43 protein-coding genes are annotated in these 51783 nt (G+C 52.6%); 24 read left to right on the forward strand and 19 right to left on the reverse strand.

Features of this window, described 5'->3' with window-relative positions; all coding sequences use genetic code 11:
- Positions 1 to 43 precede the first annotated feature (43 nt).
- From BN8_RS30430 to BN8_RS30440, 3 genes are all read right to left on the reverse strand, one after another.
- On the reverse strand, positions 44 to 619 hold the full coding sequence (locus BN8_RS30430) for a type 1 glutamine amidotransferase domain-containing protein (RefSeq protein ID WP_009285815.1): 576 nt from the start codon (positions 617 to 619) through the stop codon (positions 44 to 46).
- A 102-nt stretch (positions 620 to 721) separates the two neighbouring features.
- Positions 722 to 1366 (reverse strand): hypothetical protein, encoded by a 645-nt coding sequence (locus BN8_RS30435; protein ID WP_009285816.1) that lies wholly within the window; start codon positions 1364 to 1366, stop codon positions 722 to 724.
- Positions 1367 to 1487: 121 nt separating this feature from the next.
- The gene (locus tag BN8_RS30440; protein ID WP_009285817.1) at positions 1488 to 2831 is read right to left on the reverse strand and encodes a sensor histidine kinase; all 1344 of its coding nucleotides are present in this window, start codon (positions 2829 to 2831) and stop codon (positions 1488 to 1490) included.
- 208 nt (positions 2832 to 3039) lie between these two features.
- Here BN8_RS30440 and BN8_RS30445 point away from each other — a divergent pair, with 208 nt between their 5' ends.
- From BN8_RS30445 to BN8_RS30455, 3 genes are all read left to right on the forward strand, one after another.
- Positions 3040 to 5523, forward strand: a complete 2484-nt coding sequence (locus tag BN8_RS30445) for a zinc-dependent metalloprotease (protein ID WP_009285818.1) — start codon at positions 3040 to 3042, stop codon at positions 5521 to 5523.
- A gap of 185 nt (positions 5524 to 5708) precedes the next feature.
- Positions 5709 to 7178 carry a hypothetical protein gene (locus BN8_RS30450; protein WP_009285819.1) on the forward strand — a complete coding sequence of 490 codons (1470 nt, stop codon included), beginning with the start codon at positions 5709 to 5711 and terminating at the stop codon, positions 7176 to 7178.
- A 114-nt stretch (positions 7179 to 7292) separates the two neighbouring features.
- Positions 7293 to 7733 carry a TM2 domain-containing protein gene (locus BN8_RS30455; protein WP_009285820.1) on the forward strand — a complete coding sequence of 147 codons (441 nt, stop codon included), beginning with the start codon at positions 7293 to 7295 and terminating at the stop codon, positions 7731 to 7733.
- A gap of 77 nt (positions 7734 to 7810) precedes the next feature.
- On the opposite strand, the gene BN8_RS30460 is transcribed toward BN8_RS30455, so the two are convergent.
- From BN8_RS30460 to mdh, 6 genes are all read right to left on the reverse strand, one after another.
- On the reverse strand, positions 7811 to 8458 hold the full coding sequence (locus BN8_RS30460; RefSeq protein ID WP_229368479.1) for a hypothetical protein: 648 nt from the start codon (positions 8456 to 8458) through the stop codon (positions 7811 to 7813).
- A 166-nt stretch (positions 8459 to 8624) separates the two neighbouring features.
- Positions 8625 to 9509, reverse strand: coding sequence for a hypothetical protein (locus BN8_RS30465; RefSeq protein ID WP_009285821.1), 885 nt, complete (start codon positions 9507 to 9509; stop codon positions 8625 to 8627).
- The gene (yidD, locus tag BN8_RS30470) at positions 9506 to 9967 is read right to left on the reverse strand and encodes a membrane protein insertion efficiency factor YidD (protein WP_040007192.1); all 462 of its coding nucleotides are present in this window, start codon (positions 9965 to 9967) and stop codon (positions 9506 to 9508) included. Before yidD ends, BN8_RS30465 begins: the two co-directional genes overlap by 4 nt.
- A gap of 4 nt (positions 9968 to 9971) precedes the next feature.
- Entirely contained in the window at positions 9972 to 10511 is a 540-nt protein-coding gene (locus BN8_RS30475; protein WP_229368487.1) for a hypothetical protein, read from the reverse strand.
- 330 nt (positions 10512 to 10841) lie between these two features.
- A complete protein-coding gene (locus tag BN8_RS30480) occupies positions 10842 to 11195 on the reverse strand; it encodes an energy transducer TonB (protein WP_009285824.1) in 354 nt (117 codons plus the stop codon).
- 211 nt (positions 11196 to 11406) lie between these two features.
- Complete coding sequence (gene mdh, locus BN8_RS30485; protein ID WP_009285825.1) at positions 11407 to 12348, reverse strand: malate dehydrogenase; 942 nt, start codon at positions 12346 to 12348, stop codon at positions 11407 to 11409.
- 198 nt (positions 12349 to 12546) lie between these two features.
- Between mdh and BN8_RS30490 the strand changes: the two genes are divergently transcribed.
- The 5 genes from BN8_RS30490 to ruvA all read left to right on the forward strand — a co-directional run bounded on the left by BN8_RS30490 (position 12547) and on the right by ruvA (position 17286).
- Positions 12547 to 13020 (forward strand): YkvA family protein, encoded by a 474-nt coding sequence (locus tag BN8_RS30490; RefSeq protein WP_040007196.1) that lies wholly within the window; start codon positions 12547 to 12549, stop codon positions 13018 to 13020.
- Between the two features lie 73 nt (positions 13021 to 13093).
- Positions 13094 to 13294, forward strand: coding sequence for a Sec-independent protein translocase subunit TatA/TatB (locus tag BN8_RS30495; protein WP_009285827.1), 201 nt, complete (start codon positions 13094 to 13096; stop codon positions 13292 to 13294).
- A gap of 119 nt (positions 13295 to 13413) precedes the next feature.
- Positions 13414 to 14832, forward strand: coding sequence for an Asp-tRNA(Asn)/Glu-tRNA(Gln) amidotransferase subunit GatA (gatA, locus tag BN8_RS30500; protein WP_009285828.1), 1419 nt, complete (start codon positions 13414 to 13416; stop codon positions 14830 to 14832).
- A 92-nt stretch (positions 14833 to 14924) separates the two neighbouring features.
- Positions 14925 to 16532, forward strand: a complete 1608-nt coding sequence (locus tag BN8_RS30505) for a lytic transglycosylase domain-containing protein (RefSeq protein WP_009285829.1) — start codon at positions 14925 to 14927, stop codon at positions 16530 to 16532.
- A gap of 163 nt (positions 16533 to 16695) precedes the next feature.
- Positions 16696 to 17286 carry a Holliday junction branch migration protein RuvA gene (gene ruvA, locus BN8_RS30510; protein WP_009285830.1) on the forward strand — a complete coding sequence of 197 codons (591 nt, stop codon included), beginning with the start codon at positions 16696 to 16698 and terminating at the stop codon, positions 17284 to 17286.
- A 49-nt stretch (positions 17287 to 17335) separates the two neighbouring features.
- On the opposite strand, the gene BN8_RS30515 is transcribed toward ruvA, so the two are convergent.
- Positions 17336 to 17584, reverse strand: a complete 249-nt coding sequence (locus BN8_RS30515; protein ID WP_009285831.1) for a BPTI/Kunitz-type proteinase inhibitor domain-containing protein — start codon at positions 17582 to 17584, stop codon at positions 17336 to 17338.
- Positions 17585 to 17634: 50 nt separating this feature from the next.
- On the opposite strand from BN8_RS30515, the gene BN8_RS30520 reads away from it, so the two are divergent.
- From BN8_RS30520 to BN8_RS30575, 12 genes are all read left to right on the forward strand, one after another.
- Positions 17635 to 19050 carry a nucleoside hydrolase-like domain-containing protein gene (locus BN8_RS30520; RefSeq protein ID WP_009285832.1) on the forward strand — a complete coding sequence of 472 codons (1416 nt, stop codon included), beginning with the start codon at positions 17635 to 17637 and terminating at the stop codon, positions 19048 to 19050.
- A 317-nt stretch (positions 19051 to 19367) separates the two neighbouring features.
- The gene (gene sov, locus BN8_RS30525; RefSeq protein WP_009285833.1) at positions 19368 to 26966 is read left to right on the forward strand and encodes a T9SS outer membrane translocon Sov/SprA; all 7599 of its coding nucleotides are present in this window, start codon (positions 19368 to 19370) and stop codon (positions 26964 to 26966) included.
- A gap of 114 nt (positions 26967 to 27080) precedes the next feature.
- The gene (locus tag BN8_RS30530) at positions 27081 to 27851 is read left to right on the forward strand and encodes a DUF5958 family protein (RefSeq protein WP_009285834.1); all 771 of its coding nucleotides are present in this window, start codon (positions 27081 to 27083) and stop codon (positions 27849 to 27851) included.
- Between the two features lie 115 nt (positions 27852 to 27966).
- Positions 27967 to 29028, forward strand: coding sequence for an aldo/keto reductase (locus BN8_RS30535; RefSeq protein WP_009285835.1), 1062 nt, complete (start codon positions 27967 to 27969; stop codon positions 29026 to 29028).
- A 90-nt stretch (positions 29029 to 29118) separates the two neighbouring features.
- Positions 29119 to 29502, forward strand: a complete 384-nt coding sequence (gene gcvH, locus BN8_RS30540; RefSeq protein ID WP_009285836.1) for a glycine cleavage system protein GcvH — start codon at positions 29119 to 29121, stop codon at positions 29500 to 29502.
- Positions 29503 to 29567: 65 nt separating this feature from the next.
- Entirely contained in the window at positions 29568 to 30884 is a 1317-nt protein-coding gene (locus BN8_RS30545) for a dihydroorotase (RefSeq protein WP_009285837.1), read from the forward strand.
- Positions 30881 to 31432: a DUF4199 domain-containing protein gene (locus BN8_RS30550; protein WP_009285838.1), complete on the forward strand. Its 552-nt coding sequence runs from the start codon at positions 30881 to 30883 to the stop codon at positions 31430 to 31432. The genes BN8_RS30545 and BN8_RS30550 overlap by 4 nt, the downstream gene beginning before the upstream one ends.
- Before the next feature lie 32 nt (positions 31433 to 31464).
- Positions 31465 to 31986: a DUF4199 domain-containing protein gene (locus tag BN8_RS30555; RefSeq protein ID WP_009285839.1), complete on the forward strand. Its 522-nt coding sequence runs from the start codon at positions 31465 to 31467 to the stop codon at positions 31984 to 31986.
- Positions 31987 to 32078: 92 nt separating this feature from the next.
- A complete protein-coding gene (gene gldF / locus BN8_RS30560; RefSeq protein WP_009285840.1) occupies positions 32079 to 32798 on the forward strand; it encodes a gliding motility-associated ABC transporter permease subunit GldF in 720 nt (239 codons plus the stop codon).
- A 32-nt stretch (positions 32799 to 32830) separates the two neighbouring features.
- On the forward strand, positions 32831 to 33205 hold the full coding sequence (locus BN8_RS30565; protein ID WP_229368489.1) for a VanZ family protein: 375 nt from the start codon (positions 32831 to 32833) through the stop codon (positions 33203 to 33205).
- Between the two features lie 104 nt (positions 33206 to 33309).
- Positions 33310 to 34206: a phosphogluconate dehydrogenase (NAD(+)-dependent, decarboxylating) gene (gene gnd / locus BN8_RS30570; protein ID WP_009285842.1), complete on the forward strand. Its 897-nt coding sequence runs from the start codon at positions 33310 to 33312 to the stop codon at positions 34204 to 34206.
- A gap of 85 nt (positions 34207 to 34291) precedes the next feature.
- Positions 34292 to 35365, forward strand: a complete 1074-nt coding sequence (locus BN8_RS30575; protein ID WP_009285843.1) for a fatty acid desaturase family protein — start codon at positions 34292 to 34294, stop codon at positions 35363 to 35365.
- 3 nt (positions 35366 to 35368) lie between these two features.
- Here BN8_RS30575 and BN8_RS30580 read toward each other — a convergent pair whose 3' ends face one another.
- On the reverse strand, positions 35369 to 36250 hold the full coding sequence (locus tag BN8_RS30580; RefSeq protein WP_009285844.1) for a DNA/RNA non-specific endonuclease: 882 nt from the start codon (positions 36248 to 36250) through the stop codon (positions 35369 to 35371).
- Between the two features lie 105 nt (positions 36251 to 36355).
- Between BN8_RS30580 and BN8_RS30585 the strand changes: the two genes are divergently transcribed.
- A complete protein-coding gene (locus tag BN8_RS30585; RefSeq protein ID WP_009285845.1) occupies positions 36356 to 38383 on the forward strand; it encodes an MFS transporter in 2028 nt (675 codons plus the stop codon).
- Between the two features lie 358 nt (positions 38384 to 38741).
- Positions 38742 to 39923: an alpha/beta hydrolase family protein gene (locus tag BN8_RS30590; protein WP_009285846.1), complete on the forward strand. Its 1182-nt coding sequence runs from the start codon at positions 38742 to 38744 to the stop codon at positions 39921 to 39923.
- Positions 39924 to 39980: 57 nt separating this feature from the next.
- Here the strand turns inward: BN8_RS30590 and BN8_RS30595 are convergent, their stop codons facing one another.
- From BN8_RS30595 to BN8_RS32115, 5 genes are all read right to left on the reverse strand, one after another.
- Entirely contained in the window at positions 39981 to 40988 is a 1008-nt protein-coding gene (locus tag BN8_RS30595) for a DUF2278 family protein (RefSeq protein WP_009285847.1), read from the reverse strand.
- Positions 40989 to 41105: 117 nt separating this feature from the next.
- Positions 41106 to 41732 carry an NADPH-dependent F420 reductase gene (locus BN8_RS30600; protein ID WP_009285848.1) on the reverse strand — a complete coding sequence of 209 codons (627 nt, stop codon included), beginning with the start codon at positions 41730 to 41732 and terminating at the stop codon, positions 41106 to 41108.
- A gap of 63 nt (positions 41733 to 41795) precedes the next feature.
- Positions 41796 to 42497, reverse strand: coding sequence for an SDR family NAD(P)-dependent oxidoreductase (locus BN8_RS30605; RefSeq protein ID WP_009285849.1), 702 nt, complete (start codon positions 42495 to 42497; stop codon positions 41796 to 41798).
- 16 nt (positions 42498 to 42513) lie between these two features.
- Entirely contained in the window at positions 42514 to 42684 is a 171-nt protein-coding gene (locus BN8_RS32685; RefSeq protein ID WP_202806407.1) for a hypothetical protein, read from the reverse strand.
- Positions 42685 to 42778: 94 nt separating this feature from the next.
- Complete coding sequence (locus BN8_RS32115) at positions 42779 to 43951, reverse strand: sensor histidine kinase (RefSeq protein WP_009285851.1); 1173 nt, start codon at positions 43949 to 43951, stop codon at positions 42779 to 42781.
- A gap of 196 nt (positions 43952 to 44147) precedes the next feature.
- On the opposite strand from BN8_RS32115, the gene BN8_RS30615 reads away from it, so the two are divergent.
- Entirely contained in the window at positions 44148 to 45452 is a 1305-nt protein-coding gene (locus BN8_RS30615) for a metal-dependent hydrolase family protein (protein WP_009285852.1), read from the forward strand.
- Here the strand turns inward: BN8_RS30615 and BN8_RS30620 are convergent.
- The gene (locus BN8_RS30620; RefSeq protein WP_009285853.1) at positions 45449 to 46210 is read right to left on the reverse strand and encodes a LytR/AlgR family response regulator transcription factor; all 762 of its coding nucleotides are present in this window, start codon (positions 46208 to 46210) and stop codon (positions 45449 to 45451) included. The genes BN8_RS30615 and BN8_RS30620 overlap by 4 nt on opposite strands.
- A 9-nt stretch (positions 46211 to 46219) precedes the next feature.
- A complete protein-coding gene (gene scpA, locus BN8_RS30625; RefSeq protein ID WP_009285854.1) occupies positions 46220 to 48385 on the reverse strand; it encodes a methylmalonyl-CoA mutase in 2166 nt (721 codons plus the stop codon).
- A gap of 230 nt (positions 48386 to 48615) precedes the next feature.
- On the opposite strand from scpA, the gene BN8_RS30630 reads away from it, so the two are divergent.
- The gene (locus BN8_RS30630) at positions 48616 to 50097 is read left to right on the forward strand and encodes a S8 family peptidase (protein ID WP_040007193.1); all 1482 of its coding nucleotides are present in this window, start codon (positions 48616 to 48618) and stop codon (positions 50095 to 50097) included.
- A 71-nt stretch (positions 50098 to 50168) separates the two neighbouring features.
- Here the strand turns inward: BN8_RS30630 and BN8_RS30635 are convergent, their stop codons facing one another.
- Positions 50169 to 51557: a methylmalonyl-CoA mutase family protein gene (locus BN8_RS30635; RefSeq protein ID WP_009285856.1), complete on the reverse strand. Its 1389-nt coding sequence runs from the start codon at positions 51555 to 51557 to the stop codon at positions 50169 to 50171.
- Positions 51558 to 51783: the final 226 nt, after the last annotated feature.

Raw genomic sequence — 51783 nt, forward strand, 5'->3', positions numbered from 1 at the left:
GGACCGGCTTTTTTGTATAAGTTCATATACATTGTACGCCGGCTTATGCCTGTTGATGCTGCCGGTTGTGTACACCTTCGCCAATCTCTTCAATCATTTTCCGGTTAAAGGCCGGAATATCGTCGGGCTTGCGGCTGGTTACCAGACCCATATCGGTTACCACTTCCTGATCAACCCACTCGGCACCGGCATTACGCAGATCAGTCTGTAACGACGGGTACGACGTCATTTTTCGACCCCGCACCACGTCCGCTTCAATCAGCATCATTGGCGCGTGACAGATAGCAGCTACCGGCTTTTTCTGATCAAAAAAGCTTTTCACAAACTGAACGGCTTTCGGCTCCATGCGGAGTTTGTCCGGATTCATAACGCCACCTGGGAGCAGCAGAGCATCGTACTGGTTCGGGTCAGCCCCATCGACCGCCAGATCAACCGGGAAGCTGTCGCCCCAATCGGTTTCATCCCATGCTTTGATCTCCCCACCTTTCGGGGCAATCAGATGAACGGTCGCGCCGGCTTCTTCAAGAGCCTTCCGCGGTTCGGTGTATTCGACCTGCTCAAAACCTTCGGTCATCAGCGCGGCAACTTTCTTGCCCTGGAGCTTTTGTTTGTTTTCCATACGTCCTGAGTGATTTTATCTTTGTAAGGTTTAACCTATAGTTTCACTAGATGTTTGAACTGGTATGGCAAAACTCTGACAGCAGGACTAATCTCTGAGTAATTATCGGGCGCGGTTTCGGCCGAATGTATACCCGACGCCGACGTTAAAACTCAGGCCCATCTTCACGGCTTCATGTACCTGGCGCTCGCCATTCGCGCCGGTAAACGCGAACTCGTTGTTTTGAAGGGAGCTGGCCACATCATACCAATAGCGGGTCGAAAGTTCAACATTGAATCCGGTCGTTCGGCCGAGGTACTGCCGGTAATACAGGCCGGGGCCGACCGTAAACGTCGTGTACTTCACCGACGCATTAGTGCCTTCAAAGTCGACGTTGAAGCGGTGCGCTTTGAACTCCATGCGGGCATCGAGGGTGGGCGTAAGGCGGTAACCAACGCCAAAGCCGGTAGTCCAGGGTATTTTAATGTTCGTTTTCTGAGCAACCTGCTCCGCGGACTTTGTGTACTCCGGATACGTCAGAAAGCCCCCGTGCGAATATTCCAGCGTGAGTCGGTTACCGGCGTAGTAAACGCCATTGATGTTAAAGCCACCGAAGACGATCGGCTGAACAAGCTTAGAAGCCAGCGTGAAGGTATTGGCGTAACGTAGTGGCCTGGTTGGTTTGGGCGACGCGGTCGTGAGGGTGTCCTGTGCCAGCACGGAACCAGCGGTCAGTAGCATGGCGATAGTAAACATGAGCGTTTTCATAGCGATTCTGTCTTGTGTTTGTTCGCTACAAAGTTTGCTGAGCCGGCTACCCGGTTTCCATGACTTGGGTTAAGTTCGTAGGCTGGTTTCTTGACTTCGGTTAAGATCGTGTCAAAAAACGTTAAGCGACCTTACCGGCGGCTACGGGGTAAGGTGTAGGCAGGAGTGGCAATGTGACGCGGAACCAACCGTCTGTCTCTTCAAAAACAGGGACGGGCTGGTTCAAAAGCCGGTACTTAACCGCGATGTTTGACAGGCCCACCCCGTTCGATTCGACCCGTAGCGTCTTGCGCTGAAGGGTGTTTTCCACGATCAGATGATGGTCTACAACGCGCAGGCGGATGCGGAGCGGACGTTCCGGTAGCACTACGTTGTGTTTGACGGCATTTTCAACCAGTAGCTGCAACGTCAATGGGGGGAGCAGCAGGTCTTTGTCGGTTTCGTCAATGTTGGCCTCAAGTATAATTGTGTTGCCGTGTCGGGTCTGAAGCAGATGAAAATACGAGCTCAGGAATCGCAGTTCGATTCGCAGCGGTGTTAACTCGGTTTCGTTGCTGCGCAGCAGATACCGGTACACACTCGACAGTTCATCGACAAAACTACTGGCTTGGCCAGGACTTTCATCAATGAGCGAAGACAGGGTGTTGAGGCTGTTGAACAGAAAGTGCGGGTTGATCTGGCTTTGCAATGCACGCATCTGTACCTCCGTTTTTTCCTGCTGCATCCGCTGGAGTGTCAGATCAGCTTCGAGGTGTTCGCGGTAGCGCTGTTCCCGTTCGCGTTCCAGGTCTTTTTCGATCACTGCCTTCCGGACGGCTTCCCGCCGGTGTCGGTAGGAGATGCCCAGTGAAAAGAAGATCAGGTCCAGCACTACCCCCGTCTGGACAAACAGGTCCGGGTGCTGCCAGAAGGGGAGTTGTAAGCTCAGGTTCGGCGACCGAAGCAGCAGCAGAAACGTAACGGAGTGGTTGATAAGCAGCGAAGCCGTACCGGCCACAAAAAACCGGGCGACAACGTCTTTCGACCGAAAAAACGTAGCAACGATGTAGATACCTACGGCCAGCAGCGAGAGCCGTACCGGCTGGAGTAAAATCTCATGCAGATTAGTCCGCCAGAAATCAGTGAACAGGTAAATGTACGCTTTGACAACGCAGTAGCCGCCCAGCAGGCACTGAACGACAAAAATCCAGCGTAGTAAACGGGGGCGTCCGCGCAAATCCAGAAAAATCTTGGCCTGCTCCAGGTACAGGATATAGCCCGTGTACGACAGAAAAAGCTTATTGACGTTGGCTATATTCCGGGGCAGTTCGAAGTGGTTTATCAGGAAGTAGCCCGCCCAGATAAGCGTGTAAATGGAATACAAGCCATAGATACGTTCCCGGTACATGAACCACTGTACGGAGTTAGCCAGAAACATAGCCAGCACCATGCCCAGGAATAGCGGAGACCAGGCTTCAAAGGTCATTGATAACAGATTGACGTACAACGGGATTTACGGCGCAACGAAATTGCTAATAAAAGCAGTTACAGTTGGGGCTGATTGAGTAAAAGGTTGAAATCGCCCGGCAAATTTTTTACAATCTGTTCGCGGCTGACAATGCTTTATTCGGGTGTTGAGCGGATAAACCCGATTTTATTTTAAATTTAGCAGTTTTGTCATAACAACCTGCTGCATGAAACTACGTCTGCTTTATCTCTTTCTTGCCGTACCGCATTTTGCCTCTTTCGCCCAAAGTCCTCCGTCGGCCAGTTCGCCAGCTACCATCACGACGTTTACGAACGGGATGGAAAAACATCCGGGTTTCCTGACGTTCTACTGGGATGCCCGGAAAGGAAAAATCTGGCTGGAAATTGATCGGTTCGATCAGGAACTGCTGTATTATCCTACCCTGGCGCAGGGGGTTGGCTCCAATGACATTGGGCTCGACCGGGGGCGCCTGGGACAGGAGCATATCGTCAAATTTCAACGGAGCGGAAATAAAATTCTGCTTATTGAGCCCAACTACGCCTATCGCGCCATCAGTAACGATCCGCTTGAACGTCGGGCGGTCGAGGAGTCTTTCGCTCAATCAGTCCACGCCGGCTTTGACGTAGCGGCCGAAGAAGGGAACCGGGTGCTGGTTGACCTAACGCCGTTTCTGATGCAGGATGGGGTGGGGGCTGCCCAGGCCATCAGCCGGACGCGCCAGGGTACGTTTAAATTTGATCCGATGCGGAGCGCCATGTATATGCCCCGAACGAAGGCTTTTCCGCAAAATACGGAGTTCGAAGTAACCGTTACCCTGACGGGCGACAATGCCGGCCCGTATCTCCGCGAAGTAGTGCCAACGGCCGCGGCCGTGACGATGCGGCAGCATCATTCGTTCGTACAATTACCCGACAACAACTATAAGCCCCGCCTGTTCGACCCGCGCATTGGCTACGGTGGCATTGAATTTTTTGACTACGCGACGCCGGTCAGTCAGCCGATTATAAAGCGGTACATTTCGCGGCATCGGCTGGAGAAGAAAGACCCATCGGCGGCCGTGAGCGAAGCCGTAAAGCCGATTATCTACTACATGGACCCCGGTGCTCCTGAACCGATTCGCACGGCCCTGATGGAAGGAACCGCTTGGTGGAATCAGGCTTTCGAAGCTGCGGGCTACAAAAACGCATTTCAGGTAAAACTGCTACCGCCCGATGCCGATCCGATGGACGTCCGGTATAACCTGATTCAGTGGGTGCACCGCTCAACCCGGGGCTGGTCCTACGGCGCTAGTATCATCGATCCCCGCACGGGTGAGATCATCAAAGGTAAAGTAACGCTGGGCTCTCTGCGGGTGCGGCAGGATTACCTCATTGCGCAGGGACTGGTGGGTAACTTCGATACGGATTCCTCACACGTTAACGAAATGATGACGATGTCGCTGGATCGGCTTCGGCAACTGGCTGCGCATGAAGTTGGTCATACGTTAGGCCTGCCGCACAACTACATTGCCAGCACACAAGGCAATGGTGCATTCGGCCGGGCGTCGGTGATGGATTATCCTACAATGGTCGCTAAACTTAAGGGTGCGTCGATTGACCTGTCGGATGCCTATGCCAAAGGAATTGGTGAATACGACAAGTGGAGCATCCGCTACGGATACGAACAGTTTCCATCAGGAGCAAATGAAAAGCAGGAACTTGACAAGCTGGTGCAGCAGATGCACAAAACGGGGCTGTCGTTTCTGACCGATCAGGATGCCCGGCCGGAAGGGTCGTCACATCCGGCCACGCACCTTTGGGATAACGGCTCGAATGCCGTTGACGAGCTAAAGCGCGTTATTGCCGTTCGTCGGGTGGCGCTTGGTAATTTTAACGACCGCAAGGTTCCGGCCGGTACGCCACTGACTACGCTGGAAGAGGTATTTGTGCCGATGTATATGTTTCACCGGTACCAGGTCGAAGCGGCTGCGAAAGTACTGGGTGGCCAAACATACACCAATGCCCTGCGCGGAGATGGGCAGCCGGTTCTGTCGACCGTACCGGGAGTTGAGCAAACAAAGGCTATCGACGGACTACTGGCCACACTGGAGCCATCGTTCCTGGCCGTACCGGCTCGCGTACTGGCGCTGATTTCACCCCGGGCGTTTCGTTACGATCCAAATCCACGCGAAGTATTTAAACGGAGAACGGGTATTACGTTCGATCCGTTGGGTCCGCCCGAAGCAGCAGCCAGCATGACCCTCCGGTTAATGTTGCACCCTGAACGTTGCGCCCGGCTGGTACGTCAGAAGGCAATAGACCCTCAAACGCCTGGTCTCAGCGATGTGATGAATCGACTGCGTGATGCAATCGTACGGAACAGTAACATTGATAAGGAAACGTACGAAGGGGAAATTGCCCGGATGGTCGAGCGAAAATACGTTGAAGAATTGATTCAGATGGCTACAAACCGGGAGGTCGACGGAGGTGCCCGGGCTGCCGCGGCTGATGCCCTTGGTCAGCTCAAAGCGACGTATGATGCGTCGACATCCGGGAAATCCAGTCGGACCAGTTACCTGCGCTGGTTAATCCGACAATATGAAAGCAGTCCCGAACAGACGATAACCACGAACACCCTTGCCCCGCCCGATGGAGCTCCCATTGATCCAGGTCAGGAATGGTTACTGCCCGATTGTGAGTGGTTGAACTAGCCGTCGACAACGAATTGTACCAACAAACAGAAAGCCGACCCTACGTCTGGGGTCGGCTTTCTGTTAGCTAGACGCGTACCTGTTTCTATTTTTCAATGCTCATGATAGAGAAATGCGTATTACTGACGGACATACCCGGGTGGCCCTTACTTTCGTGACGTAGTTCCTAATTAAACCGGTACTGAATGAAGAACATACTATTCGCGGCTGCGCTTTTAGGGGGTATGTCGGCGGCTGCACAACAACCGACCAGATCCCAGGCACCTGCCGACACCCTGGCCCCTCCCGCAGAACAAACTCAACGCCCGCCCGGAACGGCTACCCGACCGTCGGCCATTGTAGGAACGGCTGGCGCAGACAAGAACGAACTGAAATACAACCTCAACGAATCGGGTTCTCATTTTTTCAAGGTCACCTTTCTGAATCAGACCTGGTTACGGCTGAACCAGAGTAACCCCGGAACCACCGTAAATCAGGTTCCGAAAGAAAATACGTTCGACATAGGCTTGCGCCGGACACGCATACAAATGTTCGGTCAGCTTACGGACCACGTCTTTCTGTACGTGCAGTTTGGCATGAACAACTTCAACTTCCTGAACGCCTTCCCGTCGTATAACAACAACGGCACCCCGGCCAACCGGAAAATAGCGGCTTTCTTCCACGATGCTGTTGGGGAGTACCTGGTTTTCAAAAATAAAGATTACCTGAAGCTCGGGGCTGGGCTGACCATCGTAAACGGTTTATCGCGGTTCAGCCAGCCAAGTGTAAGTAGCATCATGAGCATGGACGTACCGGTGTTTGCGCAGGCTACCGTCGATCAGACAGACGAGTTTTCGCGGAAGCTGAGTCTGTACGCCCGCGGTCAGGTTGGTCCAATCGACTACCGCGTTGCCGTCAGCGACCCGTTCCCAGTCCAGACCAATGGAGCAACTCCGGCACCCCTGTCGTCCTTTTCAAACTTTGCGCAGAAGGGGCACACCAAACAGTTTCAAGGGCTGTTTCTGTACCAGTTTTTCGATAAGGAAGCCAACCAGACACCAGGTTACATGACCGGAACATACCTCGGTAAAAAGAAAATTTTCAATCTGGAGGGAGGGTTTATTACGCAGAAAGCGGCTATGTGGCACCGCGAAGCTACCGCCGATACGGTCTACACGGATTTGAACCTGTGGTCGCTGGCTGCGTTTCTGGACATGCCCCTCAACCGCCAGACGGGTTCGGCCATCAATGCCTACGTTGGGTATTTTAACCTGAATTACGGTCCGAATTACCTACGCTTCAATGGTATCATGAATCCGGCCTCCGGAACGACGGCAAGTCTGCCAGGCGCGTCAGGTACACAGGGGAATGCCTTCCCAATGTTTGGTACGGGCAAAGTCGTGTATGCACAGGTCGGGTATTTGCTTCGGCAGGATCTGTTCGGAGCAGGTAAAGGAACGCTAATGCCCTACGCCCAGATGCAGATGGCCGACTACCAGCGCCTGACGAAAGGCATGAGCGTATTTAACGTAGGCCTGAATTATCTGATCAACGGCCACAACGGTAAGCTCACACTCGATTACCAGAATCGCCCTATTTATGAGGCCGCTGGTACGCAGCTCGCACCAACGGGTCGCCGGGGGCAATTTGTGGTGCAGTATCAGGTGTTTATCTAATAGCATTTTTCCATATAATTAATTCTATAGAATTGATTCCCATTTGATAAATTTGGCATTAAAGTGCTTCAACGGTACATTTACGACGTACCAACATTTATCTACATAACCTTAATGAAAAAGATTTTTCTTGCCTTAATGCTCACCGTGGGCAGCTTAAGTGTGTATGCTAATTCGGCAACGATTGATGAGTACACGATCGACGACCAGCAGGTTGAACAATTGATGGCTCAGAGTACCGATGTTAGCTACACCGTTGTAGAAACTACCTTAGCGCAGAGCCAGCAGATGGCGGCTAAGATGACAGGGACCGCTCGCGTTCAGGCGGATAAGGAATTCGTGCCGGCCCTGTTGCTTAACCTTTTCCTCGGTGGATTGGGTATTCACCGGTTGTATCTCGGTACAGAGACGTTAACATGGGTAGGTTACATTCTAACTTGTGGGGGTATTTTCGGGATCGTACCTTTAGTTGACCTTATTGTTTTGATTATCAATAACGATAACATTTCTAAGTTCGTTGATAATCCAAAATTTTTCATGTGGGCAAACAACTAAGTTGGCCAGATACTACAGGATGCGCCTGCTCCACAATCGGGGAGTGGGCGCATCCGATTATAATAGGTATTATTCGCTTATCTGCCCGAGGCCGAATCAGGGGAGCTTTGGTATAAGAGCCGTTTCTTGACGCGTTCATTAAATGCACTAATCTGTCGCTGGTTATACTGCCGGACCAGCGCCTGCGATCGTCGAACTCCTCCGGCATGGAATGAGCCGAACAAAGCAGCCCCCACCCCCCATGCTGATAGATAATAAGCATTTAGAAAGCTGGTAACTCCAAAATACAATCCCGCTGACTGTACCAGTATACTCAGGATAGCTTCACCTGGTTTTCCGGCATATAACTGACCGGCTCCCGGGAGGAAAGTTGAGAGCCACTGAGCCTTGCTTTCCCGCTTTAATTTGGGTAACCGTCGGTATGGATCATCGCTCGTCGTATCAGCTCCCAATCTGCCTATCGCTTCACGATAGGCAACGGCGGCCTCTGCCCAGCGATGCAGCTCATTTAAGGTGAATACCCGAATACACTCCAAAAGTGGCGAGTAAGGTGCTCCGGGATGCTCAACGGGAAGCCGCTCAAGCAGTGAACGAGTATTCTCGAATTGTCCGGCTAGATACGCACACAGAATTTGCTGATACCGTAGCTGATATCGAACAGAATCAGGATAGCTGTTCGAAAATTGGCTGTTTATAAACGTAACAGCCGTGTTATAACGACCCATTTGTTTGAGAGATAGGGTCTTGCCAAGTACAGCTTTATAAGTAGCGGCAGTTTCGGTGTTTTCAAAAAGGACTCGCTCGTATGCTATACCCGCTTCGAAATATTGGTTCGCAGCCAGTAATGAATCAGCCGCTGCTAAACCGGATAGCTGACCAGACTGCTGAGCCTTACTGAAATAGGTTACGCATAGGAATGTGCAGATCAAACAGAATCTTGTTGTCATACTCCCGGTTAAATTCGTCACGTTTAATTTTCACTGCCAGAGCGCTACCCCAGACGTTTCCCACGTAAAAAACAGTGAACAGAGAGCCAAAGCCCAGAAAGCGAAGACTCCGCGGCCCATCTTTACGATAGCCTTCGAACGTAAGCAACCCCAGCGTTACTACTGGAAGCAGGGCGGCAATGCCCTGCATTTTTTTACCAGCATAGATTTTCCCCAAACCCGGAATTAAGGAACTATAAAGGCCTGCCAGGAACGGTGATTTATGCTTCTGGCTGCTCAGCTTTTTATAGTAGGTATCCAATCGTTTCTGCTCTTCGGCCATCGCATAAGACGAATACGTGAAAATCTGGCTGAAACGTTGATAGTCGGTGAGTCGTCGCTGCAACAACGTAATACCCGCAAGTTGCAGCGCTTTAAGCTCGCCAAGCGTTGAGTCGGATGGAGAAATTCGCTCAATCACTACATTGGCAGAGTCGCGCTTCCCCTGAAAAAGTAAACAGTAAGCGCCAAAAAACCGAGATTTCTGATAAAAAGCTGAAACCGGCGAAACCGCAAGTAGTTGTTGTGCCGCCTGATCAAGCGATTTGCTGCTATACGCTGTCCAGCCAAGATAATACGCCAGCGAGTCACGTTCTGTTTGTTGAAGGATACGAGAGTCGATACGTTGAAGGACGTAAGTGGCTTCATCGAATGCATCTTTGTCGGCGAGATACTGAGCAAAGCGTAGTTCGCGTGAGAAGTTCGCTGACTGTGCCCGCAACCCGTATGCGGTTGTCAGTAGCCAGATAAAAAAACTGGCTTTGAGTGCATAATAGAAAGAAGGACTCATCGAAGCCGGTACAGATCAGGTGTGTCTACAATGGAACCGTCGACGGGGTCCCGGCTTAGTGTATGAACGTCCAGCAGTCCAAGTCGATTACAGCGCATGATACGATCGGCACTCAAAAAGACACCCTTCAGTGTACCAAATTGCTGAATAGCCTGCTTACTAAAGTTCGAACAGGTCGTTTGGTACGGACAAGACCGGGCTAATTGTTGCGACATTAAGCGCTGATACCCCAGCATGGCCCCTTTCAGTGCTAGAGAAAGCGGATTGTACATGGCTAGCCAACTACGCTGTTTATAAACGACTGCCTGCACATCATTGCCGGGACGTCGGTATTGCGCAAATTCATTGTCCGTTTGAAAATTACGTTCGCTAACCAATTGCCAATCAGCAGATGTAGACTGGCTTCTGGCAATCGGCGAAACCAGCAAGGAAAACAGGAAAGGCAGTAAAAACTTCACAGCGCTATTCAGTTTTGGCAGTTGATGGGATGCTAAAATTGAAGTAAGGACTTTGGGCAACCTGGTTGAGCCGAATATCTGAATACGCCGTTTTGGAAACGGTAGAATCACTCTTGTTATACAAAATTTCAGTTGTGGTTGTCGGGAAAGGCCGATTTTCGACAAATTGATAATTATAGTAAAACACTTTTCGGAATATCTTACCAGCGCCATCTACGTAATGCATGTATATTGGATTTCCCTGATTAAAAACGAGCTTAACACGCTGGACTACACCATCCGACTTATTTGTTTTAGGTTTCCACTCCGTCACCAGGCGGTTCTTGGCGTCATACATTGTTTTGTCCTGAACAAAACCAAGTTGGAGCAGACCCATATCGCTCGTCATGCCGTTCAGGAAAAAAGCCAGTTGGGTAGTTTGCGAACTGTAAGCGGCATTCTGATACCGAATGACAGTGTTCCGGTTTGGATCATAGATGCGTGTTTCGCCGAGCTTGTTCGCCAGAATCACCACTTCGCGGGGCGAGACAAAACGGGTGACCATAGAACCGTTCCGTTGGTAGAAGACCTCGCCCTTGACAGTTACAGATTTGCCCTGCTGCACCTGACGGGTTGTAATTGTTGCCGAAAACCGTTCAATAGTTTGAGGGGCGCTAAGAAAGCTGCTTAGCAGAAGTACACTGAAAGTGAGTAGGAAAGATATACGTACAGCACTAGTAAAAGCTGATTTCATAGATAATCATACGAGTTACGGAAACGGTGTCCAAAAGTACGCAAAAGTTTAACGAACTGAGTTTTTCCCCACTGGCTGTTTTAAAACACAAAAAGCCCGACATACACATGCGTCGGGCTTTTGCTGTACAGTTGGATAAGCTTACTCGCCGGGCGTAAAACGCAGGCGGGCCAGATAAGTCTGCGTTGGTTCCGCTACGTTTCCCAGAATTTTCTTACCGGCTAACTCCTCCTCAAGAGTTGTTTTCAGCGCCTGGTTGTCGGTCAGCACTTCCAGATTTGTGATCCGGTGATCGGCATTAACACGGAAGCGTACGATAACAATACCTCCCTGCTGGCTTTTCTTCAGCACGTCCGGGTACGACAGGTAGCTTTGTAGCTGCTTTTCCAGCTTGGTTTCGCGCCGAATCCCCTCGTCGTTCGTCGAGGAATGGGCGGACGGGCTCCCGTAGGTGAGCATCGTCCAGAGCGTGATTAAAAAGAGGATCGGTTTCATTAGTAGTTGTTGTGTAGTTGTTGGCTTCAAAAGACGATGCAAAAGTACAGCACCGTGTTGGGGGCGGGTAGAGGAGATACGCCCAAAATGAAAATTCAGGAGTAGTACGTTTCCATACGTAGAAATACGCACCCGATTTCTGTTGGATTATTTGGCATAAAAAATGCCCCGCCGATCGGCTGATCGGCGGGGCATTTTCTGCTAACGTAATTTATACGCCTAATTCCAGCGTTGAGAGTACGTTATTCATATTCCGAACGGCATCGGCCGATTTGTTGAAAGCAGCCTGCTCTTCTTCATTGAGCTTGTAATCAATGATTTCTTCCCAGCCATTTTTGCCAATCACCACCGGAACGCCCAGGCAGATGTCTGACTGACCATACTCGCCCTCGAGGTAAACGCAGCAGGGGAAAATGTGCTTCTGATCACGAACAATACTTTCTACCAGCAGGGCCGTAGCGGCTCCCGGTGCGTACCAGGCCGACGTACCGATCAAGCCCGTCAGCGTAGCACCACCCACCATCGTGTCGGCGGCTACTTTTTTCAGCGTGTCAGCATCGAGGAACTGGCTAACGGGAACGCCATTGCGGGTAGCCAGGCGAGTCAGCGGGATCATCGTGGTGTCGCCGTGACCACCGATTACCGTGCCGTGGATGTCGTTGGGCGGGCAGTTGAGCGCGAAAGAAAGATATGTTTTGAACCGGGCAGAATCCAGGATACCCCCCATGCCAATAACGCGGTTTTTCGGCAGACCCAGCGATTTGAGGGTTAGGTACGTCATCGTGTCCATCGGATTTGACACGATGATCAGAATGGCGTCGGGTGAGTGCTGGAGAATGTTTTGTGCAACACCTTTTACAATGTTGGCATTCGTACCGATCAGCTCCTCGCGGGTCATGCCCGGCTTACGCGGCAACCCCGACGTAATAACGACGACATCTGAACCGGCCGTTTTTTCGTAATTATTGGTAGAACCTGTGAGTTTGGTATCGAAGCCAAGCAGTGTCGCGGTCTGAAACATATCCAGGCTTTTGCCTTCGCTAAGGCCTTCTTTGATGTCCAGCAGCACCACTTCTTCGGCTAGTTCCCGGCGGGCGATATTGTCGGCGGTCGTTGCACCGACAGCACCGGCGCCTACTACGGTTATTTTCATACAGTGTTCGGAATTAAAGGGTTAAAACCGGCGGTAAAAATACACGTACCATACCGGACAAACCAATAGAACCAGGTATAAACTTCCGGACCTGTTACTCGTTTAATGAAATATTGTGGCGAATTTTTTGTTATACCTTCGCCACAACGGCAATCATCTACAGGTAGTAACCAACCGATGATTTTGACTTTTCGCATTATGGCTAAACAACGATTACTGACGCGTGTACTGACGTCTATTTTTTTTAAACGAGCGAATATAGGTGCGGTTCGGTATGCCCGTAATAGCACCCGTATTTTTGCCCTTGTCCGTGAAGCATTAAACAAAAGTGGTGGGCTGTCGGGAAAGAATATTTCGGTGTTTCGGGAGCAGATTGCCCTGCTGACCCGGATGCTGAGAGCCTATGCTTCGGGTGATTATAAACAGCTTCCCTGGAAGTCGCTGGTGAGTATAATAGGGGTACTGCTGTACTTTTTAAATCCAATAGACATCCTTCCGGATATTTTGCCGATTGTGGGTATTGTTGATGACATTGCCCTCGTAGGATGGCTTTTTACATCGGTCAGTAGTGATATCGACCGCTTTCGGCAGTGGGAGCAGGGCGTTGCTACACCTGCGGAGGAAGCATCCCGGCCCGGCCGGAACACGACACAAACCATTAAGATTGGTTAATATTCATCCTGTTTTAATGGATTGTTAAGAAGGAGTTTACTAACTTTGCATACATTCAAATCCGAAATTAATCATGGTTTTTGCAAGCATTTTCGCAATTATGGGTTTGGGCGGTCAGGAGATGTTGCTGATCTTCCTGGCGCTGTTACTTTTCTTCGGCGCCAAGAAGTTGCCAGAACTGGCTCGGGGCCTGGGCAAAGGTATCCGCGAGTTCAAGGATGCCACCAAGGATGTCCGCGATAACATCGAGGACGGTCTTAAGGAATCGAAGTAATCTAGTTGTTCATAGACAGACAACGGAGTGGTGCTACACTAGGGCCATTCGGTTGTCTGTTTTGCATTACCGGACCTTTGGGTGCAACTTTGGCATCCAATCGTTAAACTACCTTCCGCTTGACCCCTTACCGAAGCTACGCTACTGTCCGAACCGATCTCCTTGCCGGAGCCGTAAGCTGTCGCCAATTGGTGGAGCAGTACCTCTCCCGTATTGATGAGTACCGTCATCTGAACGTTTTTACGGAAGTGTATGCCGATGAGGCCCGCCACCGGGCGGATGCCGTTGATCAGAAGCTGGCTACCGGGGTGGCCGGTAAACTGGCCGGGATGGTCATCGGGATTAAAGATGTGCTGAGTTACGCGGGACACGGGCTTCGGGCAGGCAGCCATATTCTGGACGGGTTCACGGCCCAATTTACGGCTACCGCAGTGCAGCGCCTGCTGGACGAAGACGCGATTATCATTGGACGGCAAAACTGCGACGAGTTCGCGATGGGGTCGTCTAACGAGAACTCAGCCTTCGGCCCGGTTCGAAATGCAGCCGATCCGGATCGCGTTCCAGGCGGATCGAGTGGCGGTTCGGCCGTTGCGGTGCAGGCCGGGTTATGTCTGGCCAGCATCGGTTCTGATACGGGCGGTTCTGTTCGTCAACCGGCAGCCTTCTGTGGGGTAGTGGGCCTCAAGCCAACCTACGGCCGTATCAGCCGCTGGGGACTTATCGCCTATGCATCGTCATTTGACTGCATTGGCCCCATCACCAACACGCCCGACGATGCGGCTCTGCTGCTGGAAATCATGGCCGGAGCCGATGAGTTCGATAGTACCGTATCGAGCCGTCCTGTGGATACCTACTCACAAACCCAGCTTCCCGACCGACCGCTACGTATCGCTTATCTGCGCGAGGGCGTTGAAAGTGACGGCGTTGACAAAAGTATCCGGACCGCTACGCAGCGAACCATAGACCAGCTCCGGGCGGACGGCCACGAGGTGGAGCCGGTCGATTTTTCGTTACTCAACTACCTGCTTCCAACGTACTACATTCTTACTACGGCCGAAGCGTCGTCGAATCTTTCGCGCTTTGATGGGGTTCGATACGGTTATCGAGCGGTTACCTCAGTTTCTGACTTAGTATCGTTATACAAGAAAAGTCGCACGGAAGGGTTTGGTCCCGAAGTACGTCGACGCATTCTGCTGGGTACATTTGCTCTCAGCGCCAGCTATTACGATGCTTATTATACCAAAGCCCAGCAGGTTCGCCGGTTGATTCGGCAGGAAACGGAGCGGGTTTTCAGCGAATACGATTTTTTGATTTCGCCCACTACGCCCACCCCGGCGTTTCGACTGGGCGAAAAGGCCGATGATCCATTGCAGATGTATCTGGCCGATATTTTTACCGTGCAGGCCAACGTAGTCGGTTATCCGGCCATTTCGGTTCCAAACGGTACAGATGCGGCTGGTTTGCCGATCGGCCTGCAAATTATGGCTCCCCCCTTCGCTGAGGGGGCATTGGTAGCCTTCGCCAGGCGTTTAGCCTGACGTTCGAAGTTTGGGCGGGCGGTTTAACCTGCCGATCGACAAACTTCATACGTCAAACTCAATAATCGTAACGTACACCTAACCATAAACAAATGCAACACCTGAACCGTAGCCTGCTGATTGGGGGGCTGTTGAGTGTGGCGCTGGGACTGTTTTCGGAAACCCACGCCCAGACTACGATTCTATCGGGAACGCCTGGGCAGAAGGCGGACTCAGCAAGTGTCATTAAGGCCGATACAGTGGCCTATGTTCCGACTGTTCCAGACAGTTTGATTATTGATCGGCTCGCGGCCCTGCAAAAAAATATTCCGCTGCCCTACCACAAGACGGTTCATGCGTATGTCGATTACTTTACGTTCCGTAAGGCGAGCTTTACGCGTACGATGCTGGAGCGTATGCCGCTGTTTTTTCCTCTTTACGAGCGCCTGCTGGCTCAGTACGGATTACCCGATGAGTTAAAATACCTTTCCATTGTGGAGTCGGCGCTGAATCCACGGGCCATCTCACACGCGGGGGCGGGTGGGCTCTGGCAGATCATGCCGGGCACCGGACGCGACCTGCGGTTGTATCAGGATGACTACGTTGATGAGCGCATGGATCCTGTTAAAGCTACCGAAGCGGCCTGTAAATACCTGCGTGATCTGTACAACATCTTCGGTGACTGGCATTTGGCGCTGGCGGCCTACAACAGTGGCCCCGGCAAGGTAAAACGTGCCATGCGTCGGTCAGGGGGCGATTCGTTCTGGACGGTTTTTGACCATTTACCGAAAGAGACCCGAGCGTATGTACCTCAGTTCATCGCTCAGATTTACATGATGAACCATGCCAACGACCACGGGATCGTGGCTGAAACGATTGAACACCCAATTCCGCACGATACCATCCAGATTCATGGGTATTTCAACCTGGAAACGTTTGCTAAGCACAGTCAGATTGCGCTGGAAGATTTGAAAAAAATGAACCCGGCCGTTACGACTACCATTCTGCCTGAGTACACCCGAGGTTATCCCTTACGCATACCACGTGCCAATTATGGGTACTTTGCTTCACGTCGACGGGCCATTATGGATTCGGCCGGTCGGATACCGGTAGCCATGGCTCACGTGCTGCTGGCTTCGGCGGAGGATGTTCAGTATAACGACTCGCTGGGTAAATTATATGCCAACCGGGATGTTTCGCCATTGGCTGATCTGATGCTGGAAGAACTGACAGAGGAGACGGAGTCAGCTAAAAAAGCCGGTGGAAAAGCATCGGCACTGGCAGCGAACGAAGAGCCCGAAGCAGACGACATTGAGACGGTGGTGCTGAAGAAGCCCCGCAAGCAGACGCATACCGTAAGACGGGGTGAGAGCTTATTTCGGCTGGCCGATCGATACAACGTAGAAGTGTATGACCTGAAGCGGTGGAATCACCTGCGGTCAAACGCCATTCGACCGGGACAGAAGCTGGTCGTATTGAAAGAAGCCGCTGAAACGCGCTCTGAACAACTGGCCGAGCAGGGAACACCAAAAGGGCAGAAAAAAGCCGCGGTGGCGGCTAGTACGAAGCGCTATAAACCCCGGTATCATCGAGTTCAGGCGGGCGATACGTTGTGGAACATCTCCCAGCGCTACGGTGGAATTTCCATTGACAAGCTGAAGAAAATGAATCACATTCGGGGAAACTCACTTAAACCCGGCCAGAAACTGATAGTAGGGTAAACCTGCCGATTAACCCACGATTTACTCAGAAAAGTCGTGGGTTTTTGTATATTTACCAGATTGACAGTTGCTTATGGGCTGACTTATTGGCCTCTATTGGAGTTTGGCCCTCAAGCCTACAGCTCACGTATAAACCATTTTCTGAACGCGTTACGCAGGATTAATGATTGCCTATTTAGACGGTACGCTGGCTTATAAAGAACCAACGCACGCCATTATCGATGTACAGGGGGTTGGCTATTCAGTTCATATTTCCCTTCAAACATACGCTACGCTGCCGGGCGGTGGCGAGCGCGTAAAATTGTTTATCCATCATCATTTTCGGGAAGATGCGCAGACGCTGTTTGCATTTGCGTCGGCCGACGAAAAATCGCTTTTTCTGGACCTGATCGGCGTATCAGGCGTAGGCCCAAACACCGCGCTGGGAATGCTATCGGCCATGCAGCCGGGCGATCTTCGGCTGGCTATACTGGGCGAAAACGTCAGGGCTGTGCAGGCGATCAAGGGTATTGGTGCTAAAACAGCGCAGCGTATTATTCTTGAATTGCGCGATAAGATGAAAAAATCAGGTGTTGTGCCTGATGGACCAACGTACCGGCAACAGGCGGCTGCCAATCCGGTGCGCGAGGAAGCCCTGGCCGCGCTCGTTGCCCTGGGCTTCCCAAAACCGACCGCTGAGAAGAGCGTGGACGACATCCTGAGGGCAGACGCTGGGCTGTCGGTGGAAGAGGTCATTCGCCAGGCGTTGCGATAAAGCTAACCGACTCCCTCATTAACCGCTTAGTGAGGGAGTTTTTGCAGGGCTACTTTGAACAGGTACAGGCACTACATTCTTCCAGGGTGTTGAACGGAACGACCCCACCGCAACCACCCCAAACGAACTCCTTGCAGCGGTTTTCCTTTTTATCGTAAAAATACTTTCTGAAATATGCTTTGCAAGGCCCGGTTTCTGGCTCCAGCTCGCACCGTTCCGGTTTGGTGCAGTCGCTCTGGCAGTTTTGCAGCATCAGCAGCACACTGAATAGGTAGACGTAACAGCTCGGCTTCTTCATGGTGGTATAAGACCCATCGGGTGGGAGAATGGTTGTATAATGCGCTGGCTATGAAATTGATTCTATCGCTTTTTCTTATCCTCACCGTTGTTGCAAGCTACGTGCGCGATTATTCAGGGCCAATACAGCACACGGTTCATCAGAAAGTACATTCTGATAAACCCCGCGTTATCATTCTGACCGACATCAGCAGCCTTGATCAGAAACAGGGCGAACCCGATGACGGCCAGTCGTTGATTCGGCTGATGCTGTACACGAACGAACTGGAGGTAGAAGGGCTGATTGCATCGTCGAATCTACGCCACGGTCAGATCGTGCGGCCGGAACTGATTCAGCGGGTAATTTCGGCCTATGGCCAGGTTCACCGTAATCTGCTGAACCATAGTGCGGCTTATCCACCGGCCGCTCAGTTGAACCAACTCGTTAGAGCCGGACAGCCCGTTGCCGGGCCGGGGCAACCATTGGAAAATAGTGTTGGTGCAGGCAAGGATACAGAAGCATCGGACTGGATTATTCAAGTGGTTGATCAGGCTGACCCACGACCGGTCTGGGTGTGCATCTGGGGCGGGTCAGCCGATTTGGCACAGGCCTTATGGAAGGTCAGACAAACCCGGTCTGCTGATGCAATTGATGCGTTTGTCGCGAAGCTACGGGTGCATGCTATTTACGACCAGGACCAGACGGGCCCTTGGATTCGGGAACAGTTTCCGAACCTGTTTTACATCCTGCGTAACCACGGTATTCGGGGAATGTACCGGGGTGGTGATCGAACGCTGCTGGATTCGGTCTGGGTGGCCGAGAACATACAGCATGGGCATGGCCCGTTGGGTGCCCTCTACGTGAATTACCGGGGTGGCGACATCTGGAGCCGTCAGCTCGGGCCGGTTATGGGTATCAAGGAAGGGGATACGCCGTCGTTTCTGGGGTTACTGTCCAATGGACTAAACGTATGGGGCCAGCCTGAACTGGGCGGCTGGGGTGGACGGTTCAGGCGAAAGCAGCAAAATCAGTACGTCGAAGCGGTTGATTCGGTGGGGCAGTTTGCCGATGATCCTGACCCGCGAATGGCGGCTGTGTACCGCTGGCGTGAGGCCTGGCAGCATGATTTTCAGGCGCGGCTCGACTGGTGTACAAAGTCTTACCTCAACGCCAACCATCCACCCGTAGCGGTGATTCGAAACGGTGCGAAGGAATTGTTTTCTGAATTGAACGTACCGGCCGGGACATCACTCGCCCTGAACGGAGAAGCATCTCGCGATCCGGACGGCGACCGACTGCGCTTCCGCTGGCTGGCTTATCCAAATCCGGGTGCTGGATTTCCTGAGCCACTTTCTGAGCAGACCAATCTGAACATTCAGATACCGGCAGCGTGGAAAGGCCGACGCATCTCTATTGTGCTTGACGTAACGGATACAGGAAGTCCTAATCTGACGAGTTACAGACGTTTACTGATTGAGGTACAATAAACTTTTACGGTAATTGTGATTATTTAACTTAATCGTAATAAAGTATAAGAAACAGATAATCAGAACGAACGGATAAATGAGACATTGTTCGTGAACAAATCGGAAAATAGTTAAGCGCCCGTTTCGTTAGTGTTCTATAAAAGATGTAGGTTTTTCGTAGTTTTACGATTCGTCAAACTCGACATGGCTGCTGAATGGCACGATTCATGAACGTTTAAAAAATATACTGCGCTATTAGACGATTGGCCCGATATTGGCCGTTTGTAGATAGGACTTAACCGTCAGATTACCACTATTGAACCTGAAAGTACCCCCTAATGGTGAACCCTTACCTTGTTCACAAGTACATACTCAACTACCTGCGCTTAACCACGTTGATCAATCCCGATAGGGGGCATAACGTGTGGCTTGTAGCGGTAGTATGGCTTTTGTTGGGCCTTAATTTCTCCCACGCGCAGGATCAGCCACGGCGGAATGCAGGCCGACGCCAGCAGGCCGCAGCCGATTCAGCGCGGGCCGTAGCCCGTCGACGCGCAGCATTTCGTGCCGATTCGATCAAGCAGGCCATTCAGGAGCGTAACGACAGCATCCGGGCCGCTCGCAGCGCCAACCGTCGGCCCACCGTCAACTGGCCCGACCGTCGGTCAACTCGTTTTTCAGAACGGCCGTCGAAGTCTCCCTATATTCTGCGCGACCCTAAGGGCGTTTCCACCGATTTCCAGCTTGACCCAACTGGTGGCATCGGCGTTACTGAGCGCGTCCGGCCGGGCGTGTCGTTGTCCGGCGCTCCACTTCCCAACAGCGTACAGGGCCGCTCGGGCGATTTAACGACGCCACCCTCGGCTGCAACACCAACGACTACACCACCGGGAACGCTTTCGCCGGGTGTTCCAATTGGCGGGGCATTGCCTCCGTCAAATTATGGGTTACCGTACCGTCCGGCCGAGATCATTCCGTTTTCTACTTATAACCAGTTACAGAACCAACGTGTTCAACAAAATTTATGGCGGGAGTATGGTGCCCGGCGGGATGGTCAAAGTTCGGTGACAGGTCGGGGGCTGGTTCCCAAACTGGAACTACCACCGGTGATCGACCGGCTGTTTGGCGGAGGGGGCGTGAATTTTAAGCCAAATGGCTTCGTAACCCTTGATTTTGGGTATCTATACCAGTTTATTGATAACCCGGTAATTCCCGTACGTCAGCGTCGGAACGGTAATTTCCTGTTCAACGAGCAGATCAGTATTAACTTCAACGGGCAGGTTGGCGAACGGCTGGGCGTACTGGCCAATTTTGATACCAAAGCTGCGTTCAACTTTGAGAACGCATTGAAACTGAACTACCGGCCCGCCGGTGGATTGCCGTCGATTGGATCAAATGGTATCGGCGGGTTACCGTCCAATCCCCTCAACAACGTACAGAACCCGTTGCAGAACGGCCTGCCGACACCAACTGTGCCGGGGCAGTTTCAGCCGCAGAACGAAAGCATTATCCAGGGCCTGGAAGCGGGTAATATTAGCTGGGCCGTACCGAGTCAGTTGATTCCAGGTGTTCAGAACCTGTTTGGTGTGAAAACACAGCTACGTTTTGGCAAACTGCGGGCTACGGTCGTTGCGTCGCAGCAGCGGTCGCGTAAGAGCGAGATCGTACTGCGGGGCGGTACGTCGAACCGGCCGTTTGAGATCCGGGCCGATCAGTACGACGAGAACCGGCACTTCTTTCTGTCGCAGTTTTTCCGAAGCCGCTACGAGCAATCGCTGCGGTCGTTGCCGCAGGTCACATCGGGCATCAACGTTACGCGGATTGAAGTGTACGTGACCAACCGGACCAATACGACCGAGTCGCTGCGGAATATCGTAGGTTTTCAGGATTTGGGCGAGGGCTCACCTTACAATGCCAACAACCCAAACCTACAGCCGATCAACCGTAGTTCGCCCGCCGACAACCGGGCTAATGGGCTGTTTGGCCGACTGACGTCCAATCCGCAGAATCCTCTTCGGCAGGTGGACCAAACCAACGAGGTGCTGGCCAGTACGTACAACCTGCAAAAAACTGTAGATTTTGAATTGTTACGGGGGGCCAAACGGCTGACCGAACGTGAATTTAAACTCCAGCCTGATCTGGGTTATATCTCGCTCGTAACGCCCCTGCGCAACGACGAAATCCTGGCCGTTGCCTACGAATACACGTACCAGGGCCGTCGCTACAAAGTCGGTGAGCTAACCGAGGACTACCAAAGCCGTGAGCCCAGAGAGGTTTTGATACTGAAGTTGTTGAAGTCGTCGACGATCCGCAACAACCTCCAGTTGCCGATGTGGAACCTGATGATGAAAAACATCTATTCGCTCAATACGGCTCAGATCGCGCGGCAGGGATTCCAGCTACGGATTGTGTATAAAGACGACCTGACGGGTATCGATAACCCCAACCTCCAGGAAGGTACGCAGCTTCAGAACCGGCCGCTGGTGCAGGTATTTGGCATGGACCGGCTCAATCAGCAACTGGACGCTCAGCCCGACGGGAATTTTGATTTTGTCGAGAACTACACCGTTGACAGCCGCTACGGTAAAATTATCTTCCCCATACTGGAGCCTTTCGGGTCGTATCTTGAGCGGCAATTCCTGCCCGGCGAAGAAGCCCTGCGTGCCAAGTATGTATTCAATGAATTGTACCGCACCACACTGGCCGATGCGCAGCAGATCGCCGATAAAAACAAGTTCTTTCTGAGGGGGGCGTACCAGTCGGGCAACGGGGCGGAAGTACAGCTTCCCTACGGTGTCAACGAACAGTCGGTACAGGTAACGGCCGGGGGCGTACCGCTGGTCGCTGGCCAGGACTACGTACTCGAAAGCCAGACCGGGCGGCTGCGCATTGTGAACGAAAGCGTAACGAACTCGGGGCGCGAGATTCGCATCAGTTTCGAGCAGCCCGACCTGTTTCAGAATCAGATCCGGACGCTGCTGGGTACGCGCCTGGACTACAGCCTGAGCCCGGACGTGAACCTGGGTATGACGGCCATGCGGATGCGCGAAACGCCCGCGGGTTTCCTGACGCGTGTGGCCATCGGTAATGAACCGGTCAACAACACCATTCTTGGGTTCGATGCGAATATCCGCAAGGAGTCGCGGGCGCTGACCCGGCTGCTGGACGCCCTGCCGCTGATCCAGACGAAAGAGTTATCGACGATTCAATTCCAGGGCGAAGTGGCGCAACTGCTGCCGGGCGTAAATCCCCGGGTAAATAATGACGCGTTCATCGACGACTTTGAAGCCGCCCGTACCATCTACGACCTGACACGTCAGCCGACTCGCTGGCGGCTGGGCGCTACGCCACAGCAGTTCCCCCAGGGGTCGTTCAGCAACCCGCTTGAGTATGCTTATAACCGGGCGCGGATTTCGGTGTATTCCGTTGACCCGACTATTTACGGAACCACCGGCCTGCGAACCGTATCGACCGGTATCGATCCTGAACAATTGAATGCATTTGCCTACGAGCGGTACTTCCTGCCCAATGATCTGTTTAAAGGACGGTCGGCGCGGGTTGTGCAGTTGCCGGAGAGCATTCTTGACGTATCGTACTTCCCAAACGAACGGGGGATGTACAACTATAACCCGAACCTGACCCCCGATGGCCGGTTGCCTAACCCCCGGCAAAACTTTGGGTCGGTTACGCGGGCGGTGGCGTCGGACATTGACTTTGATAATGCCAACGTCGAGAACATCACGTTCTGGCTGATGGACCCCTTCGTACAGGGGCCGTCCGGCGTAGTGCGGGGTAGCCCGGATGATTCCAGGAATACGAATAATACAACGGGTGGTAAACTGATTTTCAACCTCGGGGACATTTCGGAGGATGTGGTCAAAGACGGCCGTTACCAGTTTGAGAACGGTTTCCCGGCCAACGGCGATACAACCGGTACAAATCGGCAACTGGGTACGGAGCGGACAGCCTGGGGGCGCGCACCTCTCCAGCAGTTTGTAACCAATGCGTTCCAGAGCGGTGGCCGCGAAAACCAGGATATTGGCCTGGACGGTCTGAAGAACGCGGACGAGCAAACATTCTTCCGTGACTACCTGAATACGCTCCGGACTCGGGGCGTTACGGGCGAAGCCCTGAACGAGATTGAGAACGACCCGTCTAACGATGATTTCCGGTTCTATCTTGGCGAACAGGCTGATCAGCAGAAGTATGTTGTGGCCCGCTATAAACGGTTTATGGGCATGGAAAACAACTCCCCCGAAGTTACTGATCCGAACAACCTGCTGACGCCGGCATCGTCGACCCTGCCGGACATTGAGGATCTGAATATCGACAACACCATCAACGACAACGAAGCGTACTACGAATATGAAGTAGACCTGCGGCCAAACCGGCTGGAAGTTGGGCAGGGGTACATTGTCGATAAAATCGTTACGCAGCCGCAGGGGCTGCCGCAGCCCGTTACGTGGTATCAGTTCCGGATACCGGTACGGGAGTTCCTGCGCAAGGTGGGTAATATCAACGGTTTCAAATCGATCCGCTTTGTCCGGATGTACCTGACTGACTTTCAACAGCCGGTAGTACTGCGGTTTGCGCAGTTGCAAATGGAAGCCAACCAGTATCGTAAGTACACCGGCGATCTGAACCAGCGGGGCTTGCAGGAGGTCCCAGAACCGTATGACGCCAACTTTACGGTTTCGACGGTAAATATTGAAGAAAACGGGGATGTGGCAGGGGCTGGAACCGGCGATAAATACATTTACACCGTACCGCCGGGCTATCGACGCGACCGGGACTACACGCAGGTAAATCAGGTTGAGTTGAACGAGCAGTCGATGCGGATGAGCGTGACGAACCTGCGCGACGGCGACTCCCGGGCAGCTTTCCGGAACACCAACTTCGATCTTCAGTTTCGGGAGCGGCTGAAGATGTTCATCCACATGCACAACGACCAGAATGAGAGTGGTCAGGTATCGGCGTTTGTGCGGATTGGCACCGACTTTACGGATAACTATTACGAAGTAGAGATCCCGAATCTGACCGCAACCCGCGAAGGCGTAACAGATCCCAGTCTGGTCTGGCCCGTTGAAAACGAACTGGATATTGCGCTCGAAGATTTCATCAACCTTAAACTGAAACGAAATCAGGAGTTAACCCGCCGGACATCGTTGCCGTTTAGCAGCCGTTCGTCGGATGGTAAGTACATCATCACGGTGGTAGGTAACCCTGACCTGAGTTCGGTGCAGACGGTGATGATTGGGGTGCGAAACCCGAAAATCCAGGGTGATGGTGAGCGACCGAAAAGCTTTACGATCTGGGTAAACGAACTGCGGGCCAATGGATTCGACCAGCAGGGGGGCATAGCCGCCATCGGATCGGTGAACGCCAAACTGGCCGACGTAGCGACTGTGACGGCATCGGGCCGGATCTCAACTTTCGGCTTTGGTGGCGTACAGACTCGTATCGGTGACCGGACAAAGGAAACAACCAGTGAGTTTGGCATTTCGTCGGCCATTTCGGTCGATAAGTTCCTGCCCGAGCGGTGGGGGTTCCGGATTCCGCTTTATGTGAACTACGACAACCGGAAGGTCGACCCGCATTTTAACCCACTTGATCCGGATACGGAACTCGACAAATCGCTGTCGATCATCGAAAATGTGGACGAACGCGCGGCTTATCGCCGACTGGTGCAGGATAACTCAACGCGCCGGGGCTACAACTTCTCGAACGTTCGGAAGGTGAAAACGAACCCGAATGCAAAAGCGCACTTCTGGGATTTTGAGAACTTCGCGTTCACCTATGCCTTCAACGACGCCAGACGGACCAACATCCTGACCGACGAGTACGTGCAGCGGCAGTACCGGGGTGGGATTTCGTACACGTACAGTAGCCAGCCGAGGGCGTTCGAGCCGTTCCGGAACCGGCAGTCGTTCGATGCTCCGTACCTGCGCTGGCTGAAAGATTTTAACCTGACACTGCTGCCCACACTGGTTTCCATCCGGACGGATATGGACCGCAGCTTCGTCAAAACGCAGCTACGCAACTCTGATTTGACGACGGAGGGCATCATACCGCAGTTCGAGAAATACTTCCTGTTCAATCGGTACTATGATCTGACCTGGAACCTGACGCGCAACCTCGTGGTGACGTATCGGGGCGTAGCGAACTCAATCATCGACGAACCGGCCGGCGATATAAATTCCGAGGCCAAGCGTGACTCGATTCTGCAAAGCATCAGGCGGTTTGGCCGGATCAAGAATTTCGTACAGGATATCCGTGCTACGTACCGCCTGCCGCTGGACAAGATCCCGCTGCTCGACTGGATGGCGGCCGATGCCATCTACGGCATTGGCTATCAGTTCCAGGCCAACTCATTCGGCATTGCCGATTCCACGGGCGTTCCGTTCGGTAACATTGTCCGGAACAACCGTGAGCGGGGTATTACGGGTCGGGTGGATCTGATTCGCCTGTACAACAAGATTGCGGCCCTGCGCTGGGCCAATACGCCATCGCCGGTACGAAAGAATTTTGCCCGAAACCCAGGTGATATTGAAGACATCGAACGAAGCGAAAGCAAATTGCTCAAGAGTTTTACGCGGGCGTTGCTGACGGTGCGGGGGATCAATTTCTCGTATACCATTCAGGAGTCGACGATTCTGCCGGGCTTCCTGCCGACGCCGTCGTTCTTCGGCTTGTCGAAGGATAATGCACCGGGGCTGGGTTTTGTGCTGGGAAGTCAGAACCGAACCATCCACTACCGGGCCGCCGAACGGGGCTGGCTGTCGCCAAGTATTGTTCAGAACACCGCGTTCCAGCAATCAGTCTCGAAAAACTTCAACGCCCGAACAACGCTCGAACCGTTCCGGGATTTCCGGATGCAGGTGGAATGGCGGCTGACCCGTACCGATGCGTACCAGGAATACTACCGGCCACGGGTCGAAGGCGGACCGTTCGAAACGCAGACGCCGGTACGTAATGGTCAGTTTAACATGTCGTTCTGGTCGTTCCGAACTGCGTTTATCGGGTTACGAAAAGACAACTCATCGCCAATCTTCGACCGGTTTGAGGAGTATCGGGAATATTTCATTGACCGACTAACTCAGGCCAATCCCGAAAAGCTTGCTCAATATGATAAAAACTCGCAGGACGTATTGATCCCGTCGTTCTTTGCTGCCTACAGTGGTCAGCCGAAGGAGAAAGCGCAGTTGTCGCCGTTCTATAACTTCCCGCTGCCGAACTGGCGCGTCGATTACAACGGCCTGTCGGGGTTGCCGTTCATCCGGAAGCAGTTCAGCGCGTTTACGCTTACGCATAGCTACACGTCGAATTACAGCGTTGGCAACTTCGTCTCGAACCTGGAATACGGGGCGCTGTACGTAAACCTGGCCGTAACGGGTTATCCGCTGGCCGCGTATGCTAACAGCCAAGGGCAGTTCGTGCCGGTGTTTGCAATGAGTACCATCACCATGTCGGAGAAGTTTGCACCAATGCTGGGGGTACAGTTCCAGACCCGGAACCGGATCAGCGGCCGACTGGAGTATAATCAGAGTCGCGACGTAGCGCTGAACCTGTCGAACGCACAGGTTGCCGAATTGACTAACAAAGACCTGACGGCATCGGTGGGTTTTACGCGCAACAACTTCCGGCTGCCGTTCCGTATTAACGGAGCCTATAAGCGGTTGAAAAACGACCTGACGTTCTCATGCAGCCTGACGTTCCGCGATACGCGGGCTATCCAGCGGAAGCTCGACAACGAGTTCACCATTACGGCCGGCAACGTAAACTTCCAGTTGCGGCCGCAGGTCAGCTACATTGTCAGCCGCCGTCTGAACCTGAATTTCTACTTCGACCGGACGTTCAACGATCCGCTGGTATCGAACTCGTTCCGCCGGGCTACTACGGCCGGTGGCATACAGGTAAAGTTCAATCTTGCTGAGTAAGGCGATCCGATCAATAAAAATGACAGCCCTGATGAGCAACTGCTCATCAGGGCTGTCATTTTTAAGCAGAAATCCTCGTAACTTAGGTAAGCGACCACACAAGCACCGAGCGCCATGAAGTTAGAAGAGGAACTGATCATCGTACAATACGGGCAGGGCGTTTTGTCGGAGGAAGAACTGCTTCGTCGGTTTGCGCAACTGGATGAGATTGGTCAGTGGCAAAGCGTTAATGCGCTAATGTATCTGTTGAGGAAGCTTGAACCTACGGTTGATGAAGAGGCCACCGTTGCCGAGCCCACAAATGAGTTGGAAGCATCCTATACCAACATTGGAAACTCTGGTAAAAAGAACACAGCCATTCGGCGGATTAACGTATATAGTGCTAAGCTGAAAGAATCATACAGGTCGTTGCTGGACCAGTTTAAACGGGATCTTCAACGACAGTACGCTATAGAAAAAGAAAATCCATCATCATGGTGGTACTGGGACTTGTCGAAAAAAGAGCTTGTCGACAGTCTGTTGGCAGACTACCGGGCGTTGGTGGAAGAGGTGTATAGCAACCCGAGTTTCCGGGGGGAGTTCGCCTGTATTGCCAAGCTCTGGCATGACGACGTAACGACGAAAAAAGCGCTGGCGGAAGCCCCCAAATCAGCGATTAACCATCAATATCATTTTGCTACGTACGACGAGGTAATCGAGCAGTCGCTTAAAAGCTACAGCCACATAGTCAACCGGCCGATCTGGTTACTGTCAAATTCGGTACGGAAAGCGTTGATCAAACAATACAGGCTTGATTCTGATCAGGCCGGTAACGTACTCTGGGATGTCGTTGAGCAGCACTTTCGGGAAAAATACGAGGATGATCTCCCAGTACCCATGCGTTAAGCTGACCAATGATCATAGCCCTATCCGAGTGTTTATAGCTTAGTTGGCGAATCGTGCATAGTGGCTAACTTTTCGGCGCTGAATGGGTTTCATTGTCTGACTATACAATCAGACCATGAACTATAACTTCCTCGGGAACACCGGCGTACTGGTGTCCGAACTCTGCCTGGGTACCATGACCTTCGGTGGCAACGGTTACTGGCAGGCCATTGGCGAACTGCAACAGGAAGCCGTCAACGACATTCTTAAAACGGCCGTTGAGCAGGGTATCAACTTCATCGACACGGCCAACGTCTATTCCTTCGGGCAATCAGAAACCTTGCTGGGGCAGGCCATCAAGGACCTCGGTCTCTCGCGCGACGAACTCGTCATTGCTACCAAAGTGCGGGGTCGCATGGGCGACGGCAAGAATCAGGTGGGGCTGGGGCGCCTGCAAATTATGCAGCAACTGGACGGTAGCCTGAAACGCCTGCAACTCGATCACGTTGATCTCTATCAGATTCACGGCTTTGATCCTGTTACACCCCTCGAAGAAACCATGCGGGGGCTGGAAGATGTGGTGCGGAGCGGAAAGGTACGCTACATCGGTTGCAGTAACCTGGCAGCCTGGCAGGTTATGAAAGCCAACGGAATTGCCGAGAAGCATGGGTGGGGTAAGTTTGTCTCTACCCAAAACTACTATTCCATTGCCGGTCGAGACCTCGAAAACGAAATCGTACCGATGGTGCAGGATCAGCAGATGGCGATTTTGCCCTGGAGTCCGCTGGCGGGCGGGTTCCTGTCCGGCAAATACACCCGCGACAATAAACCCAGCGACGGCTCCCGCCGACTGAACTTTGATTTTCCGCCCGTCGATCAGGAATACGCCTACGACATCATCGACGTCATGAAACGTATTGGCGACGAACATGGGGTATCGGTGGCGCAGGTGGCCCTAGCCTGGGTGCTGAAAAAACCGGGCGTCACGAGTGTCATCATCGGAGCTAAAAACAACGATCAACTGACCGACAACATTAAGGCCACCGAACTGAAGTTAACCGACGAGCAAATGGCCGAACTGGATAAGGTCAGTGCTAAACCGAAGCCGTATCCGCAGTGGATGATTGAGCGGCAGGGCAACGACCGAATCAGCGGCAGCAACTGGTCGCCCAACCGTAGTACCGTATCGCAGAAGTAGTATAACCGGTCGGGCTCGCTTAGTTGTAGACTGCATTTGCAAATCAGCCCCCGGCTACCGTATTTTGCGGAACAAACCAGAACGATACGAATGAATTTCCCCGCTGAACTGAGTTATACGCAGGACCACGAGTGGATTCGGATAGAAGATGACGGTACGGCCGTGGTAGGCATCACGGATTTCGCGCAGCACGAACTGGGCGACATTGTTTTTATCGATGTAACGACGGTTGGCGAGTCGCTTGGTAAAGGTGACGTATTCGGTTCCGTGGAAGCCGTAAAAACCGTAAACGATCTGTTTCTGCCCATCGAGGGCGAGGTGCTGGCGATAAACACGGAGATCGAAAAATCGCCCGAGTTGGTCAACAGTGATCCTTACGGCCGGGGCTGGCTGATCCGGATGAAACCTGCCGACGCGAGCCAGGTCGACGGCTTGTTAACCGCCGAAGCGTACAAAGAATTAGTCGGTGCCTGATGGCCCATAACCGATTGTCCAAAGGCTCCGCGTGGCTCACTGCCCGTGGGGCTTTTTTTTAACCTATGCAACTACTCATTCGCGCTGCGCACATTGTGGATGCGGCTTCGTCGGCCGACGGGCAGGTTTGTGATGTACTGATCGAAAACGGTCTCATTCAGCAGATCGGTACGGACATCACTACACCCGATAACGCCCGGATCATTGAAGAGCCTAATCTGCACGTATCGCCGGGTTGGGTCGATCTACGGGTGCTGGCCCAGGACCCCGGTTTTGAACATAAGGAGGACATTACAAGTGTCTGTCGGGCAGCCGCAGCCGGGGGCTTTACTGACATTGCTCTTCTACCAAACACCCAGCCAGTCGTTGATACGAAAGGTACGCTGGGTTACGTCCGGCGGATGGCGGAAGGGCAGCCGGTCAGCGTTCATGTCATTGCTGCCATCACGAAAAAAGCAGCCGGTGAGGATTTTACCGACATGATCGATCTGCATCATGGCGGAGCGGTAGCATTTTCGGATGGGTCGCATCCCCTTCAGAATCCGGACCTGCTGCTGAAAACCCTTCAGTACCTGCAACCTATTGGTGGCCTGCTCATAAACCGGCCGGAAGAGCAGATGCTGACCCGCTTCGGACAGATGCACGAAGGGGTACAGAGTACGTTGTTGGGCATGAAAGGGATACCGGCCATTGCAGAAGAGTTAATCGTTGAACGCGACCTGCGGCTGCTGGGTTACACCCTGGGCGAAGGGCATGGAGCGTGGGACTCAGACTCCTCGGCCCTCAGCCCTCAGCCCCCGGCGCTTCACTTTTCCACTATTTCGTCGGCTCGTTCGGTTGAGCTGATTCGTCAGGCCAAGCAGCGTGGCCTGCCCGTTAGCTGCGATGTGGCGGCTCATCAGCTCGTTTTTGATGATTCGGCGCTGGCCAGCTTCGATACAAACCTGAAAGTGAATCCGCCGTTTCGGTCGGCCGACGACGTAGCGGCTTTGTGGCAGGGCCTGGCCGATGGGACGATCGATGCCATTGTGTCGGATCATACGCCCCAGGATGCCGAAAGCAAAAACCTGGAGTTCGATCAGGCCGAGTTTGGCGCTACGGGTCTGGAAACGCTGTTTGCTGCCGTCGTCACGTACAACACCGGGCTATCGCTGGGTCAGATTATCGAAAAACTGACGATACGGGCGCGGCAGATTCTACGGTTGCCGACCATTAGTATTGCCGAGGGGCAATCCGCCAGCCTGACGCTGTTCGACCCGGCGAAACAATGGACCTTCGACCGGTCGTTATCAAAATCTAAAAATTCGCCGTTTCTGGGGCAGACGCTGACGGGTCGTGCCATCGGAACGGTGTATCAGGGCCAGTTTCACCACGTCCTATGAAGCAGATCATCGCGTATTTCAATCAACCGCTGCTGAAACTCCCGCTCCTGTTTGGACTGCTGACGGGCGTATTGTGTTTCGTATACTTTCTGGCGCTCTATGCGGTGGATGTCCCCCCGTTGGGCAACATCCGGTCACTGGATTTCGGCATTCACATTATTCTGATGATAGCAGCCGTCTGGTACTACCGCCGGACTGTCGGGAACGGATTGCTGCATTTATGGGAGGGCATCAGCATCTGCTACGTGCTTAACACGGTAGCGGCTCTCGTAACGGGCTGGTTGATCTACCTGTTCATTGCATTCGTCGATCCTGGTGTTTTTACCGAATACGTAGCGAATTCGAAAAAGTTACTGCTGGAAGGAAAACCGCAGATCGTTGAGAAGCTGGGACAAGCCACCTTTGATGAGCAGTGGAAGCAGGTAAACAGTATGGAACCGGGGGTGCTCTTGCCCGACGAACTGACGAAGAAAACAATTCTGGCGGTGTTGCCGGTACTTATAATTTCGCTTATCTTCCGCAAGCAGGACTACAGTGTGCTGCGATAAACCAACTTTTTCGAACCTAACCGCTTAGTTCAATGGATGAAAAAACATCTACTGCCCGTGTTGCTTTAAAATGGGGTTTGATTATAGGCATTGGTACGATTATCTATTCAATTGTACTTTTTACCCTGGATTTGACCACAAACCGTGGCCTGAGTGTGCTGACTTACGGTATCTTCATTGCCGGTCTGGTACTGGCCATGCGTGAATTCCGTACTGCAAACGGCGGCTACATGACCTACGGCGAAGGGGTTGGACTAGGGGCCCTGGCCTCCGCCATTGCCGGCGTTCTGTCGTCGGCCTTCAGCGTTTTCTACATGACAGTGATTGATCCCGGCTTTCAGGAGCGCCTGATGGACCAGACGCGCGAGCAGTTGGAGGAGCAGGGCCAGTTGTCCGACGAGCAGATTGATCAGGCTATTGAAATGGGGCAATCCTTTCAGAGCCCCGGCCTGTTGTTTGTATTTGGAATTTTTGGGTCAATACTGATCGGCGTCCTGCTGACGTTAATTATCGCGGCCATTATGCGCCGGAACAAGGCAAATCCGTTTGAATAAGAAGTTGGTGGTTTGCAGTTTGTAGGTTTACGGTCGACAGGACTGTAAAGCAGCAAACCACAACCGTCAACCGTCAAACTGCAAACTAAACCGTGCTGGCTATCTTTCGGAAAGAAATAAATCAATTTTTCAGTTCGCCCATTGCCTACATCATCATGGTTGTGTTTCTCACAGCCGTGGGCCTTTTGCTTTGGGTTTTTCCCGACACCAGTCTGCTGGACTACGGTTATGCCGATATGGGGTCTTTCTTCAATCTGACACCCTATGTCATGCTGTTTCTAGTGCCAGCCGTTACGATGCGGTCCATCGCCGAAGAAGTACGTACCGGTACGCTGGAGTGGTTACTGACTAAACCGGTTAGCCGCTGGAGCGTGGTCGCCGGTAAGTTTCTGGCGAGCTGGCTGCTCGTGGCGCTCATGCTGGTGCCAACCTTGCTGTACTACGTAACGCTCTATCAACTGGGTAGTCCCGTTGGCAATATTGACTCGGCCGGGGTGGCCGGGTCGTACATTGGGTTGCTGCTGCTGGCGGGGGTGTTCGTGGCTATTGGCTTGTGGGCGTCATCATTGAACGACAACCAGGTCGTTGCGTTCGTGCTGGGCGTATTTTTTTGCTTCCTGCTTTTTATGGGCCTGAGCGAAATTGCCGGGTTGAACGTTCTGGGCGGATTGTCCTACTACGTATCCTACTTTGCGCTTGATGAGCAGTATCAGGCGCTGGGACGGGGACTGATCGACTCGCGGAATGTTGTCTACCTGCTGAGCCTGATCGTATTTTTTCTGCTGCTGACCGCAAATCGGCTGAAGCGCTAGAATGATATACCTTTGCCGTATAAACGAATTCAGTGAACCAATACACCCTGATGAACAATCCTGTTTTATTCCGCATAGTAGCCATCATCTGGACGATTATCATCTTTCTGGGCTGCTCGGTACCGGGACCGGATATTCCGCCGGTGCTTACTCTCTGGCATGACAAGTTGATGCACATTGCCATTTTTGTCCCGTTTGGTTTGTTGTGGGTGCTGGCTGGCTACAGAGCCTTGCCGGTATTGCTGGCCGGGATCTTATACGGCGGTTTCATCGAAATTTGTCAGGGAATTCTACCGATTAATCGGAGCGCCGACGTGCAGGATGCCATTGCCGATACGGTCGGTGCTCTGATCGGAGTTGCCCTGGGTCTGGTTTGGCAGCGACTTTTTCATAAACAACGCTTGTAAACCAGTTAGTGGCCGCTCAAAGCGATTTTTGATAAAATTAAAGCGACTGAAGGGAAGGGCATTGGGAAAAAATTGCCAATTTGTACCCCAAACCACTGATCGTTATGCATATTGGATTCATTGGCCTCGGCAAGATGGGCTATAATCTTGTCGTTAATCTTCTTCGCCACAAGCACACCGTAGTCGGCTACGACATTAATCAATCGTTAGTAGATGCCATAAAAACTGAAGGCGCAGAGGGCGTTACGACCCTGTCTGATCTCTACAACGCACTGCCTGAAAAACGCGTGCTCTGGCTCATGATTCCGGCCGGCCCTCTGGTCGATACGGTTATTGAACAACTGCTGCCGCTGGTACAGCCTGGTGACGTGATTATTGACGGCGGTAACTCACACTACCAGGATTCGGTCCGTCGCCACGCTTATCTGAAAGAAAAAGGCGTGGGCTTCCTCGACTGCGGCACGAGTGGCGGTATCAGCGGAGCCCTGAATGGTGCCTGTACGATGGTTGGCGGAGACCCCGACGTCATCGAGCCGCTGCACCAGGTTTTCCGCGACATTTCGGTGGAAGACGGCTATCTCTACACCGGTCCGGCAGGCAGCGGGCACTTCGTCAAGATGGTGCACAATGGCATCGAATACGGCATGATGCAATCCATTGCCGAGGGTTTTGAGGTACTACAGAAAAGCCAGTTCCCGATTGACTTTGAAGCTGTGGCCAAGATGTGGAACCACGGGTCTGTGATTCGTAGCTGGCTGATGGAACTGACCGAAAACGCCTTCCGCAAAGACGCCAAGCTGGATGAAATCAAAGGACGGATGTTCTCATCCGGCGAAGGTAAATGGACGCTCGAAACGGCCCTCGATCTGGGCGTGCCAACACCTGTTATTGCGCTTTCGCTGCTGATGCGCTACCGGTCTCTGCAAGACGATACGTTCTCGGGTAAGGTAGTAGCGGCCCTGCGCAATGAGTTTGGTGGACATGCTGTGGCCAAAAATTAATTGGTGCTACTAACCCTGTAGCCAATCTATAGACATTCTCTTCGTTATACTCCTAAACCCAACCTTTTAACCCCCGTATTTGCGGATGAAGGCACTTGGCACAATTCAGGACCCTACGTTTGTAGAGCGCCCTTATGATCGGCTTGACCGCTTCTTTTTACAATTTATTAAAGATGAGCGCGACCTGCCATTCATTTACCTGACACTCCGCATTACGATCTCCGTCATCCCTATCAGTGTGTTGCTATTTATGCCCTTCGTGACGGGCTGGCTCTGGTGGAGTCTGGCACTGCTGCACATCTACATCACGACATTTACATTCAAGGGGCCGTTTGGCCTTATGCTGCACTGCACCAGCCACCGGCCTTTTTTTAAGCCGGAGTATAAGTGGATGAACAATTACCTGCCGTGGATTGTGGCTCCGTTTTTCGGCCAGACGCCGGAAACGTATTTCAGCCACCACATTGGTATGCACCACCCCGAGAACAACCTCGAAGACGACGACAGCAGCACAATGGCGTACCAGCGCGATAGCCTGCGCAGTTTCCTGCATTATTTCAGCGCATTTCTGTTCTTCGGAATTTTTGATCTGACGAGTTATCTACGTAAAAAGAACCGCATGAAGCTGGCGTACCGGGCCATTGCCGGAGAGGTACTGTTCATCGTGATGTGTATTGGATTGTGCTTTGTCAACTGGCCAGCTACCGTAATCGTCTTTATCCTGCCCTTTCTGGTGTATCGGATGGTAGCGATGCTGGGTAACTGGACGCAGCACGCATTCGTTGATGCCGACGATCCAGGCAACGCCTACAAAAACAGCATCACGTGCATCAATGTCAAATACAACCGGAAGTGCTGGAACGACGGCTATCACATCAGCCACCACGTACGGCCGGCCATGCACTGGACGGAACACCCTACGTTCTTTCTGAAAACCATCGACAAATACGCCCAGAACCAGGCGATTATTTTCGATGGTCTTGACTTCCTGCAGGTATTCATACTGCTGATGCGCAAGCGGTATGATAAGCTGGCGGCTCACGTCGTCAACGTAAATGGCGCCTTCCGCGATGATGACGAAGTGATTGCCGTGATGCGGCACCGAACCAAGCGGCTACCTATTGCCGAACCGGTATCTGCTGCCGTAGCTGTGGCCTGATTATCAGTTGACGGTTCCGTCGATGCGGCTTTCGATCACGCGTTGCACATCCCTGGGTACGTTGGCCAGAAAATCGTAGCCTGTCTGTTTTTCCAGCTCATCAACGCTGGTCAGGTAAGCCTGCCAGGGTTTATCGGCCGCCGACTGGGTATTCGGAATGTTGACGGCGATAATACGGGTTTCGGTTGAGACGCGCGCGGCATCGTCAGAGCCGGTTGGCAGTACAACAATGATCTTCCAGAGCGACGCCGGGACGGTCAGCTTGCCATTGGCGATCTGGGTGGCGTAGCCATTCTGGCCGGTACCGCCGGTTCCCAACGTACCAGCAATAATATATACCTCATTACCGTTGGTCGTAAGCTGACGACTATAGTCTTCCAGGTTTTTCCAGACTTCCCGGTTGTGTCGAGGGGCTTGTGGCACGATATTGGTAAGCAGAAACGTGGCCGCGTTGTCGTCCGGCGAACTGTCGCGGTCGTCGGAAGGGCAGAGGTGGCCCCGGTCAAAGCCGGTGTTTGTGTAATCAGATGTTCTGGCCGCGTACCAGCCTGAGGGCAGAGCCGGGTCAGGACGGAAATCGTTGGAGCGGGGGCTGGTCCCTTTCCAGGCCGTGCTCAGATGCCAGCTAACCCAGTTGGCAATACCGCGCTGGCGATTAAACGACAGCACGTAGGCAGATTTCACCAGCAGATAATTGTTCGGATCATCGGTTGAGGCTTTGCTTGGGTTGCCCAGCGCAAGGTGGTCGTCGCGGGTGGGCGTTGTCGAGCCTGAGGTAGTTGGAGGCAGGTTGTTGGGTGAACACTGGCTCAGCAACAAAGCTACTATCAGGATATTGATAATAGTTTTGATTTGATAAACCAATAGAATTGATTTTGTTGACATCCTTCCTGAACTTTACACTACTAAATAAGTCGCTTACTAAACTGCGCCTGATTTGTTCAAGAATGAGTCGCAATCTGAGCGAAAACTGACGAGTTAACTGCTGTTATGGCAAAAAAGAAGCAACCTGCCGGTCCGGTCAGACCGGTCGCGCCAAAGCCTGCTTTGACCCCTTCCGCTACGCAGACCCGACCGGTTCGATCGGCGGAGGCCGTGCGTACGTCGCCCCGGCCTATTCCTCCCAAGCCGCCTGTATCGTCTGCTGCCGTAGAGTTACCTATTGAGGTACAGGCCGTAACGTGGTGGCCGTCGGTGGTGCTGGCGCTGCTTGGCTTTGCGTTGTATATCAACACCTTCGGGCACGGCTACGTCCTCGACGACATCGCGGCCATCAGCCAAAACCTGTTTGTGAAAAAGGGGATTGCCGGTATTCCTGACCTGCTCCGTACGGAGTTCTGGCATTTCAGCAACATTTCGCTGGGCTACTACCGACCCTTGTCGCTGATCACGTTTGCGCTGGAGCAGGAATATTTCAAGGATAGTCCGAACATCAGCCACATAATCAATGCGGTGTTGTATGCCCTGACGGGGCTGGTCATTGGCGCGCTGCTGCAAAAGTGGTTGCCCAGGCAAACCATCACGGCCTTTCTGATTGGACTGGTGTTCATCGCGCATCCCATTCATACCGAAATCGTAGCCAATATCAAAGGCCGCGACGAACTGCTGAGCTTCCTGTTCATTTCGCTCATGTTGCTGGCGCACTGGCGCTACCTGGAAACCAAACAGTGGGGCTGGATTTTTGCGGCCTGCGTGTCGCTCTACCTGGCGTTCCTGTCGAAAGAATCGTCGATTGTCAGCCTGGGGTTGATCCCGGCCATGCAGTACTGGTTTGCGCGTCGGAATGTGTGGCAGTCGCTGGGAAGTTTGTGGCCGTTCCTGATTGTAGCGGCTTTGTTCTTCTATCAGAAGAAAGTGATGATTGGTACGCTGAGCGGTAAGCCGCCGGTCGACTGGGCCAACTATCCCTATGCCATTGAGAAGACAGAAAAGTCGACTACGTTTAAGTTCTTCATGTACTACATCCGGCTGCTGTTTTTGCCGCATCCGCTGGTTTATGATTACTCCTACAACGTAATCCCATCCGGCGGGAAAGGGGATATGCTGTCGTGGGCCGGCTTTTTCTCACTGGTAGCGCTGGGCTGGCTGACCATCAAAGGCTTTATCAGGCGGACGCTCTGGGGCTTTGGCCTGTTTTGGTTCTTCGTGACCATGGCACCTGGCCTCGGCTTTATCCTGTTTCGCGGTGGTATTCTGGCCGAGCGTTTTCTGTACGCAGCCGTGATGGGCTTTGGGTTTGTGCTGATCTGGGGATTGCAGAAACTGCTGGTGCGAGACCGCCCACAACCTGCCGACGTAGCCACTGCTGAGGCAGCACCGGCAGGTGTTCAGCGCAGTATGCTGGTACGGTATGCCCCACTGCTTGGATTGATGGCCGTCGTAACGGGGCTTTATTCGTTCAAGACCGTAGACCGGAACAAAGACTGGGTAAGTAACTTCGTGCTGTTCAATTCTGCTTTGCCTTATGCGCCGAACAGTTGCCAGGTGCAGCGACACGTAGCGAATGAGTGGATCGAAAAAGGCCTGAAAAGCCGGGTGCAGATTGATACGTTGCAACGGCGGCTGCAAACGAAGCGGATTCCGGCCGACTCAGTAGCCGTGGCTCAGCAGAATATGCAGTTTGAGGACAAAGAGGCAAACCGCTATGGTCGCCTGGCGTTGAACCACCTCCAGCAGTCGACGCAGATTTATCCGAACTTCGGCGAGGCCTATTTCTCAATGGCCTACGTGTTCCAGAAGATTATTCCGAATGTGGACTCGGCCAAGTACTATTACAAACAGACGATCCGGGCGGCTTCGGCGTATGCCCCGGCGTACAACAACCTGGGCGTGATCTACCAGAACGAAGGGCTGATGCAGAACGACCGTCGGAAGCTCGAACTGGCATCGTACTACTATAATCAGTCGATGATCGTAAACCCGGCTTATCAGGATGGCCGTAACAACTGGGCGAACCTGAACCGGAGTTTCGGATTAGACGTAAGAGCCCTGCCTGACAGTGTGTTAAGAAAATATTGATTGTTTAGTTTTTCGAATCAGCCGCAACGATGTTAACATCGCTGCGGCTGATTTTTTTATAGAAATCATAAGCACTTTGTTTAAGTGGCCAGCTAATGTTGTCAAATAGAACAGGAAATTATACTATTTATTTATAAAAAGCGATCTAATGGATAAATATCTGACAATCAAAGTTTAACGAATTTTTAGAAAGTGAATTTCTAAAAGGTTTGTGTATTATCTCCATCATTTATGTAGAAAATAAGAGACAACAGTGTTTTGAACGAAGAAGGGCTAATACATATGGATTAACATTTATATAAACAAGTTGTTGCGTAACGGAAACTCAACTCTATGAGATCGTTAAACAACAGCCAAAATGAAAAGTAACTCTACGTTCTACGGAATTATGACAGTTGGTCTGTTACTCGGATCAACGATGCTGACCGGTTGTGAACAGCCGGAATCAGGACTGGAAGCACCAGCCGTTAGTGGTGCCCGCAGCGCGGCAGTCAACACACTGGTTTCGGCTTTCCCCATAGGAGGCTACAATACATCAGCGAAGGAGGCCTACGATGTGAAAGCGTACCGTATCTTATACAGAACCAGCAATATAGACGGCTCATCAATCATAGCGTCGGGTCTATTACTGGTTCCGGATAAAACCACGCCATCGCCCCTGATGAGCCTTCAGCATTATACAATCGAAGTCGACTGGCAGGCTCCATCGTATTATCAATCCGGAACGGAAGGGTACACGATTGGCAACCGTTTTGCGACCAGAGGATGTATTGTGGCTGCGGCCGACTACATCGGTTACGGGGCTTCGCGAAACGTACCGCATCTGTACGAACATCGGAATAGCCTGGCAACGGCCGGTCTGGACATGCTCAGAGCGGCCCGGCAGTTTCTGGCTCAGAACAGGGTAAACTGGGACAGTCGTTTGTGCCTGACGGGATATTCTGAAGGTGGCTTCGCAACATTAGCCTTACAGAAAAAATTGGAGGAAGAAGTGCCGGGCGAGTTTAACCTGGTCGCATCGAGTGCCGGGGCTGGCGCCCATGACAAACCCGCTTTTGTAAAGTATATCATCAATAACAAAACCAGCGGCAACGCTGACTACAACCGTAATTATATCTGGACGCTGTTAACGTATGACCAAGTTTACGGGTTAAATCGCCCCGTGACCTACTATTTTAAAGAACCGTATGCTACGATGATAGCCCAGCGGGGCAAGGAGGTGTCTATCAGCTCAAGCCTGCATTCGACTCTTACCGATACGTTCCGGCAGGCGGTTAACGATGGTACGGATACGGCATTTCTGAATGCTATTGAAGATAATGACGTACACGACTGGAAACCTAGTGTGCCCACGCGCTTATACCACGGCGATGCTGACCAACTGGTATTCTATTTCAACTCCCAGAATGCCTACAATGCGATGACACTCCGGCAAGCGCCAGACGTTAGCTTGATTACGTTGCGGGGGAAGAACCACAATAGCGCTGGAACCGATTTTTTGAACGGTACTGAAGCCTTTTTGGCGCAGATATTAGATTAAGACCTAAAAGCGAGGGTTCAGCTCAACCCGTTTTCTGAGTTGAGCTGGACCCTCGCGTTAAAAGATAATCCACTGCCCCGAATCGCTGGCTTCTAGCTCGGTGTAGTTAACACCGTGAATCTTCAGGCCATTTTCATCGATCAACGTAATGAGGCCACCGCGATTCGATAGCTGGGCGTTCCGTCCGGAAAGGGTAACGGTTTTCGTTTCGCCGGAGGCCAGTGTGCCGGCCAGTGGCTCCTTTTTCTCGGCGCTGTCCAGGATACCCCAGCCACTGAGACTGATTGGATTGGGCATTGGATTAAACAATAGGATCTTTTCCAGGCCGGGGTCATTGCCGATGGGGTTAACCAGGGCGGCCAGTATACGTACACCCTTCCTGATCTCGGGTAGGTTTGGCTGGTCGAAGGAAATTGGGTGGCCGGTCAGGTCGTCGGTGTGGACACTCTGGCTTTGAAATTTGAGAAAGTAGCCTACCCAGTTGTTTTCCGGTTCAAAATGGATCAGAAAACCGCCATCCTGCCAAACGCCGTTTTGCCACGCATGAGGGCCAGGGTTTGGATTTCCCTGGTTCATGTGGATGTCGTGTATACCCCGGCCGGGCAGAAAACCAAAATACTGATCAGGTCGATCGTTTTCTGGTCCCCAGGTTTCGCCGAAAGCGTACAGGGTAGCTTCACGACGTAGCGCCCGGTCGATGTAAAAGTTAATCTTATCGTTCAGGTCATTGTCAGGCCCTTCCTGAAAGCGGGGAATGACCGCCATCTGATTGATGTCAAACAGGTTGCCCCGGATGAAATCCAGTGCCTGCCCGTCGGGTTGCTGAGCTACAACCGTAAAGCCAACGGGCAGTGATTTGACACGCGACGTAATGGGATGCTGAAAATTTTCTGCTAAAAAGAACTGAAGATCGCGGTTATTAGTCGACTGCGAATAAACATTGATGGCGATTCGGTACGACACACCGGCCGCGTCGATCAGTACGTGAAAATGGTTGCTGCTGGCACCACCTGGTTTTGCGCCAACAACTTTACCTTTCAGGATACCATAATTCTTGAGGGGCATAGAAAGGGGGATCGTTAGGGGCGAAACATACTAAGAAAGTCCGCCTGAATAAGCGGACTTTGAGGGAGTGGCTGTTAAGATTATGTTATTAAACTTGACAAGCCAAACTGGAACTGCTTAAACAGAGGCAAGGGCCTCACGGGCTTCTGCACCCGTCAGTGACTTATTGTAGATATCGGTATCCGGTTGCTGTTTACGGCCACCTTCATGCAACGAGCCGGTATCGACTGGTGCAAACCCGATTGTGCGGATGAGGTCCGAAACGATAGCTTTTGCATCGGCATCGTCGCCGGCTACGAAGATGGCCCGGCGCTGTCCTTCAGGTTTTGATACGTCGCCCTGCTCGGCCAGGTGTTTGTACCAGATGGTGTTAAAGGCCTTTACGATACGGGCTCCGGGTAACCGTTTCGCCGTTTCCTCGCTGGATGTGCTGTCGTCGAGGTCATAGAGTCCGCCACCGGGTTTGTATGGATTCATCGCGTCAATAACAATCTTGCCCGCTACCGTTTGAGCGTTGGGCAGGGCTTCTGGCTTGCTCCAGGGAACGGCCAGTAGTATAACCTCGCCAAACGCGGCAGCTTCATCAACGGTTGCCGCGTGAGCCTTCTCTCCCAATTCAGACACTACATCACGTAATGATTCGGGCCCACGTGAATTGCTGATAGCTACCTCGTGGTCCGCTTTAACAAACAGGCGGGCGGCCGTATGGCCAATGTTTCCAGCACCGATAATACCAATTTTCATGGGATGTTTGATGAATGGTTTGGCACGGTAACACAAGCTGAGTTGCAAAAAGTGCGCTTACGCCTACTTTCCCATCAACCGGTGAATCAGTTCTCCGGAATCTGGTTGGTTGAGTTGATCAACCAGGTATTGACCAATATCTGTTGGGGTATAATACTCCGGTTTGGTCCAGCCATGACGTACTCGGTCGCGGGTACTGATTGGACCCAGAATCAATTCCAGCACCCGGATGCCGGTACCATTCAGTTCTTCTTTTAAGCTCATGACCAGCGATTTCTGGGCGGCTGCGGCCATGGCTACTGGAGCGGCTTTGGGATAGGCCTGCTCGGCGCTAAAGCCATTGATGTGTGCATAAACGCCGGTTTGTTGTGTTAGCAGCGGTACCAGATACCGAATTGCCAGAAAGTGGCTGGTCAGGTTTGTTGTTAGCAACTGGTTCCAGGTTTTTAGATCGAGTTGGGTCAGGGTTTGCCCCTGCCACCAACCGCCAAGCGAAGCGACCAGTATGTCTAAGTGACCGTAGCGGTTCTGTACCTGCTGAGCAACGGTTTGTGCACCGTCTTCCTGGCTGAGGATGGCTTCAATGATGACCAGCCGATCCTGGGCTACGTCCACGACGTACTCGCGAAGCCGTTCTCCTTTCGCGGCCGTACGGGTAGGCACGATGACCGTGGCTCCTTCGGTCAGCAACGTACGGACAATGCCTTCGCCCACGCCCCCGGTACCTCCCGCGACCAGGGCGATTTTGTTGTGTAGTGAGTTCATGAGAAGCAAAGTGTTACTACCGACCGGCCTGCGTTTGTCCTTTGATTAGCTCTACCGCTCGCTCCAGCAACTCATCCCGGCCTTCTCTGATGCCCTGGATCGTTGGCTTTACGTCAATATCGGGTACAATACCAATACGTTGGGTTTCAAGGCCGTCGGGGTAATAAACACCGATTCCACTAAACATGGTTCTCAGGCCTGATTGAACGTCCGAAAACGGGGTTGAAGAAAGTTGTTCAACCTCAAAATCGGGTAGTTTTTTAGCGCTGAACGACAAGGTTCTACGGATGGTGCAGCGCCGGTACGATGGGCTTGAGTTGACCATCTGTAAGCCCGGCCGGAACCGTCAGCTCCAGTCGTAAATCAACCGTGAATCTATCCGCCTGATCGTTGATATGAAGCGTGTGCTGATCTGGATACAGCAGCGCCAGCCGCTTGCGAACATTGGCCAGTCCCAGGCCGCCGACGGCCCCTTTTGCCTGAGCCGGTTTACTATTGGCTACGTTCATCTGCAACGTATTGCCTTTATGTTGAATGGAAAGCTTTACCCACGATTTTTTGGTCGTGCTGTTTACGCCATGTTTGAAGGCGTTTTCCACAAACGTAATGAGAATGAATGGGGCGATGTCGTAACGGTCATCGACGGTATGGGGTAGATCAAGCTCCAGCGTGAGCCGCTTCGCGGTGCGGAGTTGTTCCAGTGCAACGTAATCGCGAATGAAGGCAAGCTCTTTAGCAAGTGGCACCAGCGTTTCGGATGTATCGTACAACGCGTACCGCATCAACCCCGACAGTTGCTGGACAATCTCGGCGGCCCGCGGACTTTCTTCTTCCGTGAGTGCGTAGATACTGTTCAGTACGTTGAACAGAAAATGCGGATTCACCTGCGCTTTCAGGAAATTCAGCTCGAGCTGTGTGTACTGCTGCTGCAAGCGGGCATTACGAACCTGACGACGGTAGATTTCAACCAATAGCTTAACAGCCAGGGGGTAAAACGCACGCTCAATGATGAACAGCAGATGAAAAAACGTACTGGGGTGCACCAGGGCGTCCCAATAGGAGAGTCGCTCAAAGTGCGTAATAGAGCCTGAATAATCGTCGGGTAAACCAAAATACTGTTTGACAATCAGCGATGAATAATAGTAAAAGGTGAACAAAAGTACGTAGTAGCCAAACAGACCCAGGGCAAGCCGGATGGGTTTGCGGATGTACCGCGTGAACAGAAACACCAGCACATAGTACTGGAGCAAAACAGCCAGTGCATCGCGTAGCACTGGTCCAACGTACGTCTTCAGCGGGATGTCAACGGGCGCGGTTGGGTAAAGAAACCACGGCACGTAAGCGGAGAAAATGATCCCAAAAACGCCCAGCACCAGCAGGGCATGAAAACTCACCCTTACCCAGCCATGGTAACGGGTTTCATCGGTCAGGGCGGAAAGTAAGGGGCGTGACATGAAACAAGTTATCGCCAAAGGTTCAGATACAGAAGTCAAACGGCAACTAATTTCGATGAATCTGGCTTTTTCGTCGGTGAACGCAGAAAGCCGAGGTTCATCGAAAAGGGGTCGAGGTATATCGAAATAATTTACAGGCAGGGAATGGGTACTCTACTTTCGGGGCAGATAGTAACGAAAAACCCCGACTCCTGTCATGAAGATTCAAGTTCTTGTACTGCTGTTTTGCCTTTATTCAGTGATGGCAGTAGCTCAAACTGCTTCCGAAAAAGTAATCCTGATCAAAGCCGGTAAATTTTATAATAGTGAAAAGGCTCAGTTTGTCAAAAATCAGGAAATACTGATCCGAGGAAATTCCGTCGTTGAGGTGGGCGATAAGGTTAGTCGTCCTAAAGATGTTGAGGTGATTGATCTGAGTACGTGCACCATTACGCCGGGTTTGATTGATGCTCATACCCACCTGTTGCTTTACCTGAAAAAGTCCGCCGAAGCTGATCCGATGGTTGTTGATGCCTTGTTGACGTCAGACGCTGATCGTGTATTACGTGGTGCCCATATCGCCCGTACGTATCTCGAAGCCGGTATAACCACAATCCGGGATTTGGGCAACTCCGGAAAATACCTGGACGTAGCGTTACGCGATGCTATTAACAAGGGTTATGTCGCAGGCCCGAGAATGTTCGTATCCGGACCGATTCTTAGTCCCGTAGGGGGGCAGTTTTACGGTCTTGCCTATTGGCAGAAGAACGTTTCTGAGCAGGAATATCGAATCATAAAAAACGTAGACGACGCTCGGTTTGCCGTAAAAGAACAACTCACCTTCGGTGCTGATCTGATAAAAATATGCTCGAACAATTCGCCCAATTCATTGCTGTTGACCGTCGACGAGATTAAAGCCATTGTTGAAACCGCTCACCAGTACAACCGTAAAGTGACCGCCCACGCCACCTATGACAAAGCCGTACGTAACGCTGTGCTGGCGGGTGTGGATGGCATTGAGCACGCATACGATCTATCGGATAGTACATTAGCTATCATGGCCAGCCGGGGAAGCTACCTGGTACCTACAGACGTATCGTTCCAGCAAGGCTTGCTTCGGGTTAAAAACAAGTACGGAAAAACCGGACCGGAGGCAGAACAAATGGTTAACGAGTTTCTGGCCCTAACGCATAAGCGTATCAAACGCGCTCATGAGCAAAACGTCATGATTGTAGCCGGGTCCGATTATTATGATGATCTTGGCGTAAAGCCAGGCGATGGAGCAAAGGACGTGCTGATCGCCTACGTCGAAGCTGGTTTTAGTCCGGCTCAGGTACTCCAGTTTGCTACGTTCAATGCCGCTAAGGCGCTGGGTAACACACGGGTCGGAAAGCTGTCGAAAGGCAGTTACGCTGATCTGGCAGCGTTTGATGGTGACCTGGAGAAGGATTTCAATCAGGTTCTTTCTAAGGTTAAACTGGTCATGAAAGACGGCAAAATCCTCGCTCAGCCTCACAATTAGACGACCAGCCATTTCCGGATTCGTTCTCTCACGGTATCCCGGTAGTTTGAACCGATGATCAGTTCATGACCCGTAGACGTAATGACTGTGTTACCCTCCAGCGTTTTAATATGCGACAACTGAACAATGTACGAGCGATTGATGCGCAGAAAGAGGTCGGCGGGGAGGTTAGCTTCCAGTTTCGTCATGGTCAGGTGGGTGACCAGGAAGCGATCTGTCAGAAACACCTTCAGGTAGTCGCCCATGCTTTCGGCAAACACAATCTCGTCGAAGCGGATCTGCTCCAGTTTCTTGTCGGTTTTCAAGTAAATGAACTCATTGGGGACGTCAGGAGGTAGGGGCGGGGTTGTGGCTACATGCTCAACCGTTGCTGTCTTAACTCCAGTGTCTGGGTTTAACCGTTCCCTGACCCGACCAATGGCTTTCATAAACCGCTCGAACGTAATAGGTTTGAGCAGGTAATCCGTAACGCCCAGGTCAAAGCCTTCTATCGCATGATTAGGGTTCGCGGTGGTTAGAATGACCGCCGGGTGCAGAGCAGGATAAGCGCGAAGAAATTCCATACCCGTCATCTCCGGCATATTAATGTCCAGGAAAATCACGTCAGGACGGAAATCGGGCAGTTGCTCAAAAGCCGCAATGGCATCATCGAACGTAGCGACGAGTTCGAGCGAGGATATGCGCCGGACGTATTTCTCCAGCAATTCCTGAGCGAGCGGTTCGTCTTCAATGATAGCGCAACGGAGGGTCTGACTCATGCTGAATCGTTACTTGCGTTGGGCTCCGTTTAACTGCGGCTGAGCCGTTGGCCCGATCAACTCGGTCAGGATCTTCTGAGCCGCAATTGATATCACCGTTCCCGGCCCGAAAACGCCTTTCACGCCAGCGTCGTACAGATACTGGTAATCCTGTGCCGGAATGACACCCCCGGCGATGACCATGATGTCGTCGCGGCCGATCTTTCGCAGCTCGTCAATCAACTGCGGCACCAGCGTTTTGTGGCCAGCCGCTAAGCTGGATACGCCGACAATATGAACGTCGTTCTCGGCGGCCTGGCGGGCTACTTCCTCGGGCGTCTGGAACAGCGGACCCATATCCACGTCGAAGCCCAGGTCGGCGAAACTGGTCGCGATCACCTTAGCGCCCCGGTCGTGACCGTCCTGGCCCATTTTGGCTACCAGAATCCGTGGCCGACGACCTTCCAGTTCGGCAAACTGATCGCTTAGTTCGCGGGCCAGCCGGAAGTTCTCGTCGTCGGAGACTTCGGCGGAGTAGATGCCCGATACGGCTCGGATGGTGGCCTTGTGGCGGCCGAATGCTTTTTCCATAGCGTCGGAGATTTCGCCCAGCGTAGCGCGGTGGCGAGCGGCTTCAATGGCCAGGGCGAGTAAATTGCCTTCGCCGGTTTGAGCGCTGCGGGTGAGGGCAGCTAACGCCGACTGTACGTCACCCTCATTACGTCGGGCTTTGATTTCCTGCAACCGTTTGATCTGGTTCTCGCGAACGGCCTGGTTGTCGACTTCGAGCAGTTCAATCTCTTTTTCTGACTCGGGCCGATACCGGTTTACGCCAACGATGATGTCCTTACCGGCATCGATGCGGGCTTGTTTACGGGCGGCTGCCTCTTCGATACGTAACTTGGGTAAGCCGGTATCAATGGCTTTTGTCATTCCGCCCAGTTGCTCAACTTCCTCGATCAGCGCCCACGCTTTCTCAGTAAGTTCTTTGGTCAGGGACTCAACGTAGTAGGAGCCGCCCCAGGGATCAACGGCGCGGGTTACGTCGGTTTCAAGCTGTAGATAAAGCTGCGTATTTCGGGCGATTCGGGCCGAAAAGTCGGTGGGAAGGGCGATGGCTTCGTCCAGCGAGTTGGTGTGCAGGCTTTGCGTATGCCCCAGCACGGCCGCCAGGGCTTCGATGGTGGTGCGGGCTACGTTATTGAACGGGTCCTGCTCGGTCAGGCTGTAGCCGGAGGTCTGGCAGTGGGTCCGCAACGCCAGCGACTTGGGATTTTTCGGCTCAAAGCGATTGACAATCTTGGCCCACAACAGCCGCCCGGCGCGTAGCTTGGCAATCTCCATGAAGTGGTTCATACCAATACCCCAGAAGAACGACAGGCGGGGCGCAAAGTCGTCGATGTTCATGCCTGCCCGCAGACCCGTGCGAATGTACTCAAGTCCGTCAGCCAGCGTATAGGCCAGTTCGAGCTGAGCGGGTGCCCCGGCTTCGTGCATGTGGTAGCCGCTGATACTGATGGAGTTAAACTTTGGCATATGCTTCGCCGTATAAGCAAAGATGTCGCCGATGATCCGCATCGATGGTTCGGGGGGGTAGATGTACGTGTTCCGCACCATGAACTCCTTCAGAATGTCGTTCTGAATCGTACCCGACAACTGCTCCGGCTTCACGCCCTGCTCCTCGGCGGCTACGATGTAGAACGCCATGACCGGAATAACGGCCCCGTTCATGGTCATACTGACCGACATCTGGTCAAGCGGGATTTGGTCGAACAGAATCTTCATGTCTTCGACCGAGTCGATGGCTACACCGGCCTTTCCGACGTCGCCCACCACCCGCGGGTGGTCTGAGTCGTAGCCCCGGTGCGTGGCCAGATCGAAGGCAACGGATAAGCCTTTCTGCCCGGCCGCGAGGTTACGCCGGTAAAACGCGTTGGATTCTTCGGCAGTCGAAAACCCGGCGTACTGCCGAATGGTCCACGGCTGCCGGACGTACATCGAACTGTATGGACCACGCAGATACGGCGGAATCCCGGCCGCGTAGTTCAGATGTTCGGCGTTCTGTACGTCAGCGACAGTGAAGCGGGGTTTCAGTTTAATGCCTTCGGCCGTGGTAAAGGACTTCAGTAGCCCATCCTGATAGGGCTGCCGGGGTGCCGGATCGGGCTGATGTATGTTGGTGAAGTTAGGTTTCATGCGCAACTATTGTACAGCGAAAGTACGACATTCAAAACGTAAAATGCTCCATTTTGCGGAGTCGTTTACCGACGTACGTAGCGCAAAACGCGGAGATGATGGTCTGGAGAATCTATCAATACGAGAGGCATTATTTTTCAAATGTATTTTTAGTTTATAGAGTAGAAAGTATAAAATAACGCCTTGTATGCAAAGTTGTTAACTCATTCATTTTATCACTTTTTCGACAAATGCCTAAACTATTTCCTAAAACGTTACTGACATTCGGGGCTTTATCCGCCTTATTTCTTGCTTGTTCGAGTGAGGATTCACTACAGCCAGTCAATCAGTTTAGTAGCCGCACTGCTCGCGTTGGAAAGCCCGAAACAGGCATTACGCTCCGTAGGGGTCAGTATATTATCATGGCAACGGGTAACCAACTACCTGCCGATCTCGAAAATGAAGTCAGCAAAGCCAATGGTAAAGTTAGCCGTGTTATGGGTGAGATTGGCATAGCTATCGCTACGTCGGATGACCCGAAGTTTGCTGATAAGGCTGCTCGCATTGCCGGCGTCGGTTCGGTCATTCGCGATGCCGAAGCGCAGTGGATTAATCCACCGGCGGTGTACACAGATCAGGGTGTTCTGGATAACGTGACCGGCCAATCAGCCACTAACCCTGCCACTAATCCCTTTTTCCAGTTCCAGTGGGGGCATAAAGCGATTAATGCTCCGGCCGCCTGGGCAGCAGGTTACCAGGGGGAAGGCGTTCGGGTAGCTGTACTGGACGGCGGCTTTGACCTGGACCATCCCGATCTGGCCGCTAACATCGTGTATAGCCGGAGTTTTGTGCCGGGCGAATCGGCTCAGTATGCGCTTGGTGACGTTGGAAGTCATGGTACGCATACTGCCGGTACGGTAGCCGCACTGGACAATAACATCGGCGTGGTGGGCGTTGCGCCCAAGGCTAACCTACTGCTGATCAAAGTGCTGCGTGATAGTGGTTCGGGTTCATTTTCCTGGTTGCTCCAGGGGGTTCTGGATGCCGTCAATCAAAAGGCCGATGTCATCAGCATGAGCTTAGGTACGTTTCTGCTTCGTAATGGAAAGTATCTTGATGACAATGGAACGCCAGCCGATCCATCCGACGATTTTATTGGTCATGATGCCAAAGGAACCCAGGAACTGATCAACGCCCTTACCCGCGTTATGAACTATGCGCATTCGCAGGGAGTCACGCTCGTGGCTGCGGCAGGTAACGATGCGATTGACGGCAATAAGGATGGATCAGGTTTGAGTATCCCGGCTAATCTGCCCAATGTCCTTTCTATTTCGGCGACTGGGCCGGCTGGCTGGTTTGCCAATCGTACTACAAATCTGGATCGGTTTGCGTCATATTCAAACTACGGAACGCCTGACGTAACTTTTGCGGCTCCTGGTGGTGATTTCTCCTTGTATCCGACTGCCAACTGGCAGTATGACATGGTGTTAAGCACGGGGAACAGCCCGGGTGCGGCTGGGCAGTATTACTTCTCTGCCGGTACCAGTATGGCATGCCCACATGCTGCGGGAGTAGCCGCTCTGATCATTGGTAAGAATGGAGGACAGATGGACCCCACTCGTGTAGAGGCAGCGCTGCGTGCATCGGCCGATGATCTCGGGAAAACAGGACGGGACCCCTTGTTCGGCTATGGCCGCGTAAATGCGTATCGGGCTGTTTCAGCGGTACAATAGTTTAGTTCGTCCGTTCTCAAAATGACAAAGGCGGCTCCAGCGGGCCGCCTTTGTCATTTTGAGAGTAAAGTTTATTCAAATGCCTGTGCCAATCGCCGGTCGGGTAATAATGCAGCATCTGCCGGTTGAGACAAGCTGTTACCAGGTTTATGTGGTGAACTCACAACCGGATTTTCGTCGTGCCGGAACTTGGTAACGCCAACCAGTACCTTACCACTACGTACGGCTTCGACTTTTGCCTGATACGAACGTTCGATTTCAGACTGGACAAATCCCTGTTCGAATGCGTCGACGAATCCGCCCCTTTCTTCGACGTTGAGAAACAATGCCCAGGCGGCTTCGACCAACTGATACGTCAGGATTTCAACGTAGTAGGACCCGGCGGATGGATCGGCAACCTTATCAAGGTATGCCTCTTCTTTTAGCAGCACCGATACGTTGCGGGCGATCCGTTCGGAAAACTCGCTGGGGGCTTCGAACACCGTATCGTAGGGATGAACCGTCAGTACATCGCAGCCGCCAGTCACAGCCGCCATCGCTTCGGTGGTAGCCCGGAGCAGGTTTGTATACGGCGTAGCAACGGCGTCATAGAAAGTAGAGGTCTGCACATGGAGCAGTGGGCAGGGAGCCAGGAACTGACCATAGGCAGCACTGAACCGTTGCCAAAGCACACGCAGCGCCCGAAGTTTCGCGATCTCAACGAAGTAGCTCGTACCAACCGATACGGACAGCAGCGTTTTAGGAAACACCGCGTCGATGGTCAGACCGGCGTTGGTCAAGCCATCATATTGGTCCGCCAACGACGCCAGCAGGAAAGCCAGTTCCTGAGTAGCCGTAGCGCCAGCGTTGTGGAACGCATGGCTGCTGGCCGTTACCGTGCGGAATTGCGGAGAATCGGCTGTCTGGCGAGTGGCTGCCACTGTAGCTTTCAACTCATCGGCATACGGTTGGCCCGACGTTGCCCAACTAGCCAGAGGATCAACCAGAAGGCCACCTTTAAGCTGATACGGAGCGACTGTGCGTAAAGCCGTCATAAACTCCGCGACGTCACCATTCAGCCGAAAGAAGACGGGTGTATCGCTCAGTTTAACGCCGTTGAGTAGTCGCGCCAGCCCAGACGTGACTCGGTCTGACGTGGCGGATCCTTTCGTCGTTGACCAACTCAGCACCAGCGCATCGGCTCCGCGACTGATGGCGTCACGTAGCCCTGAATTATCCATTTTTTCGTCAGAAACAGCCCGTTCGGGGGCATTCAGCCAGCCGGGTACTTGTTTCTGGGCTCCCTGTATGTCGTTGAGAGGCAGCGTAGCCAGGTCGTCGGCCGTATAATAAGGTTCGAGGGTAAAACCTTCCGGTGTTGACCACCGCAGCGTTTCGTAGGCAGCCGGGTCTTTGAGATCCTTCCGGACCTGCTCAATCCACTGCTGTTTATCGGTAGTTGAGAAGTGCTCAGCAAACATATGGGTCAGTATGAGCGGGTATGAACCCTGCCTCTGGTACGTAAAAGTAGCAGTTTCTTTTTTCGGGGGCAAAAGCGGTCAGAAGCCGTTTAAGTCGAACCGGGGTTGCATTATTCAAAGGGATTAACATTGTCCGTTGACACATCCGCCGATTCCCTTTATTTTAGCTTAGGAATGTACGAGCATTATCGCCGAGCCGGATAATTAGCTACCTTTGTCTCCCTTT

The organism is Fibrisoma limi BUZ 3, assembly GCF_000296815.2.
Taxonomy (GTDB): domain Bacteria; phylum Bacteroidota; class Bacteroidia; order Cytophagales; family Spirosomataceae; genus Fibrisoma; species Fibrisoma limi.

What these genes read in the sequence shown, in the direction of transcription:
- BN8_RS30430 (WP_009285815.1), bottom strand. Translation starts at nt 619, where the DNA reads ATGGAAAACAAACAAAAGCTCCAGGGCAAGAAAGTTGCCGCGCTGATG.
- BN8_RS30435 (WP_009285816.1), bottom strand. Translation starts at nt 1,366, where the DNA reads ATGAAAACGCTCATGTTTACTATCGCCATGCTACTGACCGCTGGTTCC.
- BN8_RS30440 (WP_009285817.1), bottom strand. Translation starts at nt 2,831, where the DNA reads ATGACCTTTGAAGCCTGGTCTCCGCTATTCCTGGGCATGGTGCTGGCT.
- BN8_RS30445 (WP_009285818.1), top strand. Translation starts at nt 3,040, where the DNA reads ATGAAACTACGTCTGCTTTATCTCTTTCTTGCCGTACCGCATTTTGCC.
- BN8_RS30450 (WP_009285819.1), top strand. Translation starts at nt 5,709, where the DNA reads ATGAAGAACATACTATTCGCGGCTGCGCTTTTAGGGGGTATGTCGGCG.
- BN8_RS30455 (WP_009285820.1), top strand. Translation starts at nt 7,293, where the DNA reads ATGAAAAAGATTTTTCTTGCCTTAATGCTCACCGTGGGCAGCTTAAGT.
- BN8_RS30460 (WP_229368479.1), bottom strand. Translation starts at nt 8,458, where the DNA reads ATGGGTCGTTATAACACGGCTGTTACGTTTATAAACAGCCAATTTTCG.
- BN8_RS30465 (WP_009285821.1), bottom strand. Translation starts at nt 9,509, where the DNA reads ATGAGTCCTTCTTTCTATTATGCACTCAAAGCCAGTTTTTTTATCTGG.
- BN8_RS30475 (WP_229368487.1), bottom strand. Translation starts at nt 10,511, where the DNA reads ATGGTCACCCGTTTTGTCTCGCCCCGCGAAGTGGTGATTCTGGCGAAC.
- BN8_RS30480 (WP_009285824.1), bottom strand. Translation starts at nt 11,195, where the DNA reads ATGAAACCGATCCTCTTTTTAATCACGCTCTGGACGATGCTCACCTAC.
- mdh (WP_009285825.1), bottom strand. Translation starts at nt 12,348, where the DNA reads ATGAAAATAACCGTAGTAGGCGCCGGTGCTGTCGGTGCAACGACCGCC.
- BN8_RS30490 (WP_040007196.1), top strand. Translation starts at nt 12,547, where the DNA reads ATGGCTAAACAACGATTACTGACGCGTGTACTGACGTCTATTTTTTTT.
- BN8_RS30495 (WP_009285827.1), top strand. Translation starts at nt 13,094, where the DNA reads ATGGTTTTTGCAAGCATTTTCGCAATTATGGGTTTGGGCGGTCAGGAG.
- BN8_RS30505 (WP_009285829.1), top strand. Translation starts at nt 14,925, where the DNA reads ATGCAACACCTGAACCGTAGCCTGCTGATTGGGGGGCTGTTGAGTGTG.
- ruvA (WP_009285830.1), top strand. Translation starts at nt 16,696, where the DNA reads ATGATTGCCTATTTAGACGGTACGCTGGCTTATAAAGAACCAACGCAC.
- BN8_RS30515 (WP_009285831.1), bottom strand. Translation starts at nt 17,584, where the DNA reads ATGAAGAAGCCGAGCTGTTACGTCTACCTATTCAGTGTGCTGCTGATG.
- BN8_RS30520 (WP_009285832.1), top strand. Translation starts at nt 17,635, where the DNA reads ATGAAATTGATTCTATCGCTTTTTCTTATCCTCACCGTTGTTGCAAGC.
- sov (WP_009285833.1), top strand. Translation starts at nt 19,368, where the DNA reads ATGGTGAACCCTTACCTTGTTCACAAGTACATACTCAACTACCTGCGC.
- BN8_RS30530 (WP_009285834.1), top strand. Translation starts at nt 27,081, where the DNA reads ATGAAGTTAGAAGAGGAACTGATCATCGTACAATACGGGCAGGGCGTT.
- BN8_RS30535 (WP_009285835.1), top strand. Translation starts at nt 27,967, where the DNA reads ATGAACTATAACTTCCTCGGGAACACCGGCGTACTGGTGTCCGAACTC.
- gcvH (WP_009285836.1), top strand. Translation starts at nt 29,119, where the DNA reads ATGAATTTCCCCGCTGAACTGAGTTATACGCAGGACCACGAGTGGATT.
- BN8_RS30545 (WP_009285837.1), top strand. Translation starts at nt 29,568, where the DNA reads ATGCAACTACTCATTCGCGCTGCGCACATTGTGGATGCGGCTTCGTCG.
- BN8_RS30550 (WP_009285838.1), top strand. Translation starts at nt 30,881, where the DNA reads ATGAAGCAGATCATCGCGTATTTCAATCAACCGCTGCTGAAACTCCCG.
- BN8_RS30555 (WP_009285839.1), top strand. Translation starts at nt 31,465, where the DNA reads ATGGATGAAAAAACATCTACTGCCCGTGTTGCTTTAAAATGGGGTTTG.
- gnd (WP_009285842.1), top strand. Translation starts at nt 33,310, where the DNA reads ATGCATATTGGATTCATTGGCCTCGGCAAGATGGGCTATAATCTTGTC.
- BN8_RS30575 (WP_009285843.1), top strand. Translation starts at nt 34,292, where the DNA reads ATGAAGGCACTTGGCACAATTCAGGACCCTACGTTTGTAGAGCGCCCT.
- BN8_RS30580 (WP_009285844.1), bottom strand. Translation starts at nt 36,250, where the DNA reads ATGTCAACAAAATCAATTCTATTGGTTTATCAAATCAAAACTATTATC.
- BN8_RS30585 (WP_009285845.1), top strand. Translation starts at nt 36,356, where the DNA reads ATGGCAAAAAAGAAGCAACCTGCCGGTCCGGTCAGACCGGTCGCGCCA.
- BN8_RS30590 (WP_009285846.1), top strand. Translation starts at nt 38,742, where the DNA reads ATGAAAAGTAACTCTACGTTCTACGGAATTATGACAGTTGGTCTGTTA.
- BN8_RS30595 (WP_009285847.1), bottom strand. Translation starts at nt 40,988, where the DNA reads ATGCCCCTCAAGAATTATGGTATCCTGAAAGGTAAAGTTGTTGGCGCA.
- BN8_RS30600 (WP_009285848.1), bottom strand. Translation starts at nt 41,732, where the DNA reads ATGAAAATTGGTATTATCGGTGCTGGAAACATTGGCCATACGGCCGCC.
- BN8_RS30605 (WP_009285849.1), bottom strand. Translation starts at nt 42,497, where the DNA reads ATGAACTCACTACACAACAAAATCGCCCTGGTCGCGGGAGGTACCGGG.
- BN8_RS32685 (WP_202806407.1), bottom strand. Translation starts at nt 42,684, where the DNA reads ATGTTTAGTGGAATCGGTGTTTATTACCCCGACGGCCTTGAAACCCAA.
- BN8_RS32115 (WP_009285851.1), bottom strand. Translation starts at nt 43,951, where the DNA reads ATGTCACGCCCCTTACTTTCCGCCCTGACCGATGAAACCCGTTACCAT.
- BN8_RS30615 (WP_009285852.1), top strand. Translation starts at nt 44,148, where the DNA reads ATGAAGATTCAAGTTCTTGTACTGCTGTTTTGCCTTTATTCAGTGATG.
- BN8_RS30620 (WP_009285853.1), bottom strand. Translation starts at nt 46,210, where the DNA reads ATGAGTCAGACCCTCCGTTGCGCTATCATTGAAGACGAACCGCTCGCT.
- scpA (WP_009285854.1), bottom strand. Translation starts at nt 48,385, where the DNA reads ATGAAACCTAACTTCACCAACATACATCAGCCCGATCCGGCACCCCGG.
- BN8_RS30630 (WP_040007193.1), top strand. Translation starts at nt 48,616, where the DNA reads ATGCCTAAACTATTTCCTAAAACGTTACTGACATTCGGGGCTTTATCC.
- BN8_RS30635 (WP_009285856.1), bottom strand. Translation starts at nt 51,557, where the DNA reads ATGTTTGCTGAGCACTTCTCAACTACCGATAAACAGCAGTGGATTGAG.